We start from the raw sequence: 57,671 nt of genomic DNA, 5'->3' as shown, positions 1-57,671 counted from the left end.
CGTGAACCATCTTTGAAACAATAGTTTTTAAATGAATTTTTGAAGAATCATAATTACTTTTATCTTCAACATTTTTTAAATGATTATATACACTTTGTAGTTGATTATCTATCATAGTTAAATTAGCTTTAATTGAGAACATTATAGAACGAATAAAATCCTCAGTAATCATATAATTGAAATTTTTATATAATACACTATGATCAATTTCACCCCAAAATATATTTACTAATGACTTGATTTGTAATTCAAAATTTACAAAATAATCTCCTTCAACTACATATCTCCCATCAATTTTGTATATTTCAAAACCATTTTTTTGAAATGTAGGCTGCTTTTCACTCAGTTTTAATTCTATATTAGAATTTAGTTCACTCCTGTAAAAACCATTTTCCAACTCAATAGTAAAATTTTTAGATATTTCATCAAAAATTTTCTTTTCATCATCAATAAATCTACATTCAACTCTAATTCCTATTAAATCTGGTAAATTTTCTATTGCAACTTTATGATTAGGATATTTATAATAATAATTATTTCTTAACAATTTTTCTCTAATACTATCTTCACTTTTTATTCTAGCAGTTGTATTTATGAAAAAATCACAATTCAAAAATATATCATTAAAAAACTTTTTTAATGAATCAGCTGAATTAGAAATAAAATCCATATTATTATCCATATGTTCAATTGATTTTTCTAAAAACTGAAAAATTTCAAGTTTCAAAAAAACACCTCCAATCACAAAATTATTTTACCATAGATTACAAATATTTACAATGTAAATAGCTTTAAAAGATATTAATAATTTTCGGAATAATTCTATGTTATTTTTATAAATTAAATAAATAGATTCTTTTGAATTTATAATAAGAACCCCCACCTTTCCATCTGGAGGAGCGTCTGGGAATCTTGTTATTTCACAATAAAAAAAGACAGTGAATTAAATCACTGCCTTTAAACTTTTTTATAATCCCATTTGTTTTGCAACTTCTTCAGCAAAGTTTTCTTCTTTCTTTTCTAATCCTTCACCTACTTCGAATCTAGTGTATTCTACTATTTCAATATTTCCACCTAACTCTTTTGCTTTATCATTCACAGCTTCTAAAACTGTTTTACTATCATCTAATACATATTGTTGACTGAATAAAGCATATTGTTGATCAATTAATGTATTGTCTTGAATAAATCTTTCGATTTGTCCAGGTAAAATTTTATCCCAAATTTTTTCAGGTTTTCCTTGTTTCTTCAATTCTTCTTTTAATAATTCTTCTTCAGCTCTTAAAACTTCATCAGTTATTTGAGACATTGAAGCAAACTTTGGAATTCTCTTTAATTGTTTTCCAAGTCTAACTAATTCTTCATTTTCTTTTTCAATTGATCCTTTAAGAGCTAAATATTCTTTTTCAACAAAATCAGCATCTAAATCTTTATAACTCAAGTATTGTGGCTTCATTGCTGAAATATGCATACAAATGTTTTGTAATAAATCTTTTGCACCTTTCTTTGTAGCTTCGCTATCACAATTAGCTTTAAGAATAACACCAACTTTTTTATTAAAGTGAACATATCCACATACTATACTATTTTCACAACATGCTTTTGCAAATGCCAATCTTCTAACTACAATATTTTCTCCAATTGAAGAAATTTGTAATTTCAAGAATTCTTCAAAATTAGTTCCATCTATATTTGATGCATTTAATTCCTCAATATTCTTTATTTCATTATTAAATACATGTTCAGTAACTTTTTTAGTTAATGCGACGAAATTTTCATTTTTAGCAACAAAATCTGTTTGTGAATTTACTTCAGTAAGAGCAGCTTTAGTGTTGTTTTCATCAAGTACTAAAGTAATTAAACCTTCAGCAGCAACCTTATTTGCTTTTTTAGCAGCTTTAGCTAAACCCTTTTCTCTTAAAAATTCAATAGCTTTTTCCATATCTCCACTAACTTCTTGTAATGCTTTCTTACATTCCATCATTCCAGCTCCAGTGGCTTCTCTTAAATCTTTTACCAATTTTGCAGTAATTTCCATAAAATCCTCCTATTATTAATATAATCTATAAAAATAAGGTAAGGATAAATATTATAAATTTAAATCCTTACCCCTTAAAGTTCTACTTGCTTATTATTCAGCTACTTCCTCAGAAACTTCTTCAATTTCCACTACTTCTTCTACTACAGTTTCTGTTTCTTCTGCCTCAACTTGTTCTCCTTGCTTAGCTTCTACAATAGCATTAGCAATAGTACCTGTTAATAATTTTACGGCTCTAATAGCATCATCATTTCCTGGAATAGCGATATCAACTTCATCAGGATCACAGTTAGTATCAACAACACCAATAACTGGAATACCTAATATTCTTGCTTCATTTACAGCAATTTTTTCATTCTTTGGATCTATTACAAAAAGAACATTAGGAAGTTTATCCATTTCTTTAATTCCACCTAAGAATTTTTCTAATTTTTCAGCTTCTCTTCTTAATTTAATAACTTCTTTCTTAGGTAATCTTTGGAAAGTACCATCTTCTTCCATAAGTTCTAATTTTTTTAATCTTTCAATTCTTTTTCTAATAGTCTTATAGTTAGTCAACATTCCACCTAACCATCTATGACTAACATAGAATTGTCCACTTCTCTTTGCTTCTGTTTCAACAGCTTCTTGAGCTTGTTTTTTAGTTCCAACAAATAGAACTCTACCACCATCTGCAACAATTTCTCTTACAAAATCATATGCTTGTTCAATTTGTTTTACAGTCTTTTGTAAATCAATAATATAGATTCCATTTCTTTCTGTAAAAATAAATTTTGACATTTTTGGATTCCATCTTCTAGTTTGATGACCAAAATGTACTCCTGCTTCTAATAAGTTTTTCATTAAAATTACTTGTGACATTTTTATTACCTCCTGTTTTTAGCCACCCATATTCATCAACTTGACAAGAACCACATGGGCAACACTTGTTCAATCAGAATATGTGATTATTCACCAAATTATTATAACATAATACATTTTATTTTTCAACATAAATCATTAAAATTTTGAAAAAAAAATCAGACACTAAGTCTGATTTTTTTATTAGCATTCAAAAATTATTTATTTACTATTTCTTTTAATGATTTTCCAGCTTTGAATACTGGAGCTTTTGATGCTGGGATTTTAATAACTTCTTTAGGGTTTCTAGGATTTCTACCATTTCTTGCTTTTCTTTCTCTAGCTTCGAAAGTTCCAAATCCAACTAATTGAACTTTTTCCCCTTTAACAAGTGTTTCTTCAACAGTTTGAATAAACGCATTTAATGCTCTTTCAGCATCTACTTTTGTGATTTTTCCTTTTTCGGCCATGCTAGCCAATAATTCAGATTTGTTCATTAAAATTTCCTCCTAAATACACTATTATATTTAATAATTGCCTATAAAATGGTCACTTAACCATTGTGCAATATTATTATATATCAATTTTTAAAAAATATCAAGTAATTTAACTGATTTATTTAAAATTTTTAATTGGTAGGTATCCAACTTCCTTTTGAATACTTTCAAATTCAGTTTTAAACTTTTCAGATAATATTTTTTGTTTCAATTTTTGACTTATAAGTTTCTTGCTTTCATCTGTAAATTGACTATAATCTTCAACAATTTCATTCAATTTGATTATATGGTACCCAAATTTTGTCTTTACTGGTTCACTAATTTCTCCAACTTTTAATTTTACTGCTGCATCATAAAACTCTTGAACCATTATTCCTTTAGTAAATGTTCCTAAAACACCTTTATTATTTTTAACTGAAGGATCTTTTGAAACTTCGGTTGCAACATCTTCAAATTTTTCACCAGCATCTAAACGACTTTTTACTTTCTTTGCATCTTCTTCTGTTTCCACTAAAATATGACTTGCATTAATTTGTGGACCATCAAAATCACTTCCCTTATATTTTTCTGCAACTTCTTCATCTGTTGGTGTATAATTTTCTGCGAACCAAGTTTGAAATTTAGAAGAATATAAATTATCTTCAATTTTATATTTTAATTCGTCTTCAGTAAGTTTTGCTTTTTCAAGTTCTTCATTAAATTTATCACCTAACTGTTCTTTAACTTTACTTAGACTTTCATTAACTTCTTCTTCGGTTACTGTTACCTTAGCTATATCTTCTTCAGATTTTCCTTCGTCTTTATACTCTTTTTCTAACTTAGCAAATTTTTGCTTTACAACCTCAATATTAGAAAACATTTCTAAAATATTTTGTTTCAAAGTTAAAGAAGCAGTTTTTCCCTCTTCAGTTGATTCATCATATTTTTCTTTTTGTTCATCAGTATATGATGAAATAACTCTATCATATTCTTTTTGTACTTGTTCTTCAGTAATATACTTATCCCCAATTTTTACCATTGCACCTTTTGGAGCCGATGCACATGCTGTTAAAAGCATTGCTGACAGTACAATGGCACTTGTAAATTTTATAAATCTATTTTTCATATTTCTCTCCCTTTCGACTAATATTCTAATCTTTTGATATTATACATTATTTTTTTAGGAATGTCAAAGTTTTTTTAATTTTTTTGATTTAAAAATAGCAAATTTTCAACAAAATTAATACTTTCTGGCAATTTGTCCTTATCATAATTAAATATTAACTCAGCATTTTCATTCAAATTAAATTCTATTTTTCTAAATAATTCATCAGTTAAGCTACCTATTAGCTGTAAAATCTTCTTATTTGATTGATCAAAATTAAATACAACTGACTTTCCTCTTTCTATTATTTTTATAAAATTTAATTCTGATGAAATTCTCTTCAAGTATGAAACATTCATAACATTTAAAACTGTAGCAGGTACTTCTCCAAATCTATCAGTTAATTCTTCATAAATTTCATTAAAATCTTCCTTAGAGGAAATCGCAGCAATTTTTCTATACATATCAATCTTTTGATTACTATCTCCTATATAATTTGAAGGAATATATGCATCAACAGATAATTCAATAGTAGTTTGACTTTTTATATTAATGTTTTCGCCCTTAATAGTTTTTATGCTTTCTTCCAACATTCTAACGTACATTTCATATCCAATAGTCTCTATATGTCCAGATTGGCATTCTCCTAAAATATTTCCAGCACCTCTAAGCTCCAAATCTCTCATAGCTATTTTAAAACCAGAACCAAATTCCGAAAAATCTCTTATTGCCATAAGTCTCTTCTCTGAAATTTCAGTAAGCGCTTTATCCTTCTCATATGTAAAATATGCATATGCTCTCCTAGTAGATCGTCCTATTCTTCCTTTTAGCTGATAAAGTTGTGACAATCCCATTTTATCTGCATCATATATAATCATAGTATTACAATTTTTAATATCCATTCCCGTTTCAATAATTGTAGTGCATAATAATATATCATATTCTCCCTCTTGAAAATCATACATTATATTCTCTAACTCTTTGTTAGACAATTTACTATGCGCCATTGCAATTCTAGCATCAGGAATTAGTTTCGATAATTCAACATACATTTTTTCCATATCATGAATCCTATTATAGACAAAATAAACTTGTCCACCTCTATCCAACTCCTTGTATATTGCTTCCCGAATTACTGAATCATTATATTCTAAAACAAAAGTAGCAATAGTAACTCTTTCTTCTGGTGGATCATCTAAAACACTCATATCTCTAATTCCGACTAAACTCATTTGCATAGTCCTAGGAATAGGTGTTGCAGATAGTGATAATACATCAATGTTTTCTTTTATTTTTTTTAATGCCTCTTTATGTTTAACTCCAAATCTTTGTTCTTCGTCTATTATTAAAAGTCCTAAATCTTTAAATTCTAAATTATTTGATAATAGTTTGTGTGTCCCTATAAGTAAATTTACTTTACCATTTTTTACATTTTTTAGAATTTCTTTTTGTTTAGCAGGACTTCTAAATCTACTAAGCATTTCAATTTCTAAAGGAAAATCCCCTATTCTATCATTAGCAGTATTAAAATGCTGTTGAGCTAGAATAGTTGTTGGAACTAAGAATGCAACTTGTTTATCGTCCATCATGGCCTTAAAAGCAGCTCTTAATGCTACTTCGGTTTTTCCATACCCAACATCTCCACAAAGCAATCTATCCATCGGCTTAAATTGTTCCATATCTTTTTTTATTTCATTAATGGCTCTAAGCTGTGAATAAGTTTCTTCGTAAATAAAACTATCTTCAAATTCTTTTTGCCAAGTTGTATCCTCTGAAAAAGCAAAACCCTTTATTTTATCTCTCTTCGCATAGAGTTGAACTAAGTCTAATGCTATCTCATCTAAAACTTTTTTAGCACGATTTTTCGTTTTTATCCAATCACTAGAACCTAATTTATTTAATTTTGGTCGATATCCATCTTTTCCAATATATTTTTGAATTAAATTCATTTGGTCAGTTGGTATATATAATTTGTCATTTCCTTTATATAATATTAAAATATGGTCTTTTACAATTCCATCAACTTCTATTTGTTCAATCCCTCTATATTCCCCAATTCCATGATTCTCATGGACTACGAAATCTCCAACATTTAAATCAGTATAATCAAGTAAATTTTCTTTACTTTTCTTCTTTGCTTTTTTAGAAGCCTTTTTTACAGTCCCATAAATTTCTTTGTGTGTTAAAAAAAGTACTTTTTGAACTGGATACTCAAAACCTGATTCTAAATTTAATGTAGAAATTCCTAAAATGGAACTTTTTAATTCAAATTCTAATCCTTCAATTATATTAGAATTTATATTCTCAGCAAATAAAATCTCCTTCAAATTATTGGCCTTTTCTAATGAACCTGCAAAGATAACAATTTTATACCCTCTTTGTAATTTAGATTTCAAATTCTGAAATAATAAATCAAATTTTCTGTTAAACATTTCAGCTTCAATTGTTTTTAAATTTACAATACTTTTAGGATTAATAATTTTTGTCCTTTTTAAAAGTTGTGTAAAGTTAATTATACTAAATTCTTTTATTCTTCTTAAAATTTGTTCAAAAGGAATTAAAATATCTTTATGTGAGTCTAAAATTTCTGCATTTTCGATAGAAAATACTACATTTTCATGAAATAAATTTTCTATTTCTAAATTTCTATCATAAATTTTTAAAATATCTTCAGTGCATATTATTGAATCTTTCTCTAAATAATCTAAAAGAGTTGAATAGCTTCCTTTTTTTATATATGGTGAAATTAAATCCATATTTGAAATATGATAATTCTCCTTTAAATCATTGAAAATTTGATAAAATTTTTCTGTAGCTTTTTCAATATCTTTTCCAAATAATTTTAACTTTTGTAATTTTTCAATATCTTTATTCAGTCCATTTAAAATATTTTCCACATCATCTTTTGATAATACCATTTCTTTAGCAGGTATTATTTCTACTTTATTCAACTTTTCAACAGATCTTTGACTATTAATATCAAATAGACGTATTGAGTCTACATTATCACCAAATAATTCTATTCTTATTGGATTTTCAAAATTTACTGGGAATATATCAAATATAGATCCCCTTATTGAAAATTGTCCTTTTGCTTCAACAAAATCTACTCTATCATAATGCATTTTTATTAACTTTTCAGTTAATTCATTTAAATTTATTTCAGAATTTTCATCAATGTAAATATAATGAGATTTAAAAAAATTTGGAGTGCTAATTTTTTTTGATAAAGCACTTGCAGTAGTTATTATTATGAATTTTTCATTGGAAAGAAGTCTATTCATTATTCCTATTCTTATATTTTCTAGATTAGTTTCCAAACTATTTATATTATGAAATCTTATTTCAAAATTAGGATAAACAACAACCTTATCTCCAACTAAATTTTTTAATTCATCGCAAAGTTCATTAGCTCTATTATCGTTTTCAACTAATAAAACTAAATTTTTATCAGGCAAATCATTGAAAATAGAATATATCAAATGGAATAAACTCTCTTTTATAAGTCCGTTACAATATATCGGAACATTATTTAATTTTAAATTTGAAATCATATCCAAATATGACTCATTATTTTTTAAAAAATCAATTAAAAAATTCATAATTAACTCCTGTTCATAAAAAATATAGAGGAATATTATTCCTCTATACACATTCCATTATATTTACACATTGTTTTGTCAACATCACTTTTTATTATCTCTTCAACGGCATCTGCTGCAATTTCTAATTCTTTTTTCAAAATTTTTTCTTCAGTTGATGAAAATTTACTTAAAACAAAATCTTTTAAATCCATATAATCAGGACATTTCCCAACACTTATTCTAACTCTAGGAAAATCTTCTGTTTCTAAATGATAAATAATTGACCTTAAACCATTATGTGTTCCTGCACTTCCTTTTTTCTTAATTCTAACAGTTCCAAAAGGAATATCTATATCATCTAATACAACTATAATATTTTCAGGTTTTATTTTAAAATAATTTACTGCATCTATAACTGCTTCTCCTGACAAATTCATATAAGTAAGTGGCTTTAAAAAAATACATTTTTTTCTAAACATATTTATTTGACCATAGAAAGATTTAAATTTTTCTTTCTTCATATTGATACTATACTTATCAGCTAAAATATCAATAACTCCATATCCTACATTATGTCTAGTTTCTACATAATTTTTACCAGGATTTCCAAGGCCTACTATTAAATAAATATTATCTTCCATCAAAAAGCATGCTCACTGGTCTATTGTTATTTATTCTATCAATAGCCTTTGCAAAATATTGAGCTACTGAAACAACTTCAATTTTACCACCTAAATTCTTTTCTTGAGGAATAGTATCAGTTACAACACATTTTTCAACTTTTGAATTAGCTATATTTTCTATTGCCTTTCCAGAAAATACTCCATGACTTGCAGTGATATAAACTTTTTTTGCTCCCTTAGCTATTAAAGCATTTGCAGCATTTGTAATAGTTCCAGCAGTATCTATAATATCATCTACAATTATACAAGTTTTTCCTTCAATATCTCCTATAACATTCATTACTTCAGAAACATTTGGACGAGGTCTCCTCTTTTCTAAGATAGCAATAGGCAAATCCAAATAATTAGAGAAATTTCTAGATCTAGTAACTCCACCTAAATCAGGAGAAACTACAACCATATCTTTTTTGTCTTCATCTTTTAACTCATCCTTGAAGAAATCAGCAAGAGGTTTAATAGCGGATAAATGATCTACAGGAATATCAAAATATCCTTGAATTTGTCCTGCATGTAAATCCATAGTTATAACTCTATCAGCCCCTGATTTTTCAATCAAATTAGCAACTAGTTTTGCTGTAATTGGTTCTCTAGCTTTTGTTTTTCTGTCTTGCCTTGCATATCCATAATATGGAATAACTACGTTAATTCTTCCAGCAGAAGCCCTCTTGAAAGCATCAACCATAATTAATACTTCCATTAAATTATCATTAGTTGGATTGCAAGTTGGTTGAATAATGTAAACATCATAACCTCTTACAGTTTCCTCAACTGAAAGATTAATTTCACCGTCACTAAATTTCCCGATATTAATTTCCCCCAATGGCATATCAAGACATTTACAAATATCTTCTGCAAACTTTCTATTTGCAGTTCCTGAAAAAATTTTCATAGGTCCAGTATAAGCTAACATAATTCCTCCTAAAATATTACTTTTTTATTTTTAAATTCTTTTTATAAACCCAATTTTCTTTTTCAAAAGTTTCACTACGTCCAATTATTAAAGAACCTTCATTTTCCACATCTGAAACAACAGTAGTTCCAGCGGCAATAAAAGTATCATTTGCAATTTTTACTGGAGAAACTATATTAGAATTACTACCTACAAAACAGCCATCTCCAATTTCAGAAATGTGTTTATTTTTACCATCGTAATTTACTAAAATAGACCCACAACCCATATTTACATCTTTTCCTACAATTGCATCTCCAATATATGATAAATGTCCAGCTTTAGTATTTTCTCCAACTGTTGAATTCTTAACTTCAACAAAATTTCCTATATGAACTTCATTTTTTAAAATACTATTTGGTCTAAGATGAGCGAAAGGTCCCATAGTTACAGAATCTCCAACAGTACTATCTTCTATATAAGAACTTCTAATTACAACATCATTTCCTATTACAGAATTTTCTATAAAAGAATCTCCTGTTATATATACATTTTCTCCTATGCTCGTATTTCCAAAAATTCTGGCACCACTTCCAATAAATGTATCTATTCCTATACTTATTCCCTTTTCAATCACAGTATTTTCTGGATTTTCCATTACTACACCATTTTTCATATATTCTGAATTTATCCTATAACGCATAATTTTTTCAGCTTCAAATAATTGTAGCTTAGAATTTATACCATAAATTTCTTCAATGTCATCAAGTTTATAAGTTGAAACATTCTCTCCATCTTGAACTAAAACTTTAATTGCATCTGTAAGATATAATTCGTTTTGAACATTATTTTGATCTATCTTTGTTATTGAATTTTTTAATGCTTTCCCATTAAAAACATAAATTCCTGAATTTATTTCTTTTACTCTCTTTTCTTCAATAGTAGCATCCTTATCTTCAACTATTTTTAAAAATTTACCATTATTGTCTTTTATAATATGACCATATCCTGTAGTATCATCAATAAATGCTGTAAGAACAGTTGCTTTTGAATTCATAGCAATATGTTCTTCTAACAATTTTTGCAAAGTTTCTCCTTTTATTAAAGGAGTATCCCCACTCAAAATTAAAACATTATCGTCATCACTGATTTCATCTACAGCAAGTTGAACAGCATAACCTGTTCCATAAGGATATTCTTTACCGATTTTTTGTTCTTTATATGATACCTTATCTCCAAACTTATCTTCAACTTCAACTTTATTTTTCCCTACAATAATTATAGTTTTATCACTACCTGCATCACAACTAGCATCATAAACATAATCAATCAAAGTTCGATTAACTATTTTATGTAAAACCTTTGATTTCTTACTTTTCATTCTAGTTCCTTCACCTGCAGCTAATATGATTGTAATATTCATACTCTAACTCCTAACTATATAAAATATATATCACAAATTATAATATTCAATTAAATTAGTATTATTTCTTCAAATCAAGTTTTATGATATGGCATAAATTTTTTAATTATACCACAGTTCCTTTATAACTACTTTTTTACGGTAATTACGATGAAATTAATATAGTTTTATCACAAGGCATAAAACTATATTAATTATAACACATATGCTCAAAAAAAACAAAAGAGATATACGTAAATATATCCCTTTTAATCTAAATTTTTTTCAAATTTTTAAATTTTTTTGAAATGTTTTTTCAATATTTTATTTCCAATTACAACACCAAGTCCACCTAGTATAAATACAATCAAAAGGTTAATTGCTCCATATGTTCCAGTTGAAAATTTTATCATCTCATTTATTGCACTCTCTGTAACTCCGTTTTTTCCTACCCAAGTTTTCTTAAATGATTCTAAGAAGAAATTTACTGGTATTATTTGTCCGCATTCACTTCCTACTTGAATCAATCCAAAAGCTATAAATTGAGCAATTTTATTTTGATATCCTGTATATGATAGTATAATTTCTCCAATAATAAAGGCAACCGTGTATGAAATAATCCACGGAAGATAGAAACCTGTACCAGCCATCGCAATCAAATAAACACCTGAAAAGAGCAAGAAACTACCTTTTTTCCCAACTTTATTACACATAAACACAAAAACTGTACCTGCAAACAATCCTGCAATTCCAGGACTTATACAATGAGCATATGGTCCCAATGGAAATAATGCAAATGTTACAATCATTGAAACAACTAAATTTAAAGCTCCTAAAATAGCAACCAAAACTAAATCTTTAATTTTCATTTTCTTTTCCTCCTTTTATCTTTTGAAAAATATTAGTTAGTTGATTTTTTTCTTTTAAAATAAAATCCTCTGTGATTTTTCCATCTTCAAGAAATATAACTCTATCTACAACTCTTGACAATAATTCATAGTCATGAGAAATTAATATTATTGCTTTGTCTTTTGATAATTTTTTTATAATATCAGAAATAATAATCATATTATTAAAATCCAAACCACTAGTTGGTTCATCTAAAATCAAAATGTCTGAATTGCTTTTTGCACAAATTCCCATAAGCAGTCTTTGTTTTTCTCCCCCAGAAAGTGAAAATGGATGACAATTTTTTTTTTCATAAAGATTAATGGCTTTTAGCATTTCCAAAACTTCGTCATCAGTCAAGTCTTTATTTGATAAGAAAAACTCTGAAAATACACTTTCTGAAAATAATTGGTAATCCACATCTTGCATCAAAACAAAAGGTAAACTTTTACTTAAAATTTGTCCAGAAGTTTTCTTATTTATTCCAGAAATCAACTTAGAAATTGTAGATTTTCCAACGCCGTTTTTCCCTACCAATCCAACTATTTCACCTCTATAAACATCAAAAGAAATATCTTTTATAATATCTTTAAATTTAAGATTTCTTATTTCTAATATTTTCTCTTCTCTGCTACATTTATTAATTATCGTTAATTCTCTATCAAATGGATTTAAGCTTCTCAAATCTTCTGCACTATAATTTAAAGCATCTTTTCTATCTAAATTTACAATAAGTTTCCCTTTATTTATATGAATTAACCTATCAAAAATTTCTTTTAAATAAAAAATTCTATGTTCAACAACGACAATAGTATATCCATTTTTCTTTAATTTTAGAAAAATTTCTTTCAACAGCTCAATTCCCAAGTAATCCAAATTTGCAGAAGGCTCATCAAATATTAAAGTTTTTGCATCTAATATTGAAACGCATGCAATAGAGATTTTTTGCTTTTCGCCCCCAGAAATTTCTAAAACATTTTTATTTAAGATATTTGAAATACCAAAGAAATTTGAAATATTTTTTATTTTTTTTACAATTTCTTTAACTTCATATCCCAAATTTTCCAAAGTAAATGCCAATTCAGAAGTGGTATTATCAGTAAAAAATTGTCCTCTTGGATTTTGAGAAACCGAACCTATTATTTTGCACAGCTCATAATTCTCACAATCCTTCGTATTTTTATCATCAATAAAAATATTTCCTAAAAGTTCACCGTCATAAATATGTGGAATTAGTCCATTTATACATTTGTATATCGTAGATTTACCGGAACCGGAAGCTCCTGTTATTAACACCAACTCTCCTTTATTTATTTCAAAACTTATATCTTCTAAGGCTTTTTTATCAGAATCTTCATAAGTAAAACTTACATTTTCAAATTTTATCAATAAATCCACCTCCCCAAGAAGCAACTAGTAAAATCAACATAACAATAAGAATAAAATCTACTATATCAAACTTTTTATAGTATATTGAATTCATATTATCAGTACACATCGCACATCTTGTATATGCTGACTCCGTCATTTCATTTGCAATATTCGATGCTCTAAAAAGAGTCGGTACAATATAATATTCAAATCGTTTAATAGGTTTGGTAAATGAAACATCTATTCCTCTAAGTTTTAAAGCATTTTTTATAATTCTTTTTTCTGCAAAATAAATAGGAATAAATTTTAAAGTAATCGTACATGCAAATCTGATTTTTTTACCAAATCCCAATTTTCCTAAAACATAAATCAATTCACTTGTTCTTATATCTAAAACAATAAAACTCGCTATCATGTATGTTGGACACATCTTTACATTTGAATAACTGATAAAACCTATGAAGGAGAAAAATGAATCATCAGGCAACTTTATATAAAAAACTATATACAAACAAATAAGATAAAAAATTAGAAATTTTATAAATCTTTTAGTCTTTCCACTATAAATTAAAATTAAAGAACAAATACAAAAATAAATCATATCTAATTTGAAATTATTCCACACTAAAATCAACGTTCCAAAAATCAAATTCATAAAAATTAAGACAAATAAATTTATTCTACGTTGCTCTATCAAATAAATTCCCCCAATCGATTAAAAATTAATAAGAACCCCACCCTTCCTCGATGCTTTGCATCGGGTGGGTACCCGGGAACCTTGTTGTTTCACAATATAAAGCGCTGTAAAAACAGCGTTCATATATTAATAACTATAATTTTCAGCTAAACTAGAATTTTTAACCATAGTATTATAAACTTTAGATTTTTCTAAAAGTTCATTGTGATTACCTTGAGATTCTATTTTTCCATTTTCCATTACTATTATTTTATTTGCATTTTCTATAGACTTCATTCTATGTGAAATTACTAATACAGTTTTATTTTTAATAAGTTTATTTAAACTTTCTTGTATTTTCATTTCATTTTCAACATCAAGACTTGCACTAATTTCATCAAGTAAAATTATTGGAGCATTCTTTAAAAAAGCACGTGCAATCGAAATTCTCTGCCTTTCGCCTCCTGATAACTTACTTCCATTTTCTCCGATTAAGGTATTATATTTCTCAGGTAATTTTTCAATAAATTCTTCACAATTAGCAAGTCTTGCAGCTTCTTTAACTTGGTCATCAGTTGCATTTTTATTTCCAAATCTGATATTTTCTAAAATTGAAGTATTAAACAATGTAACTTCTTGAAAAACTATTGAAATATTTTCAAAAAGACTCTCTGTTTCAATACCCTTTATATCATTTCCATCTATAATTATCTTTCCGCTATCATAGTCATACAATCTTGACATCAATCTCAGAACTGTTGTTTTTCCACAACCTGAAGGTCCAACTAATGCGGTAACTTCACCTTGTTTTGCAACAAATGAAATATCATTAATTACTTTGTTTTCTCCATATCCAAACTCAACATTTTTGAATTCTATATCAAAATTATGAAGTTCCTTAGCTTCTCCAGTTTGGATTTTGGTACTTCTTAATTCTCTAATTCTTTGTAAATTTCCATCCAAATACATAAGTTCCGCAAAATTTGAAAGCATACCATTTACAGCATCAATAATCTTTGAAGCACACATTATATAACCGATTAGATAAAGAATAGACGCCTCACCCTTTAAATATAAAGCTGTTCCAAATAAAATCGTAGCTCCTAAAGTTAAATTTTGTATATTTGTTGAAATACTCAATGGAAGCACCATTTTTCCTTCAGCACTTATATGAATTTTTTCTGAATAGTCAATATCATCATATATTTTTTTAGTAATTTTATCTACTTGTCCATAACTTTTTATCTCTTGTTGTAATTCAATTGATTCTTGGAAATCTTCTGAAATACCTCTCATAACATTATAATATTTTTTATTTCCGTTAACTTGTATTCTTTTTGTAATTAATATGAACCCAGTTGCCAAAATAATAGGAATTAAAATACAAAGAGCAAGTTTGAAATTATAAATTAATAACATTATTACTATTATTATTAAATAAAATATAAGTCCTATAGCCTTTGGAATAGCATGACTTATTGCATGTTCAATAACTGAAACATCTTTCATAATTGTTTGAGACAAATCTGAAACATCATGCTTTGAAAAAAAAGAAAGTGGTAATTTTCTTAAAATCTCTGCTATTTCTATTCTAATATTTGCACTTTCTTTATATGTTTCGTTATACAAACAGTCATATTCTATTGACATAAGAATATACATTATAAGTAGCATAATTAATATTCCTATTACAAAGAAAGAAATAGTATTTTCTTTCCCTTCAATAACATTTTGAATAAAAAACATAAGTAAAATCATAGGAATCATTAAACTACAATATGAAAAGAATGATGCTATTGATGCCTTTATGATTCCGGCAGTTCCCTTATCAGTTAATTGAAACATTCTTTTAAGCATTTTCATAATTATATCCTCCATTCATTTGCTTGAGAGAATAAATCTTGTAAAAATTTATATCTTCCATCAATTTCCATAAGCTCTTTATCTGTTCCTCTTTCAATAATTTTTCCGTTATCAACAACCAATATTTCATCAACATTTCTAATTGAACTCAATCTATGCGCAATCATAATTACAGTTTTATCTTTCATTAAATTAGAAAAAGCTAATTGTATTTCATGTTCATTTTCCGGATCAGATGCTGCTGAAGCCTCATCTAAAATTATAATCTTAGCATCTTTTAAAATTGCTCTGGCAATTGCAATTCTCTGAATTTCTCCACCTGAAAGATGAACTCCCTTTGATCCTATTACAGTATTTTCTCGAGTTTCAAATTTATCTAAAATATCTCCACATCTTGCTAATTTTAAAGCATTCATGACTTCTTCATAACTAGCATTTTCATTTCCGATCTTTACATTTTCAAAAATTGTCGTCTTAAAAAGTTTTGAATTTTGAAAAACAAATGAGATATTATTCATAAGAGCTTCCCTTGAATAAGTAGAAATATTTTTCCCTCCAATTAAAATTGCTCCCTCATCAATATTATAAAAACCGGAAATTAATTTTGCGATGGTTGACTTACCACCACCTGATGAACCAACCAAAGCATAAGTTTTGTTTTCTTCAAGTCTAAAACTTAAATTTTCCAAAATATTAGCAGTATCATATTTAAAACTAACATTCCTAAATTCTATATCATAACCAGAAAATTCTTTATTATTTCCAAACTTAATATCATTTGCTTCCATTTCTGTAAAAAGATTTTCTAATTTTTCTACTGCTTGCGTTGCCATATATTGATGCATTCCAACATACATAATTCTCATAAGACAACTAAACAAAGTTCCAATAAAACATGTGAAAAAAATTAATTTAATCATTATTACTACATTATTTTCTGTACCCTTTGAAAACATGATTGCAAATGGAATTATAAAAGCAGCTGCGCCAAGTAAAACAATTTGAAACATAACATAAGGCTGTTTACAGCTTTTACTATACTCATAAGCAGTTTTAGAGTAGTCAACGATAGAATCATAAAATGATTTAAAAGAAAATATTGAAGCTTTAAATATCTTTAACACTTGCATACCTCTAACATATTCAACTGCCTCACTATTAACTCTTTCAAGTGCTTTATTATATTTTTCCATAAACTTAATATCTCCATACATAAGTTTAGTAAAAATAGCAGATAAAATAGTTAAAATAACAGTAGCTATACCTAAATAAATATCTACAGAAAACATTATTACAAATAAAAGTATAGGCGTTACTACCGCAACAGTAATATCAGGAATTAAATGTGCAACTATCATATGAGTATCACTGGCATTATCATCTATTATTTTTCTGATTCTCCCTGATTCATTAACATCAAAAAAAGAAAATGAAGCTTTCATTAAATGACTTATTCCTGCTTTTCTAAGATTTGTTTCTAATCTAAAAGCAAATAGATGAGTAAATCCTACTGAAATAAAATAAATTAAAGATTGTACAATCATAATAATAAAAATGGTAATCGCATAATTTTTAGCTTGAGTAAAATCTTTTTTTAACAAAAATTCATTCAAAAATTTATACAAATACCAATACGGTAAAATTGAAAGTGCTGAAGAAATAACACTCATAAAAATAGCTATATATACGAGAAATTTTTTATCAGGCACATATTTGAATAATTTCTTATAAATATCCATTAAATCCTCCTATTTTATTAAATATTCAATATATTACAAATCAATGCTATAAATAAATTGAATAAGTATTTATATTTAAACGACGTAGTCGTCGTTTAAATATATTATAGCATTTTTAATATTGCTTTTCAATATCTTTAAGATTGATTTTTATTATAAATAAAAAAAGATTATCTTTAAATAACAGATAATCTTTTAAAAATTTATTTAAAAATAAGAACCCCACCCTTCCATGATGCTTCGCTTCAGGTGGGTACCCGAGAACCTTGTTGTTTCACAATAAAAAAGACACCTTATGGTGTCTAAATTATTAATTATTCTCCTAATTTAGTAGAAGCTAATTTTATTCCAGGTCCCATTGTAGTTGCAATAGAAACTGATTTTAAATATTTTCCTTTAGCTGCTGATGGTTTAGCTTTTATAATAGCAGTAATTATAGTTCTTAAATTTTCTTCTATTTTTTCAGCTCCAAAAGAAACTTTTCCTACTGGACAGTGAACAATATTAGCTTTATCAACTCTGTATTCAACCTTACCAGCTTTAATTTCTTTAACTGCGTTAGCAATGTCAAATGTAACTGTTCCTGATTTAGGGTTTGGCATTAAACCTTTAGGTCCTAAAACTTTACCAATTCTACCAACAACACCCATCATATCTGGAGTTGCTACTATTACATCAAAATCAAACCAGTTTTCAGTTTGAATTTTTTGAATAAGATCATCTGCTCCAACATAATCTGCCCCAGCATCTTTAGCTTCTTGAACTTTATTTTCTTTACATAAAACTAAAACTCTTAAAGTTTTACCAGTTCCATGAGGTAATACTACTGTACCTCTAACTTGTTGATCAGCGTGTCTTGAATCAACACCTAATTTAACATGTAATTCAACTGTTTCATCAAATTTTGCAGTTGAAGTTTTTACAGCTAACTCACATGCTTCTTTTAAATCATATAAGTTTGTTTTATCTATTAATTTTAAACTTTCTAAATATTTTCTACCTTTTTTCATTTATATCCTCCTTGTGGTGTTCGCTTTTTGCTCCCACGTAATATTACTCTTCTACAGTTATTCCCATACTTCTAGCAGTACCTTTAACCATGCTTATAGCCGCTTCAATAGTGGCAGCATTCAAGTCAGGCATTTTCATTTCTGCAATTTCTCTAACTTGTTCTTTAGTTAAATTACCAACTTTAGTTTTGTTTGGTACTTTTGATCCTGATTCGATACCTAATTTTTTCTTAATTAATACTGGTACCGGTGGAGTCTTTGTAATGAATGTAAATGATCTATCTTGGTAAACAGTCAATACAACTGGAATAATTAATCCAGCTTGGTCAGCTGTCTTTGCGTTAAATTCTTTTGTAAATTGCATTATATTTACACCATGAGGTCCAAGTGCAGTACCTACTGGTGGAGCAGGAGTCGCCTTTCCTGCTGGAATTTGTAATTTTACTAATGCTTGTACTTTTTTAGCCATTTTATAGTTCCTCCTTAAAAACTAATGTGGTTTTCGGGTGCTAAAACCCTCCCACTCTCGTATATCTCTGTTTTGAATGTTTTTCAAATTATTTTCAAATTTAATTTTTTATTACGTCACTAAAATCCAATTCAGCAAGCGTATCTCTTCCAAATAAAGAAACGAAAGCTTTTAATTTACCATTTTCGTGAGATACTTCTATTACTTTTGCTGTTAAGTCCTTAAATGCTCCATCTATAATTGTAATAGAATCTCCTTCATTAATTTCCACATCATTATATGGTTTTGCAGAAACACCTAATGTTTCTACTTCTTTTTCAGATAGTGGTACAGGCTTATTACCTGACCCTACAAATCCAGTTACCCCTCTAGTATTTCTAACTAAATACCATGAGATATCTGTTATTATCATTTTAACTAAAACATATCCAGGAAATAATTGTCTTTCTTTAATTTTTCCGGTTTCTGTTTCTTCTTTAACCGTTGGAACAACAACTTCAAATATATCAATGTCATTTCCACGATTTACAACTAACTTTTCGATATTAGCCTTTACTTTGTTTTCATGCCCTGAATATGTATGTACTACATACCATTTAGCTTCTTTTTCTTTAATATCCTTTAATTCTTCTGTTGTCATATAAGCGGACTAAAGTCCTTCCCTCCTTCATAATTAATGGATAATTAAACCTAACAATTTTTTTAATACATTATCCAATCCCCAAATTATAGCTGAACTAATTATAGAAATTGTAACTACTGCAAGGCTATAATAAAAAACACTTTTTTTAGAAGGCCATACTATTTTCTTAAATTCATGACGAACTCCACGCATAAAGCTAGTTTTCTTTTGTTTTTGATCAGTAGTTTTTGTTGTCATACTACTCTCCTCCAATCTCTAACTATTTTGTTTCTCTGTGAAGAGTGTGTTTTTTACAAAACTTACAATACTTATTCAATTCAATTCTGTTAGTTGTAACTTTTTTGTTCTTTTTAGTATTGTAATTTCTATTTTTACATTCTGTACATGCCAACACAACTTTATCTCTCATAGAAACACCTCCTTGAAAGCTAAATTTGAACATAATTATACATTATATTACTCATAAGATAATAACACAAAGTAAATCAATTGTCAAGCAATTTAGAGCATTTATTATTAACTTTATTTTTTAAAAATAAGTAAATTCTTAAATTTATAAAGTCTATCTATATTATCTATTATCTCTATCTTTTTTAATAAGATTTCTAAGAGCAAGTATTGCTGTTTTTATTGCTCTATCGGTATCTTCTATTACATTATTAGAAAGATTTTGTTTAACTCTTTCTTGATTGTTTACAACCAAAAATATTGAACCTGCTCTAGTATTCAAATAACTTGATACTATAAATAGTGCTGCTGATTCCATTTCACTTGCCTTTGTATGAAGTCTTTTCCAAGCTTCCCATTTATTTAATAATTCATAGCTTACCGGTTTAGTTTCAGGTTGATGTTGTCCATAGAATGCATCTTTACATTGCACCACTCCAACATGATATTTTTGATTTGTTTCAATACAAGCATTTGAAAGTTCATTTACGATATTAAAATCAGCAACTGCAGGAAATTCTATTGGTGCATATTCTTTTGAAGTTCCTTCCATTCTTATTGCTCCTGTTGCTACTACTAAATCTCCTGCTTCAACATCTAATTCTATTCCACCACAAGTACCAACTCTTATAAATGTATCTGCGCCGATTTTATGCAATTCTTCAACAGCTATTGATGTACTTGCTCCACCAATTCCTGTACTTGTTACAGAAACTTTTTCTCCTTCTAAAAATCCTGTATATGTTACATATTCTCTATTATCTGCAACTAAAACCGCATCATCAAAATATTTTGCGATTAATTTACATCTTTTTGGATCTCCTGGTAAAATTACATATCTTCCAACATCTCCCGCTTTCATATCAATATGATATTGTTTTTCTTTTAATAATTGTTGTGACATTTATTTTTCCTCCTCATTTTCTAAATTCAATACTAATTCATACGCTTCATTTTTTGAAATATTATAATTATTTTTTAGCAATTTTACAATGTCCTTAGTGCTATATCCATCATATTTTAATTTTAATATCTCTTTTTTTATATCAATATCCACTCTCTCATCAGATATTTTTTCTATTATAAGAACTATCTCTCCTTTTACCCCTTTTTCAGAATAATATGAAATAATTTCTTCTAAATTTCCTCTTTTGTACTCTTCAAATAACTTTGTTAGTTCTCTACATACACATACATTTATATTTCCAAATAAAGAATATAAAAATTTTAACGTTTTTAAAAGTCTATGTGGACTTTCATAGAATATTCCTGTAACTTTCATATTTTTAAAACTTTGAAAATATTTTTTACGTTCCGAATCCGTTTTAGGAACAAATCCCATATATACAAAACTTGTCGCATCAAATCCGCTACCACAAATTCCATTTATCAACGCACATGCTCCGGGTAAAATTTCATAAGATATATCTCTTTTTATAACTTCCTGTAAAATCACAAAGCCAGGATCATTTATTATCGGCATTCCTGCATCTGAAATTACAGAAACAATTTTTCCATCTTCTATATTATTTATTATTTCTTCAACTCTCTCGCTCTCATTAAATTTATGATATGATACTAATTTAGTATTTATATTATGAAATTTTAATAAGTTTGAGCTGTTTCTGGTATCTTCACAATAAATTATATCACTTTTCTCTAAAACTTCCAATGCTCTAAGTGTTATATCTTTCATATTACCAATAGGTGTTGAAACAAAATAAATATTAGAAATTCTGTCCATAATATATCTCCTTAATCTTATCAGTATATTCGCCACTTTTATTATAAATATAAATATTATCTTCAACAAATAAATTGCTATTACCATTTTTAACCAGTTCAACCATAAACAGATGTGGCTTTTTATCTATATTTGTAGAAATAAATTGAATTCTTTTAGGCTCTAATCTAAATTTTCTCGATTCACTTAAAACATCAACCAAACGTTCCATACTGTAAATCAAAAAAACTTTTCCTGAAGATTTTAGTTTTTTATATGAAAAATCTAAAATATCTTCAAGTTTAAGTGCATATTCATATCTTGAAATCAAAAAATTCTCATCTTCATTTAATATTCCAGTATTCATTTTTTTATATGGAGGATTTGAGACAATATAATCAACAGATGAATTTTCAAAATCGTTATAACATTCTTTTAAATCTTTATTTAAAAGGACAACATTTTTTAGTTTATTTTCAACAATACTATGCTCAATAAGCTTTGCATTTTCATTTTGTATTTCTATAAGATATACAGTTTTTAAATTATTTAAAAAATTAATTCTAAAGCCTACTATTCCAGTTCCTGCTCCGATATCAATTAATATCTTATCTTTTTTCACTTTTGAAAAATAGGATAGCAAAATTGAATCAATGTTGAAAGAAAATTTATTCTTATTTGTAAATATAACACCTTTGGTGTTAGGAATATAATGTTTGTCCATATAATAACCTCCGTCCTATATTTTACCATAAATATGCTTTAAAAGGAATTATTTTTATGATAGAATATACTAAGGTGATTATATGAATTTTACGAATCAACAAGTTGATGCCATTAAACATTTTGAAGGTCCTGCTCTAATTTTAGCAGTCCCGGGTTCAGGCAAGACAACTGTATTATTAAATAGAATTTTAAATTTGATTAACAATCATAATATAGATCCAAGTGAAATAATTTCGATAACTTTCAGCAAATCTCAAGGAATTGATATGGAAAAGAGATTTTTAGCTCAAAATCCTGAATTCAGAGGAAAAATTACCTTTAAAACAATTCACGCTTTTTGCTATGAGATAGTTAGAAATTATATGAAATTAAAAAATATCAAAAAAACTTTAATTGAAGGAAATAACGAATTCAATAGAATTTTAATTTTAAAAAGATTGTATTACCAAAAAAATTATAAAAAGCTATCTGACGAAGAAATAAATGACTTCTTTTCAATTTATGACTTTACAAAAAATAAAATGTATGATTTTGAAGGATATTTAAGAAAAAATCATTTTATTTCAAATCGTTCTTTAATGTTAAAATTGTATAATTTGTATGATGAAATAAAAATTCAAAATAATTTTATGGATTTTAATGATTTACTAATTTTGGCTAATGAATATGTTTCAACGGATAAAAAACTTTTAAAAGCTTTAAAAAATAGATATAAGTTTTTCCAAATTGATGAAGGACAAGATACTTCAACTTTACAATTTGAAATAATAAGAAAGATAGTATTTCCAGAAAATAATGTATTCATAGTAGCAGATGATGACCAGTCAATCTATAGTTTTAGAGGTGCAAGTCCTGAAAATCTATTAAATTTTAAAGATATTTATCCAAATTCTAAAATATTTTTTATGGATAAAAATTTTCGTTCTACTAAAAATATAATAAAAATAAGCAATAAAATAATTCAAGGAAATAAAATTAGATATGAAAAAACTTCTAAACATACAACTGAAGAAAGTTCACAAATAATGCTATTTAAAGTCAAAAATTCGATTATTCAAGCCAGAGAATTGCTAAAAAGAATTTCTGAAATAAATCCTAATGAAACAATTGGAGTTTTGTATCGAAACAATGTATCTTCTCTATATGTAGCAGACATATTAAAAAATAATGATATTGATTTTTTTGTAAAAGAAAATAAATTCGACTTTTATTCAAACAGAATATTAAATGATGTAAAAAATATACTTTCGTTTTCTGAAGATACTTCTGACTTGGAAGTTTTTAAAAGAATTTATTTTAAACTTAATGCCTATATAAAAAAGGACTTCATTGCTAAATTGGAATATAAACCATATAATCAATGTGTTTTGGAAAGTTTGCTGGACTTGGATGAGTTAAATGATTTTTATCTAAACAAATTTACATCTTTAAGAAATGATTTTAAAAGATTAAAAAAAATGAAAATGGAAGATAAAATTGATTGTATTCTCTATGAGATAGGATACGGAGATTACTTAGATAATTTCAACGATTTTTCCAATCTAAACTACAATCTTATTTTCGACTTGATAAAATATTTATCTAAAGATTTAAAAACTTTTGATGAATTTATAGAAAAACTAGATAAATTAAAAGAATTTCTGAAAAATGCATCAAGTTCAAAATCTAATATTTCAATTTCAACAATACATTCTGCAAAAGGTTTAGAATATGATAATGTATTTATTATTGATTTAATTGATGGAGAATTTCCACAAAAGAGTGTGTTAAACTCTTTTGACGAAAAATTATTAGAAGAAGAGAGAAGATTATTCTATGTTGCAATGACAAGAGCGAGAAAAAGATTATTTCTGTTTACTATAAAAGAAAGAAACAACTTACCTGTTGAATCTTCAATTTTCTACAATGAATTAAAGAAGAAGACCCCCACCCTTCCATGATGCTTCGCATCAAGTGGGTACCCAGGAACCTTGTTGTTTCACAAAAAAAATTAAAAAAGGAGCTTTGCTCCTTTTTTGTGTATAAATTATTTGTTTTTTGCTGCATTAGTTCCTGCTATGATTCCAAAAACCGTAATATCTGCTATTGAGACGGAACCAAGTCTGTTATTACCATGAATTCCACCGGTTGTCTCTCCTGCAGCGTATAATCCCTTTATAATATTTCCATTTTTATCCAACACACTTGCATCTTTATTTATCTTAAGACCACCCATTGTGTGATGAACTGCAGGAACGGCTTTTAAACAGTAGAAAGGTGCTTTATCTATTTTAAAGCCTAATCTTCTAAGATTGAATAATGTATCTTTTCCATTTTTTGAATCTTCATTAAATTTATTTATTGTTGCTTTTAAATTTTCCTTACCTATTCCAAAGAAGTCAGCCATTTCATCAATCGAATTCACTTTGCAAAGTTTTTTACCCTCTATCAAATTATTATATTCGACTTCATGAGTAGGTAAAATATTTGATTTTTTCATTGACTCTTCATCCCAAATTTGATATGCAACACTATCCGTTTGAGCCTTAATTCCCATTGAAATTTCTCTTCTAGTACCCAACTCTTCAACAAATCTTTTTCCTTCTTTGTTTACGAGTATTGCTCCACCAACAAGTCTTGTATCTCCAGTATATAAAAGTTTACCTGTCTCAACATCACAAACAGGATATAGCTGAATTTTATCTAAATCTACAACATCAGCTCCAATAGCTTGTGCCATTTTTATCCCATCGCCTGTTGATCCTGGAGAATTTGTTGAAAGAATTTTATCATCAATTTCTTTATCATTATCATAAAGCATTTTTTTGTTTGCTCCAAAACCACCCGTTGTCAAAACAACGGATTTCGCATTAACAATCAATTCCCCAGTCTTTATTTTAGCTTTAACTCCAGTAACTACATTATCTTTCGTGATAAGTTCATAGGCATTAGTCTCTGTTAAAATTTCTATTCCTAATTCCTCAGCTTTAGCATGTAATTTGTTTATCAATTCTTTTCCGGATTGTCCTTTAGGAATTAAAGATCTCTTAACTGAATGACCTCCAAAAAACATAAGTTCGTCAGTCCACTCAACATTAACATCATCTCTTAACCATTTTGCACCGTCAAGTGCATTATTAGCTAACACATATATAAGTTCTTTATCTCCTCCTGCTTTTTCAACATCTTTTTTGAATAAGTCAATACTATCCTTTATATTTTCCTTTTCTTGTAACCAATTCATCGGAGCAGCATATTCAGCACCTGAAATTAAAGTATTTCCCCCTATTATTGGTAACTTTTCTAAAATTACGACATTAGCTCCAGATTCTTTGGCTTTAATTGCCGCAATTAATCCCGCACCACCTGAACCGACAACAACTACATCAACATTCATTTCCTTCGTTTCAAATTTTTCATTAGTAGTAGGGTTGTTTTTAAGAATTTTTTTATAATCGAGTCCGGATTTGTTTATAGCATCTGCAAGAGCGTTTATAAAAGCTTTTGAAGAATAAGTTGCACCTGTTATTTCATCTAAATTTAGATCTCCTGAATTAACTTTTTCAATCAATTTTTCAATAGCAAGTTTCCCTACATCTTCAGTTTCAACACTTTCCTTTAATGATACTTTTTTTATTTTATTATTTTCAAAACTTACATCAATAACAACATCTCCATTATGTCCTCTAGCTTTTCCCTCGTATGTTCCATTTACTGCAGATTTACAAGAATTTAAAAATAATACAAAAACAAGTAAAAATGATAAGGCTTTAAATAATTTTTTCATAATATCCTCCAAATCTTACAAAATTATTATACTGAGATTAAATTTCTCCTTATGTTTATTATGTATATTGTAATTGTAATCCTAATTAAAATTATTTTTATATTCATTTAATACATCAAAAATTTCGTTAATATCAGTTAAAGTATTTATAGTATTTTTCACCTTGTTTGAATCTTTAAAACCTTTTAAATACCATAAAATATTTTTTCTCATTTCTCTTATTGCTATTCTTTCCAGTTTAAATTCCAACTCCAGTTTATAATGCCTTTTTATAGTATCAATAACTTCTTCCAAAGTTGGAGATGAGTATTTTTTTGTTAAATTATAATCCTTAATTTGTTTAAAAATAAATGGATTCCCAAGAGAATGCCTTCCAATTGCAACTGCATCAGCTCCAGTTTCTTCTTTCATTCTTACATAATCTTCAACGCTACAAACATCTCCATTTCCAACTACTTTTATAGGAACATGATTTTTCAAAGTTTTTATAGCATTCCAATCAGCCTTTCCTGAATAAAACATTTCTCTTGTTCTTGCATGTAATGTAATCATATAAGCTCCAGCTTCAACAATAGCATCAGCAACTTCTAAAAAGTTTTTGTTTTTTTCATCAAAACCCAATCTAATTTTAACACTTACGGGAACTTTAGAATTTTTCACCATAGTTGAAACAATACTTTTAACCTTTTTGGGTTCTTTCATCAAGTAACTTCCCTCATGATTTTTAACAATTTTTGGAGCAGGGCATCCTAAATTCAAATCAAGTTGATAAATATCATCTCTTTTATTAAACCTATTTTGGATTATTTCTGCCATAATATTTTCATCACTTCCAAATACTTGTAATCCAACAGGTCCTTCTCTTTTGTCAATATAAGTTATAATTGAAGTTTTGTCATTATCATAATATAATCCTTTTATAGAAACCATCTCAGTAAAAGTTAAACTCGCTCCCATTTCACTAGCTAAAATTCTATATGCAACATCGCTAACTCCTGCAAGTGGAGCTAAAAAAATATCTCCATCAAGCATACTATAACCCCTTTTTCATCTTATAGATTTCAAGCATTCCATCAAGAGTAAGTTTCTTATCTATAATATTAATCTTATCTATATCTTTGGTAATTAAGCTGGAATATCCACCTGTTGCAACAACTTTTAACTTAGAAACATCAAAATTCATCTCTTTTACAATTTCATCAATCAACTTTTCAATAAGTCCAATATATCCAATTACCATACCAACTCTAATATTATCCATTGTATTTTTAGCTACAATTCTTTCAGGTTTATAAAGTTCTACTCTTGGAAGTTTTGCAGTTTTTAAAAAAAGTGCTTCTGATGAAATTCCAATTCCTGGAATTATAGCTCCACCTTGATAAACTGAATTTTCATCAACTACATCAAAAGTAATAGCTGTTCCAATATCTATAATTATCAAAGGAACTCCATATTTTTTAATTCCTGCAACTGAATTTACTATTCTATCTGCTCCAATTGTTTTTGGATTATCGTGATTTATTTTTATTCCCAAATCACAATTATCATCAATAATTATTGGTTTTAAATTAAAATATTTTTTTATAGCATTTTCAATTGAATGCATAACATCAGGAACAACTGATGCTACAACAACATCGTCAATTTCAGATTTTTTAATATCGTTAGCATGTAATATTTCTGTAATTGACATTGCATATTCATCACTTGTTTTATTTTTTATCGTATTAAGTCTAAAATCACAAATTAGTGAATATCCTTCATAAACACCTAATACGATATTTGTATTACCAACATCTATAACTAATAACATATTTTTCTCCAAATCATTAATAATTTTTTTCAATTACTTATTTCATTCTAATTTTAACATTTTTTATATTTTATTACAATTATTTTATATATAAATTTTCAATTCCTGGTCTATTTCAACAAAAAAACGATTAAGAAGAAATCTTAATCGTCAAAATCTTATAAAATAAATATTAAATTACAATCCACGTTTGAAGAATTTACGGAATTCAGAAACTTCAGCAACACTTTGTGAAATTGATACTTTATATTTTGCACCGTTTACAAATCCTGGCTCAAATGTTATAGGTTCAAATTGATAATGTACATTTTCTTTATCAGCAACACAATAACCTACAAATGTTTTTATTGTTGCTCCATTTTCTTTATTAAAGAATTCTGGTTCTCCATATTCTGATAATGTAGCATTTACATCAATTATAACAACTTCTCCCTCTTTATATCCTACAATAAAATTACTATGTTTTGTAACTTTTACAACAACAGCATTAGTCTCATTTTGCATATGACAGTAAATTAACTTATATTCGTCGCCGTTTTCTACACAAGAATTGAAAATTTCACGCATCCTTGCCTTATTTTTTTTGTTATCCTCATCACTTGCTCCTGTTATAGCTTTTTTAACAATATCAAATAATCCCACTATTATTTCCTCCTATATTAATATCATTATTAAAAATTTTTTCACTAAAATTATATCATTTTACAAAACACATGTCTATATCAGCATATAAAAAAGTAAGGAACAAATATAAATCTGTTTCTTACTTAATATTAACTACTTATTTTTATTTTTTATAGATGCCTTTATAAATCCGTCAAATAATGGATGAACTTTATTTGGTCTTGATTTGAATTCAGGATGGAATTGACAAGCTACAAAATAATCGCTACTAGTGTATTCTATAATTTCTACTAAATCAAGTTCAGGATTTATCCCGGAGAAAATAACTCCAGCCTTTTCCAGTTCTTTTCTATATTTATTGTTAAATTCGTATCTGTGTCTATGTCTTTCTTGAATTATTTCAGAATTATAAAGTTCTCTAGATTTAGTGTTCTTAAAAAGTTTACAATCATAATTACCAAGTCTTAAAGTTCCACCTATATTTTCAACATCAAATTGATTTTCCATCAAATCTATAACTGGGTATTTGGTAGTATCATCTTTTTCAGTTGAATCTGCTCCTTCAAGATTTGCGACATTTCTTGCTATATCTATAATTGCAATTTGCATTCCAAGACATATTCCAAAATAAGGAATATTATTTTCTCTTGCATATTTACTTGTAGCAATCATTCCTTCAATTCCTCTGCCACCAAAACCGCCCGGAACTATAATTCCATCAATTCCTTTAAATACTTCTTTAGCCGTTTCTTCAGTAACTTCTTCAGAATTTATCCAATGAATATTAATCTTATGAGCATTTTTATATCCTGCATCTATTAACGCTTGAGAGACTGAAAGATAAGCATCATGAAGTTGAACATATTTGCCAACAAGTCCAATTTCTAATTCAGATTTTACCTCTTTATATGAATCAATCATTTCTTTCCAATTATTTTTTACAATTGGCTTTCCTTCAAGGCAAAGTTTATGCAAAACATAATCATCTAAACCTTGTTCATGTAATCTAACAGGAACTTCATATATAAAATCAACATTTTCTGATTGAACAATTGCACTTTTTGGAACATCACAGAAAAGACTAATTTTATTTTTTATTTCATCAGAAATTTTTTCAGGGCTTCTAACAACTATTATATTAGTCTTTATTCCTTGACTCATAAGTTCCTTAAAAGAATGTTGGGTTGGTTTAGTTTTTAATTCATCTGAGCCTGGTATAGTAGGAACTAAAGTAGTATGAATAAATAAAACATCTTCTTTTTTATTTTCCGCATGAATTTGTCTAATTGCTTCAATAAAAGGTAGTGATTCAATATCTCCAACTGTACCACCAATTTCAGTTATAATTATATCAGCTTTACTTTCCTCAGCAGCCTTATAAACATATCCCTTTATTCTATCAGTAATATGTGGAATAACTTGAACTGTTGAACCGTTATAATCTCCTCTACGTTCCTTTTGAATTACTTCACTATAAATTCTTCCAGTGGTAACATTACTTCTTTGAGTAAGTTCCTCATCAATAAATCTTTCATAATGACCTAAGTCCAAATCTGTTTCTGCTCCATCTTTTGTTACAAAAACTTCTCCATGTTGATATGGACTCATTGTTCCCGGGTCAACATTTATATATGGATCAAATTTTTGCATAAAAACACTAAATCCTCTATCTTTTAAAAGCCTTCCCAAACTTGCTCCACATATTCCTTTACCTATTCCAGAAACAACTCCTCCGGTAATGAAAATAAATTTGCTCATAATATCCTCCTAATTTAATACTCTAAACATTTCCTCATAAGTTGGTATTTTCCAATTTTCTCTTGAAACATTTGATTCAATTTCATCACTTATTTTCCTAATTTCTTCTATTTTTCTAGGAACGAATTTATGTAAACTTATTACTTCTTCAATTCCATTTTTATTTTTTATTGTTTTTTCAAATTCATTAAATTCATCAAGTTTAACAAATAATCCCTCAAGCAAATTATTTAGTTTGTTAATTCTCTCATTTAGTTTAACATTTTTTACTCTTTCATTCAAATTTATTTCAAAATTAAGTTCTTGTATACAAGATGGAATGACATCTTTATTAATCATATTAATTAATGTTTTCATCTCTAGCAAATAAGTATTCTTTATGTCTTCAATGCAAACATCATAAACTGCACCTAATTCTAAATAATTTAAAATACCATTTTTCAAAAGAACATCATACTCTTTTGATTCTTTTGCACTTAATATTGCTTCTAAATATGTTCTATTATTTTTAAGTCCTCTTCTTTCTGCTTCTTCAATCCATTCTTTTGAGTAATTATCGCCAGAAAATAAAATTCTTTCACTTTCAACAAAGATTTCTTTTAGAATATTTTTGCAAGCCACAATTCTTTCAGACTTATCATTAATATTTTCAACTTTCTGTAAAATATTTTTAAGCTCTGAAGCAACTATTGTATTTAAAATTATGTTACAATCTGCTGCACTTTGCATTGAACCTAACATTCTAAACTCAAATTTTCCATCAGTATAAGCAAAAGGTGATGTTCTATTTCTATCATCAGTATCTCTTGGTGCAAATTCCAGATTACTAATATTAAAATCATTTAATTTTATTGGATTTTTAACTTCCATATCTAAAATATCACATAATACATTTTCAATTTCATTTCCTAAATAAACAGATACTATTGATGGTGGAGCTTCATCTCCTCCAAGTCTTAAATCATTTCTAACGCTTGAAGATGAAACTCTAAGTAATGAAGAATATTTATTTACAGCTGAGACTGTAGAAATCATAAATATAGCAAAAAGTAGTCTCTCTACTTCATCATCTTTTTTTGGTAGTTTAAATAAATTTTTACCATAATTTGTAACCAAAGACCAATTATTATGTTTTCCACTTCCATTTACATTTTTAAATGGCTTTTCATGTAATAAACAGACAAGATCATGCTCATAAGCTATTTTTCTTAAAACTTCCATAACAATTTGATTATTATCAACAGAAACATTTACTGTATCATATAGAATTGCAACTTCAAACTGACCAGGAGCAACTTCATTATGTTCAGTTTTAGAATTAATACCTAAATCCTCTAATTTCTTATTTATACTATTATAGTAATTCATAACTCTTTTTGGAATTGAACCAAAATAATGCTGTAATAACTCTTGATCCTTAGGTGGCATTTCACCGATTAATGTTCTTCCAGTATTTATAAGGTCAACTCTCTGTTCATAGAATTTCCTGTCAATCAAGAAAAATTCTTGTTCTAAGCCAACTTTTATTCTAACTCTAAAAATCTTTTCATCTGAAAATAAATTATATAAAGCAGTAGCTTGTTTTGATAAAAAGTCCATACTTTTTAAAAGTGGAGCTTTTTTATCCAAACTTATACCATCAAAAGAAACAAATATTGATGGAATATATAAAATATTATCCATAATAAAAGCATTTGCAGTACAATCCCAATATGTATAACCTCTAGCTTCAAAAGTTGATCTCATTCCTCCATTTGGAAAAGATGAAGCATCTGGCTCACTCTTTAAAAGTTCCTCTCCTGAAAATCTAACTATAGGTAAATTTTCACTTGATTTACTTATAAAACTCTCATGTTTTTTTGCAGTATTACCATTCAACGGTTGAAACCAATGACAATAATGTGTTGCTCCCTTTTCTATAGCCCACTCTTTCATTGCATGCGCAATTATATCGGCACTGTCTTTATCCAAAAGTTCTTCTTTTCTGATAGCATTCTTCCATTTTAAATATACAGGATACGGCAGTTTTCTTTTCATTGCACTTTTATTAAAAGTAAATTTTCCAAAATCATCAATTCTGCTCATAAATTCCTCCTATAAAAAAATTGGTCTTCTTTTTACCTCTAAATAGAGAAAAAAAAAACCAATTTACAAAATTTTTTATTTATTAAACTATATTATTACTTAACTTATAGTAATATAATAAAATATTTTTTTGATTATGTCAAGTACCTAAATAGAATAATTTTTTAAATTCTAGATCTTAACTTTAATATCTTATAAAGTCTTAAAACTGAATAAATATAAGAAGCAAGTCTCATTGTTACATCATATTTATCTTTTATCTTCATTATTTCATTATAAGCAAGTAGCATTTTATACTCTACTTTATTTAAAACATCATCTTCTGTCATATCCATTCCCGAAATATTTTGTACCCATTCATAGTAAGAAGCTATAACACCGCCTGAATTTGCTAAAATATCTGGAATTACTTCAATATTTTTTTGACTTAATATTCTATCGGCAAGATAATTAACAGGGCCATTAGCCCCTTCAACAATTAATTTAGCTCTTATTTTTTGAGCTTCTTCTTCTGTAATTGAATTTTCTAAAGCACAAGGTATAAGAACATCTACATCTAAAGAATAAAATTGATCTATTGAAATATGTTTAGAACCCTTAAAATCATATAATGTATGATTTTTTGAAAAATAATCAATTAGTTCAAAAACATTAAATCCATTCTCATTATATATGGTGTAAACACCATGTTCATTATCAAATTCTGAAACTGCTAAAATATTTCCACCCATTCTTGCTAAATGTTTCGCAGTATTAGAACCTACATTTCCGAAACCTTGAATTGCAATTTTTGAATCTCTTATATTAATACCTAATTTATTTAAGGATTCTCTAGTCATAACGGCAACTCCAACTCCTGTTGCCTCTTTTCTTCCAAAAGATCCCCCAAAGCCTAACGCTTTTCCGGTAAAAGTTGCAAGAGTATTATTACCGGTTAATTTTATATACTCATCTAACATCCAAGCCATAATTTTTTCGTTTGTATTTACATCAGGTGCTGGAATATCAAATCTATCTCCAATATATTTGTAAAGCTCTTTAACATATCCTCTTGATAGTTTTTCAAGCTCATTTTCAGATAATTCATTTACATCTACTATTATTCCTCCTTTTCCACCGCCAAAAGGCAAATGAGTAGCTGAACATTTTAAACTCATCCAAATAGATAAAGCTTTAACTTCATCCCCATTTACACTTTGATGAAATCTGATACCTCCTTTATATGGACCCATAACATCGCAATGTTGAGAACGATAACCTTTGAAAATTCTAAATTTTCCATTATCCATTTTTACAGGTATATTTATTTCTATGGTTCTTTCTGGTTCCTTTAAAAGATTATAAACACTTTCATCTAAATCTAAAACTTCACAAGATTTTTTTAAAATCATTTGAACATTTTCTAACGGATTAACACTATTCATACTATTCTCCTACAAGTAATTTTCCCATTCTAAATATAAATTTTCCTTTTCTTCTATCAATTCAGACAAATCTTTACTAAGTTTTAAAAATTTATCTTTATCATTAAAAATTTCTGGATTTTGAATATCTCTATTACAAGTTTCAATTTTGTCTTCTATTTCAAAAATTTTATCTTCAATTTCCTTCAATTTTTGTTTTTTAGCTTTTTCTTGTCTTTCTAATTCTCTTTTCTTCTTTTTTTCTTTCTCAATTTCTGTCTTTGAGATTATCTTTTCTTCTATTTCATTTTTTTCATTTAACTTTTCTAAAAAGTAATCATAATTCCCATAATATTCTGTTATTTTACTATCCTCTAATAGCCAAATTTTATTTACAACTTTATTTAAAAAATATCTATCATGCGAAATAGTGAGAACTGTTCCAGAATAATCTACAATTGCTTTTTCTAAAACCTCTTTACTTTCAATATCTAAATGATTCGTTGGTTCATCAAGAAGTAAAAAGTTAGATTTCGACAACATTAGTTTTAAAAGTTCAAGCCTTGCTCTTTCTCCACCACTTAATTCTCCAACAGATTTAAATAAATCTTCATCAAAAAAGTTGAACTTTGCAAGATGACTTCTAACTTCAAAATTATTCATTTTTGGATAGGCATCCCAAAATTCATCCATAACTGTATTTTGATTACTTAAAGTTTTTTGCTCCTGATCGTAATACCCAATTGATACTCTAGCACCTAAATCACATTTTCCTTTTAAAGCCTCAAGATTATTACAAATTATTTTGAATAAAGTTGTTTTACCAACTCCATTCTTTCCAACAAGACCAATTTTATCTCCTTTATAGATATTTAAATTTATATTATTAAATAAAATTTTATCATTAAATCCCATTGTCAAATCTGAAATATCCAAAACATCTTTCCCAGACTCAACTTCTGGAACTAGTTTTAATCTCATTGAATTTTTATAAATTTCTGGATTTTCAATCAAATCCATTTTATCAAGAAGTCTGCGTCTTGAACTTGCCTGCTTTATAAATCTATTATTTCCATAATTTTCAAATCTTTGAATAATTTCTTTCTGCCTAGAAATCTCTTTTTGTTGTTTTTCATAAAGATGTCTATTAATTTCAAAATCTTTTTCACGTCTTAAAATATATTCATCATATCCACAATTAAAAACCTTTAATTTCTTATTCTCTATTGAAAAAATCCTGTTACAAACAGCATTTAAAAAATACCTATCATGGGAAACAATAAGGCAGCTTCCTTTATATTCTCTTAGATAAGACTCTAAAAACTGAATAGATTCTATATCTAAGTGATTTGTTGGTTCATCAAGTAAAATCAAATTTGACGGTTTAAGTAAAATTTTTGCTAAATGTAATCTACTTTTTTGCCCACCACTCAAATTATTAACTGATTTAGAAAAGTCTTCCTCTAAAAAACCAAGTCCAAACAAAACTCCTCTAACTTTCGAATTATAAGAATATCCATTATTTTCTTCAAAATAATGTCTTTTACTTTCATATATATCAAAAAGTTTATGAATTTCTTCTTCACTTAAATCCTTATTACCCATTTCAATCTCTAATTCTCTTATCTCTTTTTCAAGAAAAATAATATCTTCAAAAACTTCTAGGCATTCTTCATAAACTGATTTATCACTAGTATAAGAAATATTTTGTTTTAAAATAGATAGATTTACATTTTTTGCAAAATTTACTTCTCCACTATCAGCAGATAAATCTTTAATCAAAAGGTTAAATAATGTAGTTTTGCCACTTCCATTATCTCCTACTATTCCAACTTTATCTCTGTTAGAAATTGAAAAAGTCACATTTTCTAATATATTTTCACTTAAAAACGACTTAGTTAAGCCATTAACACTTAAAACAATCATAAAACACCTTTTTAGAAAATAAATTTAGATTCAAAGTTACTAACTTTTCCAACTGCTAGTAATACACTAAAATAAATATAAGCAGTTTGATGCCATAGGATTGTAACATCCAACATTCCATGCAAAATAACTACAACAGTTAAAGCTATTATGAGTCTAAATAAATTTCTTTTTCTTATACTATATACTTGCTTAACTATTCCTACGAAAAGAGGTGCAATTACCAAAATACCGACAATACCAAAATTAATTAACACATCTAAAGCTATGTTATGAGCATGGTTTGCCGGGTGAGTTACCCAAGTTGCATTTTGATAAGCCATTGGACCACTACCAAACAAGAAAGTTTGTTTAAATAGTTTAATAGCATTATCCCAAATTTCTTTCCTTGTTCCAAGAGAATTTCCTATAAATTCATATCTTGGAAAAATCCTATTAGAAAAAATCATAAGTATTACTATGACCACTGTAAAAATTCCAAGAAAAGCAAAAACTTTTTTATTATTTTTCGTTAAAGAAAGCACCAAAGTTGCAATCAAAATTGTTGGTAATGCAGTTCTATTTTCTGTCAAAAACAGAACTATAAATGCAAGTGTACTTACACACAAAAAATACAGTCTATTATTTTTATTTTTATTTGATAAAAAATAATACATTGCTATTATAATTATGAATTCACAAATAGTAGCATAGTAATTCGTATTAAAAAATGACGATACTGGTCTATGCAAAGCCATATATTCTATAAATTCATACATCTTTAAATCCATACTAAACTTACTATATAGTACTGAAAGAATTGTCAAAATAAAACAAAATATTGAAACAATCATATACAGATTAATAATCCTTGAAAATAACTTTCTATTTATAATAGATCTATAGTACATAAAAAACATAGCAAATTCAAATATAATTATTGATACTCCAATACCATATAAATTATGTTTAAACACTGAAACTACGAATATTAGTAGAGTAAATGCTAAAACATTTTTAACATATGGCGTTCCTTTTAATATAGGAATAATTTTACCACTAACTATTAAATAGAAAAATAGAGCATTAAAAGCGAATATTAAAAAATAAAATGGTAAAAACACTGTAAATGAAACTATTAATATTAATAGTTCATCTAAATTTAGCCCATATTTTTCTAAAATACCATCAATATAATTCATATATCTTAAGCCTTTCATAAGCCATTTTATCAATATTATTAAATTGAAATACCTTATAACTTAACTAATTATAAAAGTTAAAGATATAAATAAATTAATATTATTTCAAAAAAATTTTAAATTTATTGTATTATAGCCTCAGCATTAAAATACAATATAATTATTCTTTGCAATTAAGATTTAAAAAAGAGAAATTTTAAAGATTATTTTTAATATATAAATTGTCGCAAAAACAATCTTTTAATGACTATTCCCTCAAATAAAACTTATTTCAATTATAGCATAAAACAAAAAAAAATAAAACTCTTAAAAAAGAGTTTTATTGTATACCCATAAAAAATCAAGGTTTTTGAACACACCTTGATATAATATAGTTCTATCTTACTCCTGGATAATCCTTTAAACTATTCATATAGTAAGTAAGAGTTAATAAACTTCCATCTAAATGAACATTTTCAAGCACAACATTTCTTGGTAATTTCAAATCAATTGGTGCAAAATTCCAAATTCCTTTTATACCACAAGCAACTAGTTTATCAGTTATTTCTTGTGCAGGTCTTGCAGGAATCGCTAAAATTGCAATATCAACTTTTTCTCTAGTTACAACTTCTTCTAATTCTGAAATATCTTTAACAACAACATCATTTTGTTTACTTCCAATAATATCTGATGAGTTATCAAAAATTCCTACAACCTTAAAGCCTTTTTTTCTAAATCCACTATAGTTTAACAATGCACTACCAATATTACCAAAACCAATAATAACTACATTATAAGGCTTATCAACACCCATAATTTTTTCCAATTCAATTTTTAACTCTTCTACATTGTATCCATAGCCTTGTTGACCGAATGCACCAAAGTGATTCAAATCTTGTCTAATTTGTGATGCAGTTAAACCTGTAATTTTACTTAATTCTTGAGAAGATACTCTAATTATTCCCTTATCTCCAATAAGTTCAAGGTATCTATAATATTTAGGTAAACGTTTTATAACTGCAACAGAAATTTTATCGTCTAACATAATAAACCTCCTACCATTTTTGTTTTCATTTAATTTTATTAATATGTAAAATCTAAAACGTACTCTCGTTTTAAGTATTATAACACCTATTCAAATTTATTGCAATATTTTTTACAATGTTTTTTAGAATGTATAACTATTTTTTTCAAACTTTGTCAGTTTATAGCAACCATATTAAATAATTATTAATAAATTATAAACAAAATATATTGAAAAATGTAAAAAAAAGTTCTAAAATATAATTAATAAATTTTAGGAGGTAAACTTGAATAACTTTGAAATAATAAAAGAATGTCCAATATTTAAGGACTTTTCAATAGATGAAATAATAGAAATATTTTCAGTAGTATCTTTTTATGAAAAAAATTATAAAAAAAATGATGTAATTCTAGCTGAAAATACAAAAGTAGAATATTTTGGAATAATTACAAATGGAAGAATTGCAGTTTCTAATTTCGATTATTTTGGAAATAGAAATATTTTAAATGTTTTTGAAAAAGGAGATTCATTTGGCGAAGCCTTAGTTTCATTAGAAATGAAAATTCCTCACGAAATAATTTCTCTAACAAGTTCTTCTGTAATTTGGATTGAGTATAGTAGTTTATCTAATTCTCAATATTACCAAAAAATTCTAAATAATTTTTTAACGATAATCTCTATGAAAAATTTAATTTTAAACAAAAAATTACAAATCTTGTCAAAAAGAACTACGAGAGAAAAAATATTAGAATATCTTTCAAATCAAAAAAAGCAACTATCATTAGATAGTAACTTTGAAATAAATCTAAATAGAAATGAAATGGCAGACTACCTCGCACTTGACAGAAGTAATCTTTCAAGAGAGCTTGGAAAATTAAAAAAAGAAGGAATAATAGACTTTGAAAAAAACAAATTTAAACTACTATAAAAACATTGTATATTAATAAATTAAAACTGACTTTAATAAATTTAAAATAATTTTTTGAAGGTCAGTTTTTAAATATAAAAATAATAGAAAAATTATTCTGTGAAAACATATAGGAAATAATGACTGTTATAAGTAAAAATGAATACTATAAAACTATATGTAAATGTGTTATAATGATAAAAACATTCTTTTAATTGTGTTTATTTAATTGATTGAGAATTGCTTATATGGTGGTGTATGATGAATAAAAAAGAAAAAATAATTCAACTATGGTTTGATATGTGGATAAAACAAAAAGATTTAGGAATAGATGAAATTTTTACAGAAGATGTTATTTACACAGAAAGTTGGAGCCCCAAATATGAAAATCGTGAAACAGTAAAATTATGGTTTAATGAATGGAATAATCGTGGAATGGTAATAGATTGGACAATTAAACAATTTTTTCATAAAGGTAATCAAACTATTGTAGAATGGTATTTTAAGAATAAAATGAATAATGGAAGTATCGAAGATTTTGACGGAATTTCTCTTATTGTATGGACTGATGATAATAAAATAAAAGAATTAAAAGAATTCGGCTGTAATCGAAACAACTATAATCCTTATCAAAATGGAAAAATACCAAAATTTAGGGATGAAAAAACAAATTGGTTTTAATCATTTCCGACTCAAATAATTAAGAATAATTTAAAAGGAATGTCTCCTATTAATTATGGATTACATTCCTTTAATAATTTTTGTATTTTTAAATCCAGTTCAATTAAATGACTGTATTTTTTTATTTTAAGTATCAAAAGCCTACATACTATAATTCTTTAACTTTTTCAATCCATTTATTAAAGTTTGTTTTAAATATTATTGCCTTACTATATGGAAGACATAGTTCTGCCTTCCCAATATATTCTTTAAGTGTGTTAAGAGTTGTCTTAACATTAGTAGATCCAGATGTTGAAAAAGGAACTACTTTTTTGTCATCTAAATTATATTTTTTTAAATAATCTAATACAATCATTGGTGGTTTACTAAACCAAATTGGATATCCCACTAAAACAACATCAATATCAGAAATATCTACAACTGGTGCTACATATTTAGCTGTTATATCCTTCTTTTTTTCATCTCTCGCTCTTCCAATAGCTTTAAAATATGAACCATAAGAAACTTCAGGTTCTATACTTATCATATCACAACCAAGATTTTCTTGGATTTTTGTTGCAACATCTTTAGTCTTACCACTATTTGAATAGTAGAAAATAATAGCTTTCATATTTTACCTCCTTATTTTCATTTTAACTTTAATTAATCATAGATATAATTTAAAAATTTCTATTTACTTTACTTATTTTTTAATACCTATTACTTTTATACCCTTTTTCTTATTTGCTTTAATCTCCATATTTTCAGTCGACACAAACTTAAGAAAAGCAATACCTTTTAATTTGTTTTATAGGAAATTCAAATATTCCTCTTTGTGATAGCACAACACTTATGAATAATCCTACAAATAAAAATTCAATCTTTCCCATAACTCCTGCATAAAATAAGCTTGAAATACAAAATAGTTTTTCAAGTAAAATATAGAATTTCCAATGCCAAAAATAAACATTTATCGAGTTTTTACCCATATTGCTTATCCACTTAATTTTTTTATTTGGTATTAAGATTATAAAAGAGCAAAGTATCAATAACGACAATATGTAACAAGATAGTCTTGCCAAAGCTCCATATCTTACTATTGGTTCATAAAACGCGTTTCTTCCGGTAAATAAATATCGTAAAATATAAAATTTATCTATTTTATAAAAACACAAAAATCCCCATATCAATAAAATCAATATCGAAACTATATAAAGTCCTTTATATTTATTTTTAATACTTATTATATCCTCACTTTTAAGCATTGTCCCTAACAAATAAAAAGGAAAAAACACAATAGCTCTTGATAAATACAAAAAATCTCCAATAGATTTGTCATATCCGGTAAAACAGGCCAAAACTACTGAAAAAACTAAAATATATTTTTTATTTTCATCTTTTATAACATAAGATATTATCGTATAAATTGCAAGAACAAACATAAACCATGATATTCCCCCATCAGATAAAAGGTTGAAGCTAACATTGCTATTCCCGCTTAATCTATCAAAAATTAAGGTTATTATTTTATACAAAAATCCAATACTACAATAAAAAATACACTTTTTTATAATATTTTTTTCGCTATGAAACAATCCTGAAATAAAAATAAATAGAGGCATATGAAAAGTATATATAAATAAAAATACACTTTTATACACATCTGATTTAGCTGTAAATTCATCAGCAAAATGTCCAATAACAACAAGTGTTATTAAAATAAATTTAAGATTATCCCATAGTACTATACGCTCTTTCATAATTCCTCCCAAAAAACAAACAATTTAATTGTTCCAATCTCCATTTATAATTTTTTTATAATTTTCCGGATCAGTATCTCCTTCTGTATTAATTAAAAGAATAACAGAATTTTCATCTATTTTCATTTTTTTCTTCATTTCTTCCATAGAAGATTCTGTCAAAACTCCAAGTAATGCACCCATTGTGGAAGCTCCTGATTCTCCAGAAATAATTTTTAAATCTTCTCCTTTATTAAAGGCGTAGGCTCTCATTCCATCAACTGCCATATCATCAGAACCGGAAATATAAAAATCAGTATAATTCCATATAATTGGCCAAATAAGACTACAAACAGAACCACAATTCAATCCTGCCATAATAGTTGTTGGAGCTCCACCTACAGAATAAGATTTCCCATCGCCTATCTCAGCAGAACGATAAATACAATCGGCAACATTTGACTCTACAATAGTAAATATAGGTTTGTTATTTTTATAATGTTCTACAAAATATGCAATCATTCCTCCAGCCATTGAGCCAACTCCTGCCTGTAAAAAAACATGTGTAGGAATTACATTTAAGTTTTCTAATTCTTCTGTAATTTCATAAGCCATTGTTAGATATCCTTGAATAATCCATGTTGGAATTTTCTCATATCCATCCCAAGAAGTATCTTGAATTAATATCCAACCATACTTTTTACTAATTTCTAAAGCATATTTAACAGTATCATCATAACTTAAATCTGTAATCTCTACTTTTGCAGGACCAACCTTTCGAATTGCTTCTGCTCGAACTTCCGCTGTTCCATAAGGCATATAGACATGGGCTTTACATCCAAATAATCCTGAAGCCCAAGACACACCTCTCCCATGATTTCCATCAGTACATGTTACAAACTCAATCTGTTCAAGTCTTTTTTTATATTTATCTGATAACAAATCATTTAAACTTGTAATATCCGGATTAAGATTTAATTCATCACATAAAATTCTAAACATCGCATAACTTCCACCAAGTCCTTTAAATGCATTTAGTGAAAAACGCTTTGATTCATCTTTTACATAAATTGCACCAATATTCAGCTTTGAAGCCAAATTAGGAAGACAAACAAGTGGAGTTTTCTTATATTCCTCAATCTGTTTATGAAATTTCAATACTGCTTTCGCCTGCTCTTCACCATATAATTTTATATCCAATTCCTTTTTTGTATTTGAACTTTCAAGAACTTTTATCTTTTTAAATTTACTATTCATTGTAAAATAACTCCTTTTTTGTCAAAACATGCCATATAGTTTTGTTTTCAAAACCACATTTTAAATATAAATTTTCAGGATTACTTTTATTATTTATTTTCCCAGAAACCGTAACAAAATCTGCTTTTTTCTTTAATCTATACAATAATTCATTTACAATAACTGTTCCAAATCCTTTTTTTCTATAATCTTTTGAAACTTGAATCCAATCCAAATATCCCTCTTTTATTTCATCATCAAATTCAGCAATTCCTGTAGCAACTATTTTTTTATTATATTTATCAAAAATACAAATCCACAATTCCTCATCATATACTATACGATCTTTATAAGCCTCTAATTCTTTAATTGTTATTCCCTCATCATCATAACAACTATTTATATGAATGGCAAATTCTTCAATACTACATTTGTAAAAAATAAAATTCTCAGGAAGATTACATAAAATAATATTATTTAAGTTGTGAACTAATTTAAAATAAATATCATCATTAAAATCTTTTAATAGCTCTTTTGAAAAATACTTATCATTAATTATTTTCATATTATCTGGAACTTTGAATTTTTTACTTTTCCAGTATGACAAAGCAGAGTGTTCAGTTGGGTTTTCTAAATATTTTTTCTCACTCATTTTACCTCCTATAAAAATATTAATGTATACATAGTATTATTCCTATTCTTATACCTTCTCAATCTCCACAACAACTTCACAATGTGCAGTTTTACTAAACATATCGCATAGTTTTACTTTCTTTAATTCAAATCCACCGTCGATAAAATATTTTAAATCCCTTGTAAGTGTCGCTCCGTTACAACTTATATAGACAACTTTTCTAATATTACTTTTGATAATAGTATCTACAACCTTTTTATCAAGTCCTTTTCGTGGAGGATCTACGGATATTATATCTATATTATTATTTTTTAGTATTTCTTCAATTTTTTCTTCGCTCTTACCATATAAAAACTCGACATTTTTTACATCATTTAGTTTTAAATTTTCTATAGCGTCTTTTACTGCATCTTTTACAACTTCTACACCGATTACTTTTTTAAAATTGTCTGAAAAATATATACTAGTAGTTCCTATTCCGGAATATAAATCCAACAAATTCTTATCTTTATTTTCTCCTAAAAATTCTTTAGCTATTTTATATAAATTTTCAGTTTGAAATCTATTTACTTGGAAAAAGCTCTTTGGGGAAATATTAAATTCATATTTTCCGATTTTATCTGTAAAATTCTTCTTTGAAAATATTAATTTACTTTCTTGTCCCATAATTATACTTGCTTTTTTAGGGTTTATATTTATATATCCACTTACTAATTTTTCATATTCATTTAAACTTTTTACAAAATTTTGAGCTTCTACTATATTTTCTTTTACAACAACTGTAATCATAATTTCAGAATTGTAATTTGACCTTATGCTGATATTTTTTAAAATTCCATCATCAGTATTCACATCATAGGACTTAACCTTAAATTCTTTTAATTTTTCTTGTAAAAACGGAAGAAATTTATTTATACTCTCATCACTTAATGGACAATTTTCAAGTTTTATTTTGCTTTCTCCATTATCCACACAGTAACAAAGTTCAAAGTTTTCATTTGTCTTTAATTCAATTTTATTTCTATAATTTAAGTTATTTTTATTCTCTAAAATTTCTACATCTTCTAATTCTATACCTGTATTTTTTCTAAGTCTATCTAAAAACATCTTTTTCTTTAATTCAAGCTCTTTTTCATATTTCAAATTTATAAAATGATAGATATCTGTTAGTTTTTCATCGTATAGATTTTCTCTGTATTCACTATATTTCAAATATTTTTTAACATATCCGTTAGAAAATTTTTTCTTCTTTTGAGTTATTTCAACATCAACAATATCTCCAACAAGTCCACCTTTTACAAAAACTATTCCCTCTTCACTTTTTGCAACTCCAAGTCCCTCATTAGTATTGTCAATTATTTCTAAATTTCTTAATTCCATTATTTTCCTCTTTGTCTTGTAATTTCATATAATCCAAGTTTTGTAAATCCATGAAAATTCCAAATCTTATTATCAAAAATTTGTATTTCCTTAATTTTTTCTTCCAAAATTTCTTTTTCTTTTGTTTTCATATTTATAAAATCTACAATTATTATTCCTGAAATATCTCTAAAAGAAATCTGTCTAATTATTTCTTCAATTGCTATTAAATTTACACTTAAAGCATTTTTACTTTTATTTATTTCACTTGTTTTTTTCATTGAATTTACATCTATTACTGTAAGGGCTTCCGTTTTTTCTATAACTATATTTATATCTTCAACTTCAATTGTTTTTTTATTTAATCCCTCAAGATATACTCCAATATTGTAGTCATATCTTGGAGAATATTCATCATTGTATTTTAATTCATTTTTCAAAAATTTATTATCTTTAAAACTCTTATATAGCTCTTTATCATTTAATATACAGGAATATTTTTCATTTTCAAATAAAAAGTCCTCTAAAAAATTCTCCTTTTTGTAGATTAATTTCGGAACAGGTAAATTATTTAAACTATCGACTATTTCTTGCATTTTTTCTACATTTTTTCTTATATCATTCAATAAAGTATATTCATCACAATCGATACTTTTTGTTCTCAATTTTACTGAAAAATTTGATTTTATATTTTTTATCTGCTCCAAGTCAAAATTATATTCTTTTAATTTTTTTGAAATCAAAATATCTTCTCTATTTTTGTAAGATATAACTGAAAACATTGAAGAAACAGAAAAATTCATTGAAACATTAGGTGCTTTTTCTCCTGCATTAATTTTGTAAATTTCAACAAATATTACATCTCCAACTTTTACTTCTCCAATAGTATCTTTGAAGTCTAAAAATCCATTTTTTCCATTTTTAAGTTCTACAAAAAAACATTGTAATGCATCAACTTTTTTTACAACTCTTACTCTATATATGTCTCCAATTTCAAAATCACTAAATTTTTTTACATAATAGGATTTTAATTTTGAATTTAAAACTTTTCCATATTCTATTTTTTCTTCATTTTTGTATATAAATAAATAATCTTTCAAAACTTTCTCCTATTCAACATATTCAAAATTATTCTTTTTATATAAAATTTTTTTCATCAACCCACAAAAATACACACAAAAAATATAATTAAGCTGTGCAAGGTTATAATTATACTCTAAAATTAAATTTCTATCTTCTCTTATATTTTTTTCTTCACTTAAAATTTTCAATTTTTTTAAAATCTTATTAAATTGATAATAATAAAAACTTTGATGTATCACTAAAATAGAAATACTAATTAAAAACATAATATAAAAAATAATTTAATCATAAAAACTCCATAAAAAAAGAACTTGGTTAATCCAAGTTCTATTTTACCATAAATTTATCTATAAGTTAACTACTTTCTACATATATCCCATTCCAGGATTCATTCCGCCAGGCATTTGTCCCATTGGTTCATCTTTAGTTACATCAGCAACAGCAGCTTCTGTTGTTAAAACCATAGATGCAACACTTGATGCATTTTGAAGTGCTGATCTAGTAACTTTTGTAGGATCAACAATTCCATTTTCAAGCATATTTACATATTTTTCACTTAAAGCATCAAAACCAATTCCAACTTCAGCATTCTTAACATTTTCAACGATAACTGAACCTTCTAAACCTGCATTGATTGCAATTTGTCTAACTGGTTCTTCAAGTGCTTTAACAATTATATTAACACCTGTTCTTTCGTCTCCATTAGTTTCTTCAAGAAGTGCTTTAACTTTTGGAATTACATTTAACAATACAGTTCCACCGCCAGGAACAATACCTTCTTCTACCGCTGCTCTTGTAGCTGCAAGTGCATCTTCTATTCTTAACTTTCTTTCTTTAAGTTCTGTTTCAGTAGCTGCACCAACTTGAATTACTGCAACTCCTCCAGCAAGTTTAGCAAGTCTTTCTTGTAATTTATCTCTATCATATTCAGAATCGCTTATTTCTATTTGATTTCTAATTAAAGCAACTCTTTCTTCTATAGCTGATTGTTCACCTGCTCCATTTACGATAACAGTAAGTTCTTTTCCAACAGTTACCCTTCTTGCTTTACCTAACATTTCAATAGAAGTTTCTTTTAATTCATATCCTAAATCTTCTGAAATAACTGTACCACCTGTTAAAATTGCAATATCTTGTAGCATATCTTTTCTTCTATCACCAAAAGCAGGTGCTTTTACAGCTACACAGTTAAATGTTCCTCTTAATTTATTAACAACAAGAGTTGCCATTGCTTCGCCTTCTACATCGTCAGCAATAATTAAAAGTGGTTTTCCTTGTTGAACAATTTGTTCTAAAACAGGTAAAACTTCTTGAATATTAGTAATCTTTTTATCAGTAATTAAAATATATGGATCTTCAAGTTCAGCTTCCATTTTTTCAGTATTAGTTACCATATATGGAGAAACATATCCTCTATCAAATTGCATACCTTCAACAACTTCTAAAGTTGTTCCCATACTTTTGGATTCTTCAACAGTGATAACACCGTCTTTTCCAACTTTTTCCATTGCATCAGAAATTAATTTTCCAACTTCTTCATCAGCTGCAGAAATTGATGCTACTTGAGCAATACTTTCTTTTGTTTCAACAGGTTTTGAGAATTCTTTAATTCCTTCAACTGCTTTTTCAACTGCTTTTTTAATTCCCTTTTGGATTATCATTGGATTTGCCCCTGCTGCAACATTCTTTAAACCTTCTCTGATAATTGCTTGTGCTAAAAGTGTTGCTGTAGTTGTACCATCACCTGCAACATCATTTGTCTTAGTTGCAACTTCTTTAACAAGTTGTGCTCCCATATTTTCATAAGGATCTTCCAATTCAATTTCTCTTGCAATAGTAACACCGTCATTTGTAATAAGTGGTGAACCGAATTTTTTATCTAAAACTACATTTCTTCCTTTTGGTCCAAGAGTAACTTTAACTGTATTTGAAAGTTTATTAATACCAGCTTCCATTCCTTTTCTTGCTTCTTCATTAAATTTAATTTCTTTAGCCATTTAAAAACCTCCTAATCTTCAACAACTGCTAAAACATCAGCAATTTTTACAACAATATATTCTTTTTTATCAAGTTTAACTTCAGTTCCTGCATATTTTGAGAATATTATTTTATCCCCAACTTTAATTAAATCTTTTTTATCTTCATCCTTTAAAATTTCATCACCAATTGCTAAAACTTTTGCTACACTTGGTGCTTCTTTAGCAGAAGTAGGAAGAACTATTCCAGAACTTGTCTTTTCTTCCACCTCAACCATTTCTATAACTAATTTATCTCCTATTGGTTTTAATTTCATAACATACCTCCTATTAAAGTTATTAGCAGTCTATTAACTTGAGTGCTAATTAATTACAAATATATTATACCACATAAAACATAATTTATAAACATTTTTATAAAAAATTTTATTTAAAATATAATTATTCATTTGCAAAAAATCACTCAATACAGATTTTAATCTGTGATTGAGTGATTTTAAATTTAGAAAATTTATTAAATTATAAAACTAATTATTTTTATTTTCCTTTTCCTTATTCTTTTCTTCAGATTTTATTGGTTTATCTGTTTTTGTTTTTTCTACATCCTTATTATCATCAACTTTTTTATCTTCAGTCTTTGGAACAGAATTATTTTTTTCTGCAGATTTTTCTTCAACTATTTTTTCTTTAGATTCTTCACTATTTTTTTTAGTTATTTTATTTTTCTCTTCTTCATAACCTGAATAATCTTTTGTATCTTCTTCATCCACATAATCTTCATTATCTTTTTTAGCTTTTTTTGGTGCTTCTGGTAGTTTCTTTTTATATCTAATTTCTCCATTTACCTTTTCAAAATCTGCTAAACTGAATGTTAAAGTTTCATCATTTATATAAACATAAGCAATATCTCCAATAATATTTACATCCATTCTGTCTTTTAGATTATAAACTTTCATAAGATATTTTACTACTTCTTCTCTATCAACAGTTACTTTTGATTCAATTTCTTTATCAGGATTTTGAATTATATATTTTAAAGCAGCTACAATTTCTCTTGCTGTACAATCACCATATTGACCTGCTTTTGCATTTTGAATAATTTGTTTTATAGTTATTGCATGGTAGTGACCTCCATGTAACCAGTAAAATATTCCTTTTTTCACTCCATTTGAACCATAAACAGGTAATGTTGTATTTAAATCTCCATAATGTCTCATTGCTCTAAGATTACTATCAAGATATGGAATTACTTTATCTTTTATTTCTGCTTTTACACTTTCATAAGTAAATAATTCATTTTCATCTACACCAATATCTGAGTGATCGCTTCCTTCTTTAATATATTCAGCATCAGGATAACGGCTTCTAGGATTTTCGTGAACTACTCCGACCTCTTTATCTCCAACATATAAATGCCAATGATCTCCATGATCTATAATTTTTGTAACCCCTTTTGGCCATTCAAATGGTTTATTTGAATTTTCTCCATGATTTCCTTGATATTCTCCAAATTCAGCTTCTGGATAAAGTGATCTTGGATTAGTATAAGTGATTCCTTCATTTCCTTTTGAATCATAAATATGATAATGATCTCCATGTTTTAAAATTTTTACTATATTATATCTGTCAACAGGATCTTTTCCCAAAACATTTACTATATTTAAATTCTTTCTAGCTTCATATAATTTTTCACTAGCACTTGGAACATTTGGTCTTTCATTTTCAGTATTATCTTGTGAATCTCCATGATTTCCTTGATACTCTCCGACTTCTGCATCAGGATATTTTGAAGTAGGATCAGTATAACTAATATATTCTTTACCACTTGCAGTATAGATATGCCAATGATCTCCATGTTTTAAAATTTTTACAACTCTATCTTTTTTCTCTTCAATAATATTTGCATGTGAATAGTTATTTGAATTTCTCCTATTTCTGTGTGAACCATGTGAACCCACATAAGTTCCTACAGTAATATTTGGAAACATACTTGATGGATTTTCATAAGTTAAATATTCATTCCCATCAGCTGTATAAACATGCCAATGATCTCCATGTTTTAATATTGATGTTACATTTAATCCTCTTAACTTACTCTTTGAAACAACGCTAACAAGAGAAAGTGAATTTCCATCTCCTAATTTTGAAGGGTCTGTATAAGTGATATGTTCTTTACCATCTTTAGTAAACACATGCCAGTGATCCCCGTGCTTATAAGATCTTACAATATCACTCTTTTTTATTTCAGCATCAATTAAAACTTCTGTAGTTTCATCTTTTTTATAATTTGTCTCTTTTTCAACAAATTCAAAATTTTTACTAGAAGTTTTTTCCTTTTCTTCCTGTTTTTTTGAACAACTTGCAAGTAAAACTGCACTACAAACTAAAATCAAGTTCATTTTATAAATTTTATTCTTTAAATTTTTACTCATATTTCCCTCCTATTCATTAAAAGATTTAACCAAAGCATTTAAATTTAATTCCATTAATTTTAAATATCCCATTTCAATTTCTTCGTCTGTCAAATTTTCCATTGTATATAAAGTATCTGTTTTTGTATTTGTGTTTTTAGCAAGAGTTTCAGCAACTTTTGGAGTTGCCTTTCCTTCAAAGAAAATTGTATTTATCTTGTATTTCTTAACAAAGTCTGCAATTTTTTGAAGTTGCTTTGCTGATGGTTCATCTTCCGGTGATATACCTGTTACTGCAACTTGTTTTAAGCCATAATCATTTGCTAAATAGTTAAAAGCAGCATGACTTACAACAAAATATTTTTGTTTACTCTTAACCTTTGAAAGCTCTGTTTCAAATTTTTTGTCTAAAGCTCTAAATTCATCTTGTGCTTTTTTTAGATTTTCTTTGTAATAGGCTTCATTTTCAGGATCTATAGAAGAAACTTTTTTATAAATAGTATCAAGTTGAATAATTGCATTTTTTACGCTAAGCCAAGTATGTGGATTTGTTTTATCATGCTCATGTTTATCTTCTTTTTCATCACCATGATCATGTTCTTCTTCCAATCCATCTCCACTTTCAAGCAAAGTCAATCCTTGTGATAGATTTAAGAACTTATTTTTATCCTTAACAGTATCTTCAATAGCAGAAATAAAAGACTCCATATTTGCACCATTATAAATAATCAAGTCTGCTTTTATAATTTCTTGCATATCTCCAGCTTTAAGTTCAAAGGAATGAGGCTCTTGATTCCCTTTTATTATTGTTTTAACCTCCATTTTATCCCCAACAATTCTCTTTGTAAGATCTGTTACTGGAAAAAATGTTGTATAAATAACTTTCTTATTTTCTTTTTGCTCTGTAGTTTTTTGCTCTTTATTATTTTCATCCTTACTAGATGAACAAGCAACTAAAAACATACAGCTAATCATCATAATTGAAATAATTTTTTTCAATCTTTTATTCATAAATAATCCCCCTTAAATTTTCTTTAATGCAAATAATTCTTATTTGTGTTAATATTATACTACTAATTTTTTACTTTTTCAATAGTTAAAATCAAAATTTTTACAAAAAAAATACTTAATTGAAAAATCAATTAAGTATTTTTTATATTTTATAAATCATCTAAATCATCATCTATTACACTTGATTTTGAATAAGCTGAAGGTTTTGCTTCAAAGAAATCTGTCTTTATTGCATTTGGATCTGAATACTCACTAACCCATTTCATACTTTCTGGTTCTTCATCATAACCATCATAAAGTTTACCAAAGTTTAAAGCAGTACTTCTTAAGTTTCCAAGATATTTTATATAATCTTCAACCATTTGCATTGTAAGTCCAGGAATATTTTCTCCCAACACGTATTTTCCCCAAGCAATTTCTTGTTCTACACCTGTTTTAATCATATCTTTATATACAGCAACTTTTTCTTCTGTAAATAATTCCGGTTCTTCATTTTGTAATTCTAAAAGCATTTTTTTGAATAACCAAAGATGTGTATTTTCATCTCTATTTATATATCTGATTTCTTGTACAGATCCAGGCATTTTTCCATTTCTTCCTAAATTATAGAAGAACATAAATCCTGAATAGAAGTAAACTCCTTCAAGAATATAATTTGCAACCATTGTCTTTACTAGACTGTATGGATCTTTATTTTCTTGAAACTCATTATATAAGTCTCCAATGAATTTATTTCTTGCAAGTAGATGTTCGTCATCTCTCCATTGATATAGAATATTTGTTCTTTCTTCAGGAGAACATATACTATCTAACATATATCCATAACTTTGTGAATGGATAGCTTCTTGATAAGCTTGGATAGTAAGACAAAGGTTGATTTCATTTGCTGTTATATACTCTCCAATATATGGAAGATTTGCAGTTTGAATACTGTCTAAAAATATTAGAAAACTTAAAACTTTATCAAAAGCAGTTTTTTCATATTCATCTAATATTTTATAATCTTTTAAATCTTGAAATAAATTTATTTCTTCCGGAATCCAGAAATTATTCATGGCATTTCTGTACCATTCTGTTGTCCAAGTATATTTTACATTGTTAAAATCATTTAAATTTGTAGTATTTCCATTTATCATTTTTCTTTTTGACAATTCTATATCTCCATTTTCATTAAATAGAGCTTTTTTATTTAATTCCATAATATCTCCTTCCTATGCAGAACAACTATCGCATTCTTCAATATCTAAACTCTTACTTCTTATATAATAAATACTCTTTAAACCAACTTCACAAGATAAAATCAAAAGATTTAAAATTTGACTCATCTTATAATCTGTTGTGATATAAAGATTTAAACTTTGTCCTTGATCAATATGTCTTTGTCTAACTCCACCAGCTTTTATAGACCAAGTTTGATCTACTTCATGAGCATTTTCATAAAGCCAAAATGTTTCAGGAGTTAAATCAGGAGCAACTCTCGGAATAATTGAACCTTTTTTCTCTTCAAGGAAATATCTCATCATAACAGGATCTACTCCAGCTGTAGTTCCTGCGATAATAGAAGTTGAACCTGTCGGAGCAACAGCTAAAAGATAAGCATTTCTAAGTCCGTTTTTAGCAACTTTTTCTTTAAGTTCAATCCATTCTTTAGAATTATATTCTCTTTTTTCAAAATATTTTCCGTTTTGCCATTCTGAACCTTCAAAATATTTATAGCTTCCTTTTTCTTCGGCAATCTTTGAACTTTCTTTAATAGCAAAATAATTTATTTTTTCATAAACCTTATCCATAAATTCTAGATGTTCTTCAGTTTGCCACATAATTTTATTTTTTACAAGAGCATGATGATATCCACTTGTTCCAAGACCAATTGCTCTATATTTTGAATTTGTTATTTTAGCAAAAGGTGTTGGGTAGTAGTTTAAATCAATTACATTATCCAATGCTCTTATCATTGTAGAAACTACAAATTCCATTTCTTCATCATTTTTTAGATCAATATTTCCAAGAACTAAACTTGCAAGATTACAAACTACAAAATCTCCAGCTTTAACATCAGTTACAACATGATCTTCTCCATCTATTTGTAAAATTTTATCTTCAACATCTAAAATTTCTTTCATATTTTGCATTATTTCAGTACAAAGATTTGAAGAGTAAATCATTCCCTTATGTGAATTTGGATTTGCATTATTTGCATTATCTCTATTAAAAATAAAAGGTGTGCCAGTTTCAACTTGACTCTTTAAAATTAATTTAACTAAATCTTTTACAGTTAAAACTCTTTTATCAAGTCTTGGCTCTTTAATACAAAGTCTGTATTTTTCTTCCCACTCTTCTCCATAAAAATCTTCCAAGCAGAATCCCATTACATCTTTTACTTCATGTGGACAGAATAAATACCAATTAGAATTTATATTTTCCTTTGCTAAACGCCAGAATAAATTAGGGAAACAAATTGCAGGGAAAACATCATGAGCTTTCATTCTGTCATCACCATTATTAGTTCTAAGATTTAAAAACTCGGGAATATCTCTATGCCAAACATCTAAATAAACAGCACAAGAGCCTTGTCTAACCCCTAGTTGATCAACTGCAACTGCTGTATCATTAGCAAGTTTTATCCATCTGATAACTCCACCTGCAACACCTTTAAATCCACGAATATCAGAACCACTTGCACGAACCTTTCCAAAATATAGTCCCATTCCACCACCATGTTTTGAAACTTGAGCAAAATTATCTATACTTCTATAAATTCCTTTTAAAGTATCAGGAACTGTATCTATGAAACAAGAAGAAAGTTGATGGAATGGCTTTCTCGCATTTGACATTGTAGGAGTTGCAACAGTTGCCTTTAAATTACTAAGAACGTCATAAACTTTTTTAGCAAAAGAAACTCTATCTTTTTCAGGAATTGCGAGATGCATAGCAATACCCATAAACATTTCTTGCATTGTTTCAATTACTTTTTTATGTGAATCACAAATTAAATATCTCTTATATACTAAATCTAAAGATGAATAAGTAAATAACTCATCTCTACTGTCATCTATATACTTTTCAAGCTCATCAATATCATCACTTGAATAGTTTTCTAATATATATTCCCCATATAAATTAGCTTTTGTCAAAGCTTGTATCTTTGATTTAAAATCGACAATATGCCATTCTTTCTCATAATTTGAAATCTCTTTATGAATTTTATAAGCATAAATTCTAGCAGAAATATATTCCCAATTTGGATTTTCTTTCGAAGTCAATTCAGAAGATGCCTTTATTAAAAGCTCAACTTTTTCGTTCAAAGTAGAACTTGGTTTAACAAAAGACAAGAACTTTCTACATAATCTGTCAAGCTCATAACCTTCTGTTGAAAAATCTTTTTGAATTTTTGCAAGCACTTCAATTAAAGATTCATCTTCAATATATTCTCTAAAAGAATTTAATTCCTTTCTTAAAGAATTTCTTTTTTCTCTATATAAAATATAGCTTTTTAAAGTTTCATAATGATTATTCTTAGTTAAAGTTTTTTCAACATAATCTTGAATTTCTTCAACACTTATACTTGAATTTTCATCCTTATTTTGTAAAATATTTTCAAAAACCTCTTGTGCCAATTGTTTTGAAAGTACCTTTTTATCTTCATCACCAACACTAATAAATGCTTTATAAATTGCATTTTCTATTTTAGAAATATCAAATGATACCTCTGATAAATCTCTCTTTATAATCCTCAATAAAATCACCTCCGCAAATTTATACCCATTATAAAACAAAATATATATAGAAATCAAGTTTTATTTTTTACTATATATAGTATGTTTTGTAGTATTTTTAAAAATATTTTGGTGGATATAAAAATATTACTATTAGTAGTAAAAAAATTTTTTAATTTTTTTATAAAATATATATAAAATAGAAAAATATGATATAATATTTGTAACGATAAAAAATTTTTATGAAAGGAAAATTATGAGACTTAGAAAAAAATGGTGGGCAGTTCCTGAAATGAAAGAAAATGCTCAAGTAATATTCAATGCAGAAAACTTAAAAGGAAAATGGAACGAAGAATTTAAAAATAACAATCCTATAAATCTTGAACTTGGTTGTGGAAAAGGAAAATTTATAAGCGAAATTGCTGATATTAACAAGGACATTAATTACTGTATATTGGACTTGGACACAAATGCAATTGTATATGCAACAAGAAAAATTAGGGATTTAGAATTGTTAAATGTTCGAGCAATTCCTACAAATATAGAAAAAATAGATGAGATATTTAACGAAAACTCTATATCTAGAATTTACATAAATTTCTGTAATCCTTGGCCAAAGAAAAGACATCATAAAAGAAGACTTACTCATCCTAATTTTTTAGCAAAATACAATAAATTACTTGTAGAAGAGGGAGAAATACATTTTAAAACTGATGATGATGATTTATTCGAAGCAAGTTTGGAATACTTTAATGAAAACGGATTTGAAGTAATACTAATTACATATGACTTAGCGAACTTTGAATATCCAAAAAACATAGAAACAGAATACGAAAATAAATTCAAATCATTAGGAATAAAAATAAAATTCTTAATAGCCAAGAAGAAATAAGAGCTTTGTCTTCCGAACGTCTCTCAACACGTCATCTTGAACGTAGTTGAGTAAAGTGAAACGAAGTTAATCTAGCTCTAACTTTGTTTACTTGTAAACAATAGTAATTTTGAGAGAATAATTGTGTAATAGTGAAATAATTCACGTCTTTTTACTATTCAAAGAATATCTTCCCCAACACGTCATCTCGAGCGAAGTCGAGAGATCTCCTAAAGCCCCATATGATTGAATTTTGAAAATTTTAATTAAAAACAACAAAAAGACAACAATTCAAACAAATTGTTGTCTTTTTAATTTATACCTATCTCAATTATAAAGTTTTTAATTTTTCAATTAAGTCTTCAAAACTTCCCTTTTCACAATTTATTTCACAATCTGGAGCTGAATTAAGATTATCTGTTACCAAATAACAATTCATTCCGATAGAACTAGCAGCAAAAATATCTTCTTTTTCATCATTTCCAATCATTAAACAGTCCTTTGGTTCAAGACCAAATTTTTCACATAAATCTAAATAATATTTAGGATTTGGCTTTGAAAAAGAACTATTACTATAATGACTAACATAATCAAAGTCATCAACATCAAGTCCTGTCCATTTCAATCTAACTAAAGCATCTTCAGGAAATACCGGATTAGTAGCAAGAATCACCTTTCTCCCATTCTTCTTTGCAATTTCAACAGCAACCTTTGCCAAACTATTTTCAGTTGAAGACTTCTTAACCTTATTATAAAATTGATTTGCATAAAACTCTGCTAATAATCCCTTAACACTTGATACATCAGTATCTATACAGCTTTCAAATCTATCCCAAAATACTTCTTCATTCGTCTTCTTTCCATCATTCTTAATCATATCTCCTGTTGCAGTCCAGATTGTTTCAACAAGTTTCTTACTTTCAATATTATAAGCAGAAAATACTTTTGACAATTCTGTAAAATAAATATCAACAAATAATTTCTCATCCAAAGGAAGCAAAGTTCCATCCAAATCAAATAATATAGCTTTCATTTTTCCTCCTTAAATATTATTAATTACATCATAAATTATGTAAAAAATAACATTAATTTAAAACTTAAAATCTTTTAAGTAATACATATATTATAACGATTTGTATAAAATTTTGCAAATGAAATGTATTCATATTTTAGATAAGTATAATATTTATTTTACATTACAGTATGTTTCTATTTAAACGAAAATGAAATATAAATGCGATTATAAACTTGAAAAATTTACATTACAGTATGTTTTTATTTAAACCAAGCAAACTAATGGATTTACTACAAAAATTCCCATTTACATTACAGTATATTTCTATTTAAACTTACAAGGCAGAAGACACTCAGTAATGCGATACGATTTACATTACAGTATGTTTTTATTTTAACTTATGTGTAACAAGTGTGCCAACCAGCTTCAAACCAAATTTACATTACAGTATGTTTCTATTTAAACGAGTTAGGACATCATGAAACATTAAAAGGAAATGCACAATTACATTACAGTATGTTTCTATTTAAACTAATCTTGATGAAAAACTTGTAAGAGAAAAAATAAATTTACATTACAGTATGTTTCTATTTAAACAAAAAGTAAAGATAAATTTCCAAAAGTTTTACTTTGATTTGCATTACAGTATGTTTCTATTTAAACGGATTACATATTGTAACAGCGGTCTATCCTCCAAAACTATTTACATTACACCCTTGTGTCAAGTATTGGATACATATTTTTTCAAATTTTCAATCCATTTTTTACTTCTATTTTAACTTCAACACCGGATTTTTCAATAGATTATTGATAAGGTCAGTATAAATCATCTGATCGACTACTTCCGTTATACTTGTGATTCTCTGACCTGCATCTTTGGAAGACGCTCCGCAATGATAGATTCGCTGATGTTCGGTATTCC

The 57,671-nt window shown here is 27.0% G+C and carries 49 protein-coding genes and 1 CRISPR repeat array (1 of these 50 running past the window's edge); of the genes, 4 read left to right on the top strand and 45 right to left on the bottom strand.

Going from position 1 to position 57,671, the window contains the following annotated elements; all coding sequences use genetic code 11:
• The 22 genes from RWJ08_RS00245 to RWJ08_RS00140 form a co-directional block, all read right to left on the bottom strand.
• Positions 1-727, bottom strand: the 5' portion of a protein-coding gene (locus RWJ08_RS00245) for a GTP pyrophosphokinase family protein (protein WP_009372810.1). 653 nt of this gene lie to the left of the window's left edge; the window shows 727 of its 1,380 coding nt (coding positions 1-727); its start codon is at positions 725-727; its stop codon lies beyond the left edge, outside the window.
• Positions 728-967: 240 nt separating this feature from the next.
• Positions 968-2,038: a translation elongation factor Ts gene (tsf, locus tag RWJ08_RS00240; protein WP_313960684.1), complete on the bottom strand. Its 1,071-nt coding sequence runs from the start codon at positions 2,036-2,038 to the stop codon at positions 968-970.
• A gap of 93 nt (positions 2,039-2,131) precedes the next feature.
• Positions 2,132-2,899: a 30S ribosomal protein S2 gene (gene rpsB, locus RWJ08_RS00235; RefSeq protein WP_313960683.1), complete on the bottom strand. Its 768-nt coding sequence runs from the start codon at positions 2,897-2,899 to the stop codon at positions 2,132-2,134.
• Between the two features lie 197 nt (positions 2,900-3,096).
• Positions 3,097-3,375, bottom strand: coding sequence for an HU family DNA-binding protein (locus RWJ08_RS00230; RefSeq protein WP_009372569.1), 279 nt, complete (start codon positions 3,373-3,375; stop codon positions 3,097-3,099).
• A gap of 118 nt (positions 3,376-3,493) precedes the next feature.
• Entirely contained in the window at positions 3,494-4,480 is a 987-nt protein-coding gene (locus RWJ08_RS00225; RefSeq protein ID WP_009372411.1) for a peptidylprolyl isomerase, read from the bottom strand.
• A 74-nt stretch (positions 4,481-4,554) separates the two neighbouring features.
• A complete protein-coding gene (gene mfd, locus RWJ08_RS00220; RefSeq protein ID WP_313960682.1) occupies positions 4,555-8,061 on the bottom strand; it encodes a transcription-repair coupling factor in 3,507 nt (1,168 codons plus the stop codon).
• Positions 8,062-8,096: 35 nt separating this feature from the next.
• Positions 8,097-8,684 carry an aminoacyl-tRNA hydrolase gene (pth, locus tag RWJ08_RS00215; protein ID WP_293440611.1) on the bottom strand — a complete coding sequence of 196 codons (588 nt, stop codon included), beginning with the start codon at positions 8,682-8,684 and terminating at the stop codon, positions 8,097-8,099.
• Positions 8,674-9,636, bottom strand: a complete 963-nt coding sequence (locus tag RWJ08_RS00210) for a ribose-phosphate pyrophosphokinase (protein ID WP_313960681.1) — start codon at positions 9,634-9,636, stop codon at positions 8,674-8,676. Before RWJ08_RS00210 ends, pth begins: the two co-directional genes overlap by 11 nt.
• A 16-nt stretch (positions 9,637-9,652) precedes the next feature.
• Positions 9,653-11,038 (bottom strand): bifunctional UDP-N-acetylglucosamine diphosphorylase/glucosamine-1-phosphate N-acetyltransferase GlmU, encoded by a 1,386-nt coding sequence (gene glmU, locus RWJ08_RS00205; RefSeq protein WP_009372541.1) that lies wholly within the window; start codon positions 11,036-11,038, stop codon positions 9,653-9,655.
• Positions 11,039-11,310: 272 nt separating this feature from the next.
• The gene (locus RWJ08_RS00200; protein WP_293440616.1) at positions 11,311-11,886 is read right to left on the bottom strand and encodes an MptD family putative ECF transporter S component; all 576 of its coding nucleotides are present in this window, start codon (positions 11,884-11,886) and stop codon (positions 11,311-11,313) included.
• Positions 11,876-13,303, bottom strand: coding sequence for an ABC transporter ATP-binding protein (locus RWJ08_RS00195; RefSeq protein WP_313960680.1), 1,428 nt, complete (start codon positions 13,301-13,303; stop codon positions 11,876-11,878). Before RWJ08_RS00195 ends, RWJ08_RS00200 begins: the two co-directional genes overlap by 11 nt.
• Positions 13,281-13,973, bottom strand: a complete 693-nt coding sequence (locus tag RWJ08_RS00190) for an energy-coupling factor transporter transmembrane component T (protein WP_009732732.1) — start codon at positions 13,971-13,973, stop codon at positions 13,281-13,283. The genes RWJ08_RS00195 and RWJ08_RS00190 overlap by 23 nt, the downstream gene beginning before the upstream one ends.
• 126 nt (positions 13,974-14,099) lie before the next feature.
• Positions 14,100-15,818 carry an ABC transporter ATP-binding protein gene (locus RWJ08_RS00185; protein ID WP_313960999.1) on the bottom strand — a complete coding sequence of 573 codons (1,719 nt, stop codon included), beginning with the start codon at positions 15,816-15,818 and terminating at the stop codon, positions 14,100-14,102.
• Entirely contained in the window at positions 15,818-17,554 is a 1,737-nt protein-coding gene (locus RWJ08_RS00180; protein ID WP_313960679.1) for an ABC transporter ATP-binding protein, read from the bottom strand. The genes RWJ08_RS00185 and RWJ08_RS00180 overlap by 1 nt, the downstream gene beginning before the upstream one ends.
• Positions 17,555-17,868: 314 nt before the next feature.
• Complete coding sequence (rplA, locus tag RWJ08_RS00175) at positions 17,869-18,564, bottom strand: 50S ribosomal protein L1 (RefSeq protein WP_009372290.1); 696 nt, start codon at positions 18,562-18,564, stop codon at positions 17,869-17,871.
• A gap of 43 nt (positions 18,565-18,607) precedes the next feature.
• A complete protein-coding gene (gene rplK / locus RWJ08_RS00170) occupies positions 18,608-19,033 on the bottom strand; it encodes a 50S ribosomal protein L11 (protein WP_293440624.1) in 426 nt (141 codons plus the stop codon).
• A gap of 100 nt (positions 19,034-19,133) precedes the next feature.
• A complete protein-coding gene (nusG, locus tag RWJ08_RS00165) occupies positions 19,134-19,673 on the bottom strand; it encodes a transcription termination/antitermination protein NusG (RefSeq protein WP_313960678.1) in 540 nt (179 codons plus the stop codon).
• A 33-nt stretch (positions 19,674-19,706) separates the two neighbouring features.
• On the bottom strand, positions 19,707-19,913 hold the full coding sequence (gene secE / locus RWJ08_RS00160) for a preprotein translocase subunit SecE (protein WP_009354239.1): 207 nt from the start codon (positions 19,911-19,913) through the stop codon (positions 19,707-19,709).
• A 22-nt stretch (positions 19,914-19,935) separates the two neighbouring features.
• Complete coding sequence (gene rpmG / locus RWJ08_RS00155) at positions 19,936-20,085, bottom strand: 50S ribosomal protein L33 (RefSeq protein ID WP_009372623.1); 150 nt, start codon at positions 20,083-20,085, stop codon at positions 19,936-19,938.
• 162 nt (positions 20,086-20,247) lie between these two features.
• Positions 20,248-21,027, bottom strand: a complete 780-nt coding sequence (udp, locus tag RWJ08_RS00150; RefSeq protein WP_009372352.1) for a uridine phosphorylase — start codon at positions 21,025-21,027, stop codon at positions 20,248-20,250.
• Entirely contained in the window at positions 21,028-21,867 is an 840-nt protein-coding gene (rsmI, locus tag RWJ08_RS00145; RefSeq protein ID WP_313960677.1) for a 16S rRNA (cytidine(1402)-2'-O)-methyltransferase, read from the bottom strand.
• Positions 21,851-22,570: a methyltransferase gene (locus tag RWJ08_RS00140; protein ID WP_313960676.1), complete on the bottom strand. Its 720-nt coding sequence runs from the start codon at positions 22,568-22,570 to the stop codon at positions 21,851-21,853. The genes rsmI and RWJ08_RS00140 overlap by 17 nt, the downstream gene beginning before the upstream one ends.
• Before the next feature lie 82 nt (positions 22,571-22,652).
• Here RWJ08_RS00140 and RWJ08_RS00135 point away from each other — a divergent pair, with 82 nt between their 5' ends.
• Positions 22,653-24,512, top strand: a complete 1,860-nt coding sequence (locus tag RWJ08_RS00135) for an ATP-dependent helicase (RefSeq protein WP_313960675.1) — start codon at positions 22,653-22,655, stop codon at positions 24,510-24,512.
• An 86-nt stretch (positions 24,513-24,598) separates the two neighbouring features.
• Here the strand turns inward: RWJ08_RS00135 and RWJ08_RS00130 are convergent, their stop codons facing one another.
• From RWJ08_RS00130 to RWJ08_RS00085, 10 genes are all read right to left on the bottom strand, one after another.
• Positions 24,599-26,338, bottom strand: coding sequence for a flavocytochrome c (locus RWJ08_RS00130; protein ID WP_313960674.1), 1,740 nt, complete (start codon positions 26,336-26,338; stop codon positions 24,599-24,601).
• A gap of 81 nt (positions 26,339-26,419) precedes the next feature.
• Positions 26,420-27,370: a tRNA dihydrouridine synthase DusB gene (dusB, locus tag RWJ08_RS00125; RefSeq protein ID WP_313960673.1), complete on the bottom strand. Its 951-nt coding sequence runs from the start codon at positions 27,368-27,370 to the stop codon at positions 26,420-26,422.
• Between the two features lies 1 nt (position 27,371).
• Complete coding sequence (locus RWJ08_RS00120; RefSeq protein WP_293440641.1) at positions 27,372-28,151, bottom strand: type III pantothenate kinase; 780 nt, start codon at positions 28,149-28,151, stop codon at positions 27,372-27,374.
• 177 nt (positions 28,152-28,328) lie between these two features.
• The gene (locus tag RWJ08_RS00115) at positions 28,329-28,793 is read right to left on the bottom strand and encodes a hypothetical protein (RefSeq protein ID WP_293440643.1); all 465 of its coding nucleotides are present in this window, start codon (positions 28,791-28,793) and stop codon (positions 28,329-28,331) included.
• 135 nt (positions 28,794-28,928) lie between these two features.
• Positions 28,929-30,533 carry a CTP synthase gene (locus RWJ08_RS00110; protein WP_313960672.1) on the bottom strand — a complete coding sequence of 535 codons (1,605 nt, stop codon included), beginning with the start codon at positions 30,531-30,533 and terminating at the stop codon, positions 28,929-28,931.
• A 9-nt stretch (positions 30,534-30,542) separates the two neighbouring features.
• Positions 30,543-32,618, bottom strand: a complete 2,076-nt coding sequence (locus RWJ08_RS00105) for a glutamine synthetase III (RefSeq protein ID WP_313960671.1) — start codon at positions 32,616-32,618, stop codon at positions 30,543-30,545.
• Between the two features lie 164 nt (positions 32,619-32,782).
• Positions 32,783-34,042 (bottom strand): Glu/Leu/Phe/Val dehydrogenase, encoded by a 1,260-nt coding sequence (locus RWJ08_RS00100; RefSeq protein ID WP_313960670.1) that lies wholly within the window; start codon positions 34,040-34,042, stop codon positions 32,783-32,785.
• 9 nt (positions 34,043-34,051) lie between these two features.
• Positions 34,052-35,947 (bottom strand): ABC-F family ATP-binding cassette domain-containing protein, encoded by a 1,896-nt coding sequence (locus RWJ08_RS00095; protein ID WP_313960669.1) that lies wholly within the window; start codon positions 35,945-35,947, stop codon positions 34,052-34,054.
• Between the two features lie 11 nt (positions 35,948-35,958).
• Positions 35,959-37,128 (bottom strand): O-antigen ligase family protein, encoded by a 1,170-nt coding sequence (locus RWJ08_RS00090; RefSeq protein ID WP_313960668.1) that lies wholly within the window; start codon positions 37,126-37,128, stop codon positions 35,959-35,961.
• Between the two features lie 376 nt (positions 37,129-37,504).
• Positions 37,505-38,152: a redox-sensing transcriptional repressor Rex gene (locus RWJ08_RS00085; protein WP_009372487.1), complete on the bottom strand. Its 648-nt coding sequence runs from the start codon at positions 38,150-38,152 to the stop codon at positions 37,505-37,507.
• 265 nt (positions 38,153-38,417) lie between these two features.
• Between RWJ08_RS00085 and RWJ08_RS00080 the strand changes: the two genes are divergently transcribed.
• The gene (locus tag RWJ08_RS00080; RefSeq protein WP_313960667.1) at positions 38,418-39,059 is read left to right on the top strand and encodes a Crp/Fnr family transcriptional regulator; all 642 of its coding nucleotides are present in this window, start codon (positions 38,418-38,420) and stop codon (positions 39,057-39,059) included.
• Positions 39,060-39,299: 240 nt separating this feature from the next.
• The gene (locus tag RWJ08_RS00075) at positions 39,300-39,719 is read left to right on the top strand and encodes a nuclear transport factor 2 family protein (protein WP_029950574.1); all 420 of its coding nucleotides are present in this window, start codon (positions 39,300-39,302) and stop codon (positions 39,717-39,719) included.
• A 148-nt stretch (positions 39,720-39,867) separates the two neighbouring features.
• Here the strand turns inward: RWJ08_RS00075 and RWJ08_RS00070 are convergent, their stop codons facing one another.
• From RWJ08_RS00070 to RWJ08_RS00015, 12 genes are all read right to left on the bottom strand, one after another.
• Entirely contained in the window at positions 39,868-40,329 is a 462-nt protein-coding gene (locus RWJ08_RS00070) for a flavodoxin (RefSeq protein ID WP_269755522.1), read from the bottom strand.
• Positions 40,330-40,477: 148 nt separating this feature from the next.
• A complete protein-coding gene (locus RWJ08_RS00065; RefSeq protein ID WP_313960666.1) occupies positions 40,478-41,458 on the bottom strand; it encodes an acyltransferase family protein in 981 nt (326 codons plus the stop codon).
• 24 nt (positions 41,459-41,482) lie between these two features.
• Positions 41,483-42,694 (bottom strand): diaminopropionate ammonia-lyase, encoded by a 1,212-nt coding sequence (locus RWJ08_RS00060; protein WP_313960665.1) that lies wholly within the window; start codon positions 42,692-42,694, stop codon positions 41,483-41,485.
• Positions 42,687-43,325, bottom strand: coding sequence for a GNAT family N-acetyltransferase (locus RWJ08_RS00055; RefSeq protein ID WP_313960664.1), 639 nt, complete (start codon positions 43,323-43,325; stop codon positions 42,687-42,689). The genes RWJ08_RS00060 and RWJ08_RS00055 overlap by 8 nt, the downstream gene beginning before the upstream one ends.
• A gap of 48 nt (positions 43,326-43,373) precedes the next feature.
• Positions 43,374-44,687 carry a 23S rRNA (uracil(1939)-C(5))-methyltransferase RlmD gene (gene rlmD / locus RWJ08_RS00050; protein WP_313960663.1) on the bottom strand — a complete coding sequence of 438 codons (1,314 nt, stop codon included), beginning with the start codon at positions 44,685-44,687 and terminating at the stop codon, positions 43,374-43,376.
• Positions 44,687-45,766 carry a ribonuclease E/G gene (locus RWJ08_RS00045; RefSeq protein WP_313960662.1) on the bottom strand — a complete coding sequence of 360 codons (1,080 nt, stop codon included), beginning with the start codon at positions 45,764-45,766 and terminating at the stop codon, positions 44,687-44,689. Before RWJ08_RS00045 ends, rlmD begins: the two co-directional genes overlap by 1 nt.
• Positions 45,767-46,114: 348 nt before the next feature.
• Complete coding sequence (gene groL / locus RWJ08_RS00040) at positions 46,115-47,746, bottom strand: chaperonin GroEL (RefSeq protein ID WP_313960661.1); 1,632 nt, start codon at positions 47,744-47,746, stop codon at positions 46,115-46,117.
• 11 nt (positions 47,747-47,757) lie between these two features.
• Positions 47,758-48,042, bottom strand: a complete 285-nt coding sequence (groES, locus tag RWJ08_RS00035) for a co-chaperone GroES (RefSeq protein WP_004833192.1) — start codon at positions 48,040-48,042, stop codon at positions 47,758-47,760.
• A gap of 210 nt (positions 48,043-48,252) precedes the next feature.
• Complete coding sequence (locus RWJ08_RS00030; protein WP_313960660.1) at positions 48,253-50,157, bottom strand: hypothetical protein; 1,905 nt, start codon at positions 50,155-50,157, stop codon at positions 48,253-48,255.
• Positions 50,158-50,166: 9 nt separating this feature from the next.
• Positions 50,167-51,147: a metal ABC transporter solute-binding protein, Zn/Mn family gene (locus RWJ08_RS00025; RefSeq protein WP_313960659.1), complete on the bottom strand. Its 981-nt coding sequence runs from the start codon at positions 51,145-51,147 to the stop codon at positions 50,167-50,169.
• Positions 51,148-51,296: 149 nt separating this feature from the next.
• Entirely contained in the window at positions 51,297-52,346 is a 1,050-nt protein-coding gene (locus RWJ08_RS00020) for a ribonucleotide-diphosphate reductase subunit beta (protein ID WP_009372573.1), read from the bottom strand.
• Positions 52,347-52,358: 12 nt separating this feature from the next.
• Complete coding sequence (locus tag RWJ08_RS00015; protein ID WP_313960658.1) at positions 52,359-54,884, bottom strand: ribonucleoside-diphosphate reductase subunit alpha; 2,526 nt, start codon at positions 54,882-54,884, stop codon at positions 52,359-52,361.
• A gap of 235 nt (positions 54,885-55,119) precedes the next feature.
• Between RWJ08_RS00015 and trmB the strand changes: the two genes are divergently transcribed.
• Positions 55,120-55,755: a tRNA (guanosine(46)-N7)-methyltransferase TrmB gene (gene trmB / locus RWJ08_RS00010; RefSeq protein WP_009372383.1), complete on the top strand. Its 636-nt coding sequence runs from the start codon at positions 55,120-55,122 to the stop codon at positions 55,753-55,755.
• Between the two features lie 310 nt (positions 55,756-56,065).
• On the opposite strand, the gene RWJ08_RS00005 is transcribed toward trmB, so the two are convergent.
• Positions 56,066-56,767 (bottom strand): HAD family hydrolase, encoded by a 702-nt coding sequence (locus tag RWJ08_RS00005; RefSeq protein ID WP_313960657.1) that lies wholly within the window; start codon positions 56,765-56,767, stop codon positions 56,066-56,068.
• 156 nt (positions 56,768-56,923) lie between these two features.
• Positions 56,924-57,412: a CRISPR direct-repeat array (repeat unit 30 nt; unit sequence ATTTACATTACAGTATGTTTCTATTTAAAC).
• Between the last annotated feature and the right edge of the window lie 259 nt (positions 57,413-57,671).

This window comes from uncultured Parvimonas sp. (assembly GCF_963524015.1).
Lineage (GTDB): Bacteria > Bacillota > Clostridia > Tissierellales > Peptoniphilaceae > Parvimonas.
This window is presented reverse-complemented; position numbering and strand designations above follow the sequence as displayed.

Bases quoted from the DNA above. Each gene is read 5' to 3' on its own strand.
- RWJ08_RS00055 (WP_313960664.1), bottom strand. From the start codon at position 43,325: ATGAGTGAGAAAAAATATTTAGAAAACCCAACTGAACACTCTGCTTTG.
- RWJ08_RS00110 (WP_313960672.1), bottom strand. From the start codon at position 30,533: ATGAGCAAATTTATTTTCATTACCGGAGGAGTTGTTTCTGGAATAGGT.
- rlmD (WP_313960663.1), bottom strand. From the start codon at position 44,687: ATGGAATTAAGAAATTTAGAAATAATTGACAATACTAATGAGGGACTT.
- RWJ08_RS00180 (WP_313960679.1), bottom strand. From the start codon at position 17,554: ATGGATATTTATAAGAAATTATTCAAATATGTGCCTGATAAAAAATTT.
- RWJ08_RS00005 (WP_313960657.1), bottom strand. From the start codon at position 56,767: ATGAAAGCTATATTATTTGATTTGGATGGAACTTTGCTTCCTTTGGAT.
- RWJ08_RS00030 (WP_313960660.1), bottom strand. From the start codon at position 50,157: ATGAGTAAAAATTTAAAGAATAAAATTTATAAAATGAACTTGATTTTA.
- RWJ08_RS00230 (WP_009372569.1), bottom strand. From the start codon at position 3,375: ATGAACAAATCTGAATTATTGGCTAGCATGGCCGAAAAAGGAAAAATC.
- dusB (WP_313960673.1), bottom strand. From the start codon at position 27,370: ATGCTTGATGGAGATATTTTTTTAGCTCCACTTGCAGGAGTTAGCGAT.
- RWJ08_RS00120 (WP_293440641.1), bottom strand. From the start codon at position 28,151: ATGTTATTAGTTATAGATGTTGGTAATACAAATATCGTATTAGGTGTT.
- mfd (WP_313960682.1), bottom strand. From the start codon at position 8,061: ATGAATTTTTTAATTGATTTTTTAAAAAATAATGAGTCATATTTGGAT.
- RWJ08_RS00130 (WP_313960674.1), bottom strand. From the start codon at position 26,338: ATGAAAAAATTATTTAAAGCCTTATCATTTTTACTTGTTTTTGTATTA.
- groL (WP_313960661.1), bottom strand. From the start codon at position 47,746: ATGGCTAAAGAAATTAAATTTAATGAAGAAGCAAGAAAAGGAATGGAA.
- pth (WP_293440611.1), bottom strand. From the start codon at position 8,684: ATGGAAGATAATATTTATTTAATAGTAGGCCTTGGAAATCCTGGTAAA.
- RWJ08_RS00140 (WP_313960676.1), bottom strand. From the start codon at position 22,570: ATGGACAAACATTATATTCCTAACACCAAAGGTGTTATATTTACAAAT.
- RWJ08_RS00225 (WP_009372411.1), bottom strand. From the start codon at position 4,480: ATGAAAAATAGATTTATAAAATTTACAAGTGCCATTGTACTGTCAGCA.
- RWJ08_RS00065 (WP_313960666.1), bottom strand. From the start codon at position 41,458: ATGAAAGAGCGTATAGTACTATGGGATAATCTTAAATTTATTTTAATA.
- glmU (WP_009372541.1), bottom strand. From the start codon at position 11,038: ATGAATATTACAATCATATTAGCTGCAGGTGAAGGAACTAGAATGAAA.
- trmB (WP_009372383.1), top strand. From the start codon at position 55,120: ATGAGACTTAGAAAAAAATGGTGGGCAGTTCCTGAAATGAAAGAAAAT.
- RWJ08_RS00095 (WP_313960669.1), bottom strand. From the start codon at position 35,947: ATGATTGTTTTAAGTGTTAATGGCTTAACTAAGTCGTTTTTAAGTGAA.
- RWJ08_RS00085 (WP_009372487.1), bottom strand. From the start codon at position 38,152: ATGTTAGACGATAAAATTTCTGTTGCAGTTATAAAACGTTTACCTAAA.
- RWJ08_RS00135 (WP_313960675.1), top strand. From the start codon at position 22,653: ATGAATTTTACGAATCAACAAGTTGATGCCATTAAACATTTTGAAGGT.
- secE (WP_009354239.1), bottom strand. From the start codon at position 19,913: ATGACAACAAAAACTACTGATCAAAAACAAAAGAAAACTAGCTTTATG.
- rplA (WP_009372290.1), bottom strand. From the start codon at position 18,564: ATGAAAAAAGGTAGAAAATATTTAGAAAGTTTAAAATTAATAGATAAA.
- groES (WP_004833192.1), bottom strand. From the start codon at position 48,042: ATGAAATTAAAACCAATAGGAGATAAATTAGTTATAGAAATGGTTGAG.
- RWJ08_RS00070 (WP_269755522.1), bottom strand. From the start codon at position 40,329: ATGAAAGCTATTATTTTCTACTATTCAAATAGTGGTAAGACTAAAGAT.
- RWJ08_RS00075 (WP_029950574.1), top strand. From the start codon at position 39,300: ATGAATAAAAAAGAAAAAATAATTCAACTATGGTTTGATATGTGGATA.
- RWJ08_RS00025 (WP_313960659.1), bottom strand. From the start codon at position 51,147: ATGAATAAAAGATTGAAAAAAATTATTTCAATTATGATGATTAGCTGT.
- rpmG (WP_009372623.1), bottom strand. From the start codon at position 20,085: ATGAGAGATAAAGTTGTGTTGGCATGTACAGAATGTAAAAATAGAAAT.
- rpsB (WP_313960683.1), bottom strand. From the start codon at position 2,899: ATGTCACAAGTAATTTTAATGAAAAACTTATTAGAAGCAGGAGTACAT.
- nusG (WP_313960678.1), bottom strand. From the start codon at position 19,673: ATGACAACAGAAGAATTAAAGGATATTAAAGAAAAAGAAGCTAAATGG.
- RWJ08_RS00100 (WP_313960670.1), bottom strand. From the start codon at position 34,042: ATGAATAGTGTTAATCCGTTAGAAAATGTTCAAATGATTTTAAAAAAA.
- rplK (WP_293440624.1), bottom strand. From the start codon at position 19,033: ATGGCTAAAAAAGTACAAGCATTAGTAAAATTACAAATTCCAGCAGGA.
- RWJ08_RS00020 (WP_009372573.1), bottom strand. From the start codon at position 52,346: ATGGAATTAAATAAAAAAGCTCTATTTAATGAAAATGGAGATATAGAA.
- RWJ08_RS00200 (WP_293440616.1), bottom strand. From the start codon at position 11,886: ATGAAAATTAAAGATTTAGTTTTGGTTGCTATTTTAGGAGCTTTAAAT.
- RWJ08_RS00090 (WP_313960668.1), bottom strand. From the start codon at position 37,128: ATGAATTATATTGATGGTATTTTAGAAAAATATGGGCTAAATTTAGAT.
- tsf (WP_313960684.1), bottom strand. From the start codon at position 2,038: ATGGAAATTACTGCAAAATTGGTAAAAGATTTAAGAGAAGCCACTGGA.
- RWJ08_RS00210 (WP_313960681.1), bottom strand. From the start codon at position 9,636: ATGTTAGCTTATACTGGACCTATGAAAATTTTTTCAGGAACTGCAAAT.
- rsmI (WP_313960677.1), bottom strand. From the start codon at position 21,867: ATGGACAGAATTTCTAATATTTATTTTGTTTCAACACCTATTGGTAAT.
- udp (WP_009372352.1), bottom strand. From the start codon at position 21,027: ATGTCACAACAATTATTAAAAGAAAAACAATATCATATTGATATGAAA.
- RWJ08_RS00060 (WP_313960665.1), bottom strand. From the start codon at position 42,694: ATGAATAGTAAATTTAAAAAGATAAAAGTTCTTGAAAGTTCAAATACA.
- RWJ08_RS00105 (WP_313960671.1), bottom strand. From the start codon at position 32,618: ATGAGCAGAATTGATGATTTTGGAAAATTTACTTTTAATAAAAGTGCA.